This is a genomic window from Marinobacter sp. OP 3.4 (assembly GCF_036224885.1).
In the GTDB taxonomy this organism is placed as follows: Bacteria; Pseudomonadota; Gammaproteobacteria; order Pseudomonadales; family Oleiphilaceae; genus Marinobacter.
On record NZ_JAVVLT010000009.1, the window covers coordinates 57,672 to 98,130 of the forward strand.

A 40,459-nucleotide genomic window follows, 5' to 3' on the forward strand; every position below is an offset into this window, starting at 1 on the left:
TCCGAGGAGAGGCATCTGGCGTTCGCCTCATACTTTTTGTTGAACACGACATCTGAAACCATATCGTGAAGGTCACGCTCCCCAATCCTGAAATCCCGGATGACACGCCCGACCCCCAAGGTTTGGGCGGCCCAGGCACAATAGTACTGATCCCACAGCAACGGTACCGCCAGTACTGGCTTGCCAAACCACAGGGCTTCCCGATAGCTGTTCGCTCCCATGTGACTGACAAAAGCGCAAACCTTCGGACTTGCCAAAACTGACGCTTGGGGTGCCCAGCCGACCCATCGTACACTTTCGCCATACTTGCACAGTGCACTTTCCGGCAAGGTGCCGGAACCCACCAGCACTTTCTTTCCCAGTGATCGCGAGTGGCTAATGATTCTGTGCACCAGCCTGTCTGGTGGGGAAGCCTGAGTGCCAAAGGAAAGATAAACCACACTGTCGTCGTCGCACTCGGCCAACCAGTCCATTATTCCCTGCCCGCCCCCCCAATCTGATCGCGGGTCAAGAGAACCGATTCTGAGGAAATCGTCAGTAGCCTGGGCGCCACCAAAGAGGTGCTTATTTTCGATATTGGCTGTGCCCGTCGTTATTCGATGGACCATGTCCGGCTTAGGAGTCAGATAACTCGCCCTTTGCTCATTGACGAAGCGATTCATTTCAAGCCAGGTTTTTAACTGACGCCTGCGAAACAGCTTGTTAAAGCGGTAATGCCAAGCCGGCATGTGTTGCAACGCGAGTCGTTCAACCAGACTGCCGAATGTCGAGCCTTTTCCCAGGGGGTCGCGCCTGTCCTGCAATCTGTAGAGTGTTCCTGTGGCCTCGTGCACAAGGAGCGGCACACCCAAATCTGCCGATATCGAACCATACTCGTCAAGAAAGATATGGGAATCACAGAGGAGCGCGTCACACCGGAGGAGCCGGAGCTTTTCCGCCATGACAGGGCGACGCCGCACCCCCTGATAGGTGAGCGGCAGAAAGTACCGTTTCTGTGACTCCAAGTGGGTAAAGAATACATGTTTCCACTTCCCTGAACAGGACAGGGTTCGCAGGAAGCAACGACCGTCTTCGGGTACCACGGCGCCTACCAGATCGCGGGAAATACCGAAGCTTCGCACTTGGGTCTCGGCTTCGTCTGGTACCACGGCGTGCACACTTGCTCCTTCAGCCTCCAGATTCTTCAGTATGAGTAATAAGCTTTTCAGGTGACCCGCATCCGGTAAGAGACTGACCATTACGATTCGCTTGTCTTGGAGGCTACCCATCACAATTTCCTTGTCATTATGTCCTATGGATCCTTTTCTGCTTTCTTAAAACATGTTCAAGATGGCTGATTAACCCTGAAATTGACGACACACATCTCGGCCAATGTTTAGAGCAGCTTTCATGATAAACCCCCGGGGGAAGGCAATTAACCTGAGCTGAAATTCTGTAAACGACTGATCAGTCCATAATGCGAGAAAACAGCGGCGACCTGATGATCATTCTGACCCAATGTGTTGTTAACGTAATGTAGTGAATGCACTCCCGCTTGGCTTCCACGAATACGCGGAAAATCCTGATGTTTCTCGGTAATCTTTACATGACCCACTCCATTGTAGAGCACCATGGCCTTAAACCAGACATCATCCGCCGTCGGGGAGATCTCCATGAACATGTCACGATTGTGTACTTCCGGATGGAGGGCACCAGGAGGATAGAGGGCACCCTCGCCACCTTGAGCAAATAGCAGGTAACTGACTTCGCCCCTTGTCGTATATTCGGGCCATTGAACGTAAGGTGCAAGCCCCATTTCATCCAGCAGAATCCTGGTGCCTCGATAACATATTACAGCATCCTTATGATGCCGGTGAGCCGAACTCAAGTTTTCCAGCCAGTTACTTGGATAAAGAATATCGTCATCTGCCGTCACGATGATTGCATCTGGGAACCTTTCCAATGCTGGTAACAGTTTGCGATAGGAACGGATATCATCCACAAACTCGATCTGCACGCCCTTACGCTGCATTCGCCTGAGGTTTGCGGGCAGATCGCTAGGGTCGACGACGCGTTCCCCCTTCTGGTTGTATTCCGACAGCCAGAGAACAACCCGATCCGGGCGCACCGATTGCCAAAGCAAGCTCATCAGCACCGTATGTAGCGTGTCGAAGCGCCAGGGTACCGAGGTAAGACTGACCACCACTTCCCTTTCCAGATCATGGGACCGCCCCCGCTTGAGCCCCGGCAGGTGGCTCAGGAAACCATAGAAGCCCTCCAGTGACAGAAACTCGTGTTTGATCTTCCTGAGTGTTCCTAACATGTCCTTCCCCCTTCATCCGTAACTAGCTCCAGGTAGCGAACGGCAATCTGCTCCCAGGAGAATCTGTCCCTCACCAGGGCCGGCAGCCGATCCCGATACCCGATATTCGCGCCCGACTCACCAATCCGGCGAATGGCGGCCACCCAGTCGTCCAGGTCCAGGCCCCGGACGACTTCACCCGCCTGGTTGCCGCCGATGACATCGACCCCCCCCGCGGTGGCGGTTGTCACGCAAGGCACGCCGAAATAGAGCGCCTCCAGTAATACCATGCCGTAGATCTCGTAGTCACTGGGCAGCAGGAACACGTCACTGTGGCGGTAGATGGCCGGCAACTCCTCCTGCCCCAGGGCCCCGGTGATGATCACATTGTCGAGCCCCTGTTCAGCCACACGCTGACAGACCGCTTCTTCCATCGGCCCGTTGCCCACCAGGATCAGCGCGGTGTCCTCACGCATGGCAGCGGCAATATCCACCAGCAGCATCGGATTGCGTCGCTGCTCCAGTCTGCCCACGTACAGCAGGATCCGGGAATAACGGGATCTCAGGTCCTGCAACATGCCTTCATGGGGAGACGACTCGGTCATGGTTTCAAACCGGGTGGTATCCAGCCCCACGGGCAAGACCTGTACGTTACTGATCCCCCGGGACCGGAGAAAGTCACGGGCGGTGGTGGTCTTGGCCAGGAAGGCGCGGACGTTGCGGCGGATGGCCGGCGCCAGCAGGTACCCATGCAGCCGGTCATACCAGGTTCTGGCGCGACCGGAGGGCACCACGTACATACCGTGGTAGATCACATAGGGAATGCCCAGCCGGCGGCAGTTAAACGCTACCATGGTGGCCGCGGGATTGTTCTCCTCACTGACATGGACAAGATCGTACTGCCCCTGGCGCAGCAGCTTCCGGAGGCCGGTGAGGACACCGTATTCCAGCACGGGAATGCGGCGGTAACCGGTGCGGATAATGGTAATGGTGCTGCCTGACTGGCTGTCGATCACTTCCACCGGAGGATTGTCCGAGCCTCCCCCCGCTGTAATGATGTTTACGGTATGCCCCTGGCTGGTCAGGCCCCGGGCAAGCCCGATCTCCTGGCTGTTGTATTGACGGTGGTCCACGTCGCTGCCGTCGGTCCTGAGAATCGCTATCTTCATGGTCGGGCACCCGCTACACGGTTATAGAGCCTGTTGTATTCCCCAACCATCGTGGACACCGAAAAGCGGGCCTCGAAGGCCTGACGGGCCCCCTGACCCAGTCGGTCCATCCGATCGGGCTGTTCCAGCAATCCGGCAAGCGCCTCAACCAGGGCCGGCTGATCGTCGTTGGGCACCAGACAGCCGCTGCTTCCCCGCTCGATGATCTCGGGGTTGCCACCCACATCGGTGGCGACAGGAGCGACTCCGAGGCTCATGGCCTCCAGCAGGGTCATGGAGGTACCTTCCGAGTAGGAGGTCAACAGGTACAGGTCCGCCAGGGCCATATACCGTTCGGGGGAAGAGGAATATCCCACCAGCCGGACCCGCTCCGATAGCCCCAGCTCCCCGATCAGCTTTTCGAGGGCGGCATGTTCAGGGCCGTCTCCCACAATCACCAGGACCAGGTTGTCGAATCGGTCGCACAGGGCCTGAAAGGCTCGCAAGGCCAGGCTGTGGTTCTTGATCGGGTCCAGCCTCGACACCATGCACAGCACCCTGGCCCCTTCGGGCAGCGCCAGCTCGCCGGCCAGGGACCGGGCCTGTTCCTCAGTCACCGTCTTGCCCTGGATACCGTTGTAGATGACCTGGATCAGGCGCCTCGGCATGAATTCATACTCCGCCAGGGCATCGGCCGTGGCCCGGGAAATGGCGACCAGGGCTGCGGTTGTCCGGGCCATCCACCGGTTCAGCCATTTGGCCCTGGTCCGGTAACGGTCCGGGTGGAACCGGCCATGTTCGGTGAAGACCACCGACGCCCGGGTCATCCGGGCCGCCAGCCAGCCGTAGAAGTAGGGGGTGTACTGGTGACAATGCACGATGTGGATATCCCCCTCGCGGATCCGCCGGCGTAGGTCCCGGGCCAGTCTCAGGTCAATACCGGGACGCCGACGCAGCATCGACACCTGGATTCCCTGGTCCGCCAGCCGCCGCCCCATCGGACCGACCTCGCCATCAATGCAGAGAACCTCCTGACGGAACCGCTGGGGATCGCCGTTCTCCACCAGTTGGGTAATCACCTGCTCCGTTCCACCAACGCCCATATTGAAGGTGACATGGAGGATGTTGAGCTTAGTGTCGCCTGACTTCATTCATCGACCTCGAAACCGACTACACCCATTCCGACTGTCACAGTATGTCTTCCTCTATGTTTGATAGGACCGCCACCAGAGTTCAAAGACCACCATGGACCAGAGCTCCTGGGTGTACCGGTTGTCGCCTTTGCAATGAATCGCCCAAAGGTTCCGCACCTTGTGCATATTGAAGACATAAGCCACACCTCCGTTGTCCGAACGGAACACTTCGTCGGCCAGGGGACGAATTTCATTCCGCAGCCAGTCCGCCAGGGGTACGGAGAAGCCCATCTTCTTCCGGTACAGGACATCCTCCGGCAACAGCTCGCTGAATGCCTGCTTGAGGATATGCTTCTTGTCCCGGCCCTTGAGCTTCAATCGTGACGGAATGCTGGCTGCATACTCCACCACCCGGTAATCCAGCAGCGGCGCCCGGGTTTCCAGCGAGTTGGCCATGCTCATACGGTCCACCTTCACCAGGATATCCCCGGGCAGGTACGTCTTGATATCGGTGTAGAGTATCCGGCTCAGGTGGTCGTCGGAGTCCGCGTTCCGGTAGTGACCGCAGGTGATATCCGCCGGGTCGTACCCATCCGTCTGCTGTTTGATGTCGCCGTGTACCAGTTCGTTCCACACCGACCGGCGAAAGAAACTGTTGGTGAGGAAAAAAGCCTCATCCGGATCCAGTGCCAGCGCCCCCAGCAACGACTGCGCGCGCGCGCCCAACGAATGCCCGATGTTACCGGCAAGACTGGCAAGCGGGGGAAAACAGGCCCTGCGTAGTCCGGCAGGAAACAGGCGGCGGAGCTGATTCTCCGTCAGGTCGGTGGCGTACTTGCTGTAGCCGGCGAAGTTCTCGTCACCGCCGTCCCCTGCCAAGGCCACCGTGACCTGCTGCCTGGCCAGTTGGGAAACAAAGTAGGTGGGTACAAAGGACGGATCGGCAAAAGGCTCGTCAAAATAACGGGCGATATCAGAGAGGTGGTCGGAAACCGTTTCCCGAACCGTGAACTCATGGTGGTCCGTCTGGAAGCGCCCGGCCACTTTCTTTGCCCAGTGCACTTCATCAAAACGCTCGGAATCGAAGCCGATGGCGCAGGTGGTCACCGGTCGGCCCGGCGAATGCCCGGCCATTAGTCCAACCACGGCACTGGAGTCGACCCCGCCGCTGAGGAAGGCCCCCAGCGGCACATCACTGACCATGCGCAGGCGCACGGCATCGTCAATCAGGTCATGGAGGCCGGTGGCCAGCTCGTCCGGGCTCGCGTCCCGCTGATTCGCAAAGGAGACGTCCCAGTACTGGTGCTGCTCCATGGCCAGGCCGTCGGTACTCATCCAGTACCCGGGCGAGAGTTTATGGATGTTCCGATAGATGGTTTTGGGGTCGGGAACATACTGGTAGGCGAAGAAATCCTTGACCGCATCCGGACGAATATCACGCCTGACAAAGGGAAGCGGCAACAGCGCCTTGATCTCGGATGCGAAGGCGAAGTTCTGCCCGTCGAAATAGTAGTACAACGGCTTCTTTCCCAGGCGATCCCGTGCCAGGAACAGCCGATGGTCCTCGGTATCCCAGATCGCCAGTGCAAACATGCCATTCAATGCGTCCAGGCACTGCTCGCCCAGTCGCTCATACAGGGCCAGCAGCACTTCGGTGTCGGTACGGGTGTGGAATTCGCAACCTTCCGCCACCAGCTCAGCGCGCAAGGCTTCGAAATTATAGATTTCACCATTGAAGACAATGACATAACGACCGCTGGCGGAAACCATGGGCTGGTTGCCCGCCTCGCTCAGGTCCAGGATGCTGAGACGCCTGTGAACCAGCGCCATGCGTTCATCCTGCCATTGCCCCCCCGCATCCGGGCCCCGATGCCGTATGGCAGTTCCCATATCGTCAAGCCAGCCACCATGGGACTGGCGGTCAGGCAGGGATGGGGATCGGAAGAAACCGGCAAATCCGCACATACTTACCCGGCCCTGCCCTGACTGGACGACAGCCCGTAGTCTCCGGAGACCAGGGCATCGAACAGGCTCTCATACTCGCGGGCCATGCGTGCTGCTGAGTAGCGGTCAACAATCAACTGACGGGCATTGGCCGCCAGTTGCCTGGCCAGCGATTCATCCGTGAGCACTCGCCTGCAAAGCTTCTCCAGCGCATCCTTGTCGCCATGGGGCGCCAGCAGCCCCGTCACTTCGTGCTCAACCAGTTGGTCCACACCCGGTATGTCATAGGCAACGACGGGCACCCCCATGGCCATGGCCTCCATCAGGCAACGGGGGATACCCTCCAGGGAGGAGGTCATGACAAACAGCCTGAACCCGGCCAGCCGTTCCAGCCGGTCCGACCGGAAGCCCAGGAACGACACCGCGTCACCACTCGGCTGCGCTTTCGCCTGGCGCTCCAGCTCTTCCCGTTGCCGGCCATCGCCCAGCAGGTGGAGCTGCAGGGACGAATCGCCGCTGTACAGACGGTCAAACACCTCCAGCAGGTCCGGCAGCCCTTTGCGGGGGATCATCTGACCGATAAAACCGATGGTCGGGGACGAGGCCGCCGGTTGGTCAGCGGCCACGGGGTCAATTTCGGTCAGGTCAACGCCGTTGCGGATCAGTTGGGTCCGACTGGCGGGAACGCGAAAACGGGCCATATCGGCCACCAGTTCCTCCGAAAGGGGCGCCACCGCATCGAAGTACCGGAGCATATGGGTGCCGATGCGGATAAACGTCGCCAGTTTCCAGCCGGTCTTGCCGGAGAACCCGTGGGGGGTACTCAGGCACCGGATGCCGGTACGCCGCGCCGCCAGCAGTCCCAGGATGTCCGATTTGTACCCGTGGGTATGGATGATATCAATGTCCCGGCTACGTATGATGTCGCAGAGCTTCCGCACCACACCAACATCAAAGCGCCCCTGCATATCAAGATAGTGAACGTCACCCACCTGGCGCGGATAGACCTCCGCCAGGGTCAGGTCCTGGGATTCCGATTCCCGAGTCACCGCCAGGTCGCACACTACGGATTGGTGATCAAGGTTGTTGGCCAGCGCCAGAATCCAGCGTTCGGCGCCATAGAACCCCGCAGGCGTAATAAACTGAAGTACCCTGACTGGGCGTGTCACGTTGTTGTCCCCTTACTGTACGCTCGAATTGCCGATGGTTTGCCGGTGGTCCTTGTGCGGGTACCCTGCTCAGCGCCCTCCCGGGCACGAAATGGCTGGAGGAAGTGTACGTTGATCCCAACGGCCAGAAAGAGCACCATCCAATAAAGCACCTGGGACCTGAACAGATCGATAAAGCTGGCAGTCGCTAGATAACCGATAAACCCGCATTGCAACGCCAGCAACTGAAAGTAGGCCGTATTATCCCCATTCTCCAAGACCCATTTTTTTGCCGTTGACAAGGTTCGATACAGGGACAACAAGGCTATTCCAAACAAAGCCATACCTAACCAACCAGTCTCCGATAATCCCTGGAACCAGATCGAATGGACCGACTTATAGCCGCGGGATCCCTGATACTCCGGTGGCAAGTATTGGGATGAGAGCGTATGAAAGCCAAAAACTCCCGTACCAAGCGGATAGTCCTTGGACATTTCGATCGAAGCCAGCCAGTAGTTGATTCGCTGGGAACCGCTCTTATCCTCGTCTTCAATGTCTTCCAGGGTCTGCATCCTTTCCCAGAACAGGTCGTCAGTGACATACAAAGCACCGGCCAGCCCAAGGATCACGATGGCAACGGCCATCGCACGCTGCCCCTTCCGGCGATACCGGGAAAAGATCATGTACAGGGTAAACAGGCCGGCACCAACCACCACCCCCACGAAGGAGCCGCGACTGTTGATCAGTACCAGTCCATTGGCAATCAGCGCACCACACATCACACACAGGAGTTTGACCCTCTTGTTCCCCATCCAGGCGTAATACATCAACAAGGCGGCGGCGGGAACCAGGGCTGCGGCAAAAAAATTGCCATCCGGCGCATCCACCATGCCAATGCCTTCCACCCTGCCATTGGCATTCCGCCCGGTGATGGTGGCCATGTAACCAATATAGGTTGCGCCGATAATATAGGCCCAGAGCGCCGCATCCAGCGCCCTGGGGGTATTCACCAGTTTATAGGCGACCAGTACGATCACGATCAGTTTTGTGTAGTCAAACGTGAATCGCCAATGTAGCTGCTGGTCCTGCGCCCACAGGTAGATCACGTAATGCCAGATCAGCAGCAGGATGAACCACCGGAATGCCGGCAATGACTTCCAGGGCGACTGCTCACTCAGGTAACGGAAACGGATGCCAAGCATCAACAACATCAGCACGGAGGCAAAGAACGAATAACTGATGCCCGGAATACTGGCGGACCACCACCGATCATCGGGATTCAGAAAGTAGACGATCTCGTAGAGGATGAACGCCGCCGAGCTGCTGTAGAAAAAGGTGGCCATGATGCAGCCAAAGAAGGTCAACAGGAACAGCAACGCAAACTTCGACATCAGTCCTGCTCCCGCCCCGGCCTGGCACTGCTCCAGGTCACCTGGGTTTCGCCCCGGAGGGCTTTCACGATGCCCCGCAGGGAATACAGGTTCACCATCACGAAGTAATAGGGCACCGAGATAAGAATCGGCAGGGCATTCCTGTCGGAGGCAAGGTGCCCTGCTCCGGCCAGTAACAGCACCAGCAGGACACCGGCGGCGATCAACTGGAACACTTCATAGCCCAACACCGCCAGCAACAGGCTGCCAATGGCGCCCACCAGCAGGAACAGCGGGATCAGCCAGCGCAGCAGCTTATGGGAGATCACCTCCCAGGCGAAGAGGCCCACCCGGAAGGGGTTCATCACGTTCTTGACCCGCATCAGCCCGCGGATGCTGCGATTGACGATACGTTCCTTGCGGGCAATCTCCCGACCGAAATCACCGGCGGTTTCCTCGTAGCAGCGGGCTTCCGGATCAAAGATGCCCCGGTAGCCCCTGGCGATGATCTGCAGCGGATTGACGAAGTCGTTGATGTCCTTCTGCTGGAGCGGTTCCCACAGGTGCGAGCGGATGGCATAGATGGCCCCGTCGCCGCCCACCACGGAATGCAGGCGGGACTCCATGGCCTTGATGGCCAGTTCATACCGCCAGTAGAGGTTCTCGTTATGGGCACTGGCACCACGGTCGCCATCGGTGTAGAGGGCGGCACCCACCACGTACCCCACCTGCTCGTCGGCAAAGTTGCGGACCAGCTTACGGATGGCATCCGGGGCGTACATGGCGTTGGCATCGCTGAACACGGTGATCTCCGAGGACAACTGCTCCATGGCCAGGTTCAGCCCCATGGTCTTGCCCAGCCGGCCTTCCTGCCGGATCAGTTTGACACCGACCAGGGCATATTCCCGGACGATGTCGTCGGTGCCATCATCGGAGCCATCGGATACCACCACGATGGTCAACTTGTCCCGGGGATAATCCAGTTCCAGGGCATTCTCGAGCTTGTCGCGGATGACGTCGGCTTCGTTGTAGCAGGAAATCACCAGGGCCACCGCCGGGCGGGTTTCCCAGACACGATGGTTTGGCCCGGTACGCCCCAGGGTCAGCAACCACAAGGCGCATGGGTAGCCCGCATAGACGTAGGCGGGAATCAGCAGGCTGGTCACCGTCACCAGCAACAACAGGATCGTCATAGGCTGATGTACTTCCTTACCGGTGGCCCCAGAACGTTTGCCACGGATAACGGCATTCGCTGCCAGAGGGATTCAATCATGGCCCGCAACCTCCCGGACTGGCCCGACGATGCGGGTCCAGGGATCGGGCGGCCGTCCGGCGTCATGTCGAGCCAACGCAGTTCGTGGGGCCTGGCACCCCACTGTTTCTTGAAGCGGTAGGTGCCCTCGCCGGGGGTGGAACGGCCAAAATCGAAAACCCGACAACCCGTGTCGGTTACCTCAGCCAACAATGCCCAGTACAGGAGCATATTGGGAGCCAGCCGGTTGTACTCCGCCAGGGTGGAGGCCCAGGGAATGCTGGCCCTGGCGCCGTTCACAAGAACCACCCCGGCGCCAACAACCGTGTCATCCAGGAACACCAGCCCCACCTTCATGCGATCCCCGAACGCCACCTGCAGGTCCAGGAACCAGCGCAGGCTGTGTACCGGTGACCCCAGGCGGTGCATATTGATGGCAAACACACGATAGAACTGACGGACGGCCTCCGGACCGGACTGTACCTCCGCCCGCAGGCCGTTCTTTTCGGCCTTGCGGATCTGGCTTCGTAACTTGGGTTTGTAACTGCTGAACAGGGCATCGCTGGTTTCCGGCAAGTCGCAGAGCATGCTGACTTTCGCCAGGGTCTCTTCCTCGGGCCCTTCAACCGCGGGGCCCGGCAGGCGCAGTTGTAGCCCCTTGCCACCACGCTGTTGAGTCAGTTCCCGGGCACGTTCACGCAATGCGGTTTCGGCCGTCTGGCTACTGGCGAGTGGCCCGCCCAGGTCGCAATAGGGCAGGGACACCCAGCGAGCCCCCAACAGTGGCACACGAAACTCGCAAATAGGCATCACTCCGGACAGGTTGCCCCCCGGCGACAGCGCCACCAGACACCAGGGGCGATGGCCATAGGCCGAGGCGATGCTCTCCAGCCACGCCAGGTGGTGGTAGCCGGTGCCGTCCGGGTGCCGACTGACATAGTCATCCCATCCCGCAGCCCGGGCCTCCCTGAGACCTGTCGAGACGACCTCAACATCGTCCGCGCCCGACATTACCTTCTCCTCAACGCCCATAGCCCGCTCCCGGCTCCCCCAGCCAGTGGTTCCTGGCTTCCCGAAGCGCGCTCTCAAGCTTCAGCTTGAAGCGGGGCCGCTGGAGGGCGATCTGGACCAGTTGACGATGACACTGGCCGAGGTTCGACTTGTAGCGTTCATCCCCGCCCATGAAATCGTAATAGTGGAAACCATGATGGCGGTAGTCTTCGATACACAGGCTATGCCCGAGCAGCCCGGGTTTCAGCTTGTTGTCCGTTTCCGTCATCATGCCACCGAGATAGAAGTACACCACCTGGTTATGAAGCAGGTTGTAGAAGGACGCAACAACATCGTCCCCGACTCGTACCGACACCAGGTCCACGCCCCCCTCGGCCCATTGGCTGCGGATCAGCGACCGGTGGAAACGGACGAAATCCGGGTTGGCAAAACCGCTCTGGTCCGGCCCGTTCCCCCAGCGCTCCAGGTGACGGGGACCGATGCTGTCGAACACCGCCAGTGCCTCCTCAACGCTGTCCGGCCTGACCAGCTCCACATCGCCCCGCTGTTCGTACAGCCGGTGTGCCCGGTTGATCTGATACCGGGTATTGCGGGACAGCGTGTCCAGGTAATGCTGCCCACTGCGGCGCAGGGCGTTCAGGTTGACGCCATAGCAGGGCGCCTCCCACCGGATATGCTTGTGCAATCCCATGGTCCGGGCGTAGAAATCGGCCTCATCGGCATCAATCGCCCCCACCACGAATTCGTCCCACGCGTCCCGCTGACTTTCCAGGAAAGCCAGGCAGGCGGCGGAAACGTCACGATCACGGCCATGTTCCGCCAGGAACCCGTTGTACTCAATCCAGATCTGGTCAAGGACCCGGTGCCCGGTCTGGTGCAGGCGCAGGCAACGGGATCGCAATAGGCCATGGCGCCGCTCGTCCGATGCCACCACCATACCCAGGCCGATCAGCCTGTCGCCTTCCCTTACCCGCAACACCCGCACATTGGGCTGGTACACCTCAAGCCAGTGCCCCAGCCACTGCCACGACAGGAACACCGTGGGAGCCGACCGGCTTTCCAGATCTTCCCATTCCTCCCGTAGCTGCTCGGGGGTGACGACTGGCTCCTGGCTAACTTCCAGCTTGTCTGCTGTCATCAGCACCCTACTCCGCCCGCTGTAATAGGTCAGTGGGCCGGATTGGGCTGCTTGACCAGGAATGGACCAATAGCCAGGTAATCCAGCGCGCCCTGCACAAAGGCCCTGACCGCATCCGACGGCGAACTCACGATGGGCTCTTCATGCATGTTGAAACTGGTGTTGATCAGGCTTGGCACGCCGCTGATCTTCTCGTACTCCTTGAGGATATCGTAATATCCCGGGTTCACCTCCCGGCGCACCAGTTGCGGTCGGGCGGTGCCGTCCACATGAACCGCTGCCGGGCAGTTCTCCCGCATGAAATCGGTGCAGTCGAAAGTAATGGTCATGAATTCCGCGCTGTGCTCGGCACCGCGAATGCCGTGGTAGCACTTCTCCCGGGCTTCGTAGAGGGTGACCGGGGCGAATGGCATGAATTCGGTGCGCCCGAGACGCTTGTTCAGCCACTGGTTCACTTCCGGCTCGCTGGCATGGTAGAGAATCGAGCGGTTGCCCAGGGCCCTGGGGCCGTATTCCATGCGTCCATCGAAACGGGCAACCACCTCGCCACTGTGGATCAGCGCGGCCACTTCCGCGGCCAGGTTGTTGGGCCGGGTATACGACAGCCCTTCCGCCTCCAGGGCGGCCTCGATGTCCCGCTCGCTGTAATCAGGCCCGAAGTAGGCGCTGGAGATGGACTCCTTCACGCCCCCCGGCCAGCTGTGATAGAGCGCGGCCCCCGTGCCGCAACCGCCGTCGCCCATGTTCGGGTACACGAAGATGTGGTTGACCCCCTCAAGCTCGAAAATACGCTGGTTCAGCTTGACGTTGGCGGTCACACCACCGGACAGCACTACCGTGTCGATGCCGGTTTTCTCCACCCAATGGCGTACATAGTTGGTGGCCACCACTTCCAGGGCATGCTGGTAGGCCGCCGCCACATCAATCTTCGGAAACTTGGACGCCAGGTAACGGGAGAAGTAGACGTTGTTGGCCTCATAGATCCGGTAGTCCCCGGGCTCCTGCTGGATGCGGCCCAACAGGATATCCCCCAGGATGGCCGGGTCACCGTAGGACGCCAGGCCGACGATCTTGCCTTCGTGGCGGCTGGGCTTGAAGCCAAGACTGGAAGTCACATGCTCGTAGAGTGTGCCCAGGGAATTGGGATAGCTGATACCGTGCAGCCGATGGATCTTGCCGTCCCGCGCCTCGCTGGCGGAACCGGCCAGGCCGGATCCATAACCATCCAGGGTGATGCACAGGGCGCGGTCAAAACCGCTGCACAGGTAGCTGTTGGCCGCGTGGGAAAGATGGTGCTCCATCCGCTTGACCGGCCCGTCCCAGCCCATTTGCTGCAACCCGGTCTCCAGGGCCTTTTCCCACTTCTGGAAGGAGGCCGTCGCCTCCTCACCCCAGTGTCGGGAGCCTTTCAGGGCGGCGTTGTTGGACGCAAGGCGCTGGGCGCCGGCCATGGAGTAGTACGAGCTGTGCAGAAAGCCCTTTTCCATGATGGCGTTCGGGTGTTCCAGGCCATGGATCGGTTCGTTGCGATCCGGCACCCGGGTCAGCGCTTCCTTGACCTGACGGTTAAGGTCGGCGGGCTCGAACCTGCGGATAAACTCGCGTTCGTCCTCCAGGTTCTGCGTGAAAAGCTTGGCCTCGTTCTCCCAGCTCAGGAACGGGTAACACACCAGGTCAAAATCACTCATCCTGCTGCCGGTGTACTCCAGGGCTTTCTCAAGGGCAAGCTGCGGGAACCCGTCCTGCTGCTTTACCCGGGAGAATCGCTCCTCGCCAGCAGCGAACAGGATCTGGCCGTCTTCGACAACCGAGACCGTGGCGTCCTTGTCCAGTGGCGAAATACCAAGCACTTTCATGCAAACTTCTCCATCAGCGTCTTTAACCGGGTGGGAGACGACGCCTCCCCACCCAATTCGTTAAAAAAGAAATCGAAGAACTGCCGGAATGAGTCCAGGAACTCCCGGAGTTGCTGCTCATCCCGCACGTAACTGGTGTGGCCCGGAACCACACTGGGGCTGTGGAAGCTCCAGGTAAAGGTGCGTACCCCGCGACGATACAGGTCGCGGGTCAGCTTGATGTGCTCGGACGACCGGAACCCTTCCGGCGACAGCATCAGCCGGTCGACAATGCCAAGCCGTGACAGGATGCCCGGCGCCTTCAATTTGCGGAACGCCATGGCCAGGTCAAAGATCGGAGGCGACAAACCACCAGCCACCCCGACAAAGCCACCGGTCACCGGCAGTTCCAACACCCGGTTGTCGTTCGGCCCGTACCAGAACGGCCAGGCGTTTTCGTAACGGTAGTCCGGTCCGCCATCCCCCCTGGCATCCAGTGGTGGGCAGATGGACAGGTCAATATCGAAGCCCAGGTCATTGAGGATGGCCGTGGTGTTCGGACCATAGCCGTAGCGACCCGCCTTGTAGATATGGGGCGGTGTGCCGAAGGCAGCCGCGATGGTATCCCGCAGTTCCGTCAGCTTCCGGCGCTCCAGGCTCTCGGGCAGGTTGCCCGGGTACATGTTGGAGCGGGACAGCGATTCCTCCACCGGCGGATTGACCCAGGGATGCAGATGGGCGCCGATTTCACACTGGCCAGCCTCAAGGAAAGACTTCAGGGGCGCGATGCTGCGTTCCTGGCTGGCGATGGAGTAATCCACCACGTAGCAGGGCACGATGCCATACTCGTTGAAAATATCCTGCGCCCGATGGATATGGTCCATTGCGGTGACCGCAGTAGCCTTCGGATCCGGGTCCGCGTTCCAGTCGAACTCCTCCTCCGTGTCAATCACAACCATGAGCTGGGGAGGCGTATCCGCGGGGAGTTGTATGGTCTTTCGGTTCTCAAACACAGCGTCTTCCCTGTTATTCCTTGCGGTGATGCCTGTCTGGCTACCACGCCGATTCCATGCCGTCCCAGCCGAGGGTGACAAAGACCTTCGCCCGGTACTCTTCTTCATCCGTAACACCACGGGTAACCGCGGTTTCGAACGAGGTTCCCCAGGAGGCCAGCTCGGTCAGCCGGTGCCGATAGGTCACGCTGAACCGGTGAATCTCGTCATCAATCTGCCCCCTTTCCTCCAGGGCATCCGCCTCCCAGCGATAGTCAACGTCCAGGGTCTTCAGATCAGACACCTCGAAGCCAACACCCAGTCCGGCAAGGTACTCCCAGATCTCATCGCTGGTGGCGACCTCTTCATCCTTCGCCACCTGAGCGACCACACTGACCGTGCAAAGGTCACAAAACCGGCTGGAACGGTGGGAGAGGGTCACCTGGTCCCGAACCGTAACACCTTGGTATCGGATGGAGAATTCATCCTCAAAGCTCGGACCAGAGATGGGACCCAGGGCCAGGTCCAGCAGGGTACTGCTCTGGGAGCGGTCGTAACTGAAACGCGTGTTGGCAAGGTCGGTTACCCAGATTCGCTCTAGGGAACCGATAATCGCCTCATTTTCAAAACCATTACTTTCAGCCCGGGAGAGGCCCGTGGACAGATTGAACGATCCATCCTCTAGCATTGATTGCAGCCCGACGGAGGCGGAGTCAATTGTGATGTCGTTGGTGTCTTCCTGTTCCTCCCATGCCCTTGTGGCCATAAGAAAAACGGAACTCAGCTCTGACACCTGTCGAGTCAGGGTGGCGTTCGCACTGACGGACTCCCCGTCTGGCACGTCCCCTTCTTCCCAGGTTTTGCCCCCCTGGCCGGACACCCGGAAGGTGGTCAAGTCACCGGGATAGAAATTGACACCAGCGCCGGCACTGACCGCATTCTGGGTATCGTAGTCAAAGTTATCCACGGCAAAACCGGTGTCATTACGCACGGACCGTATGGTGTGTCCGGCGTTGAAATCGAAGCGACTGCCGGGCTCGAAGTAGTTGTAACTTGAGGAGCCACGCAGCCAGAAATTGTCGTCGTTGCTCCTGCCAACGCTGCTGCGCGCCGTTTCGAGACTCGCGCCATAGCGGCCATTCAGGCTGTGCGGCCCGGACGTAAACGCCGCGCCGACATCACCATTGATCCCGGCCCCGGCACGGGTGTTGTTGTCATCTTCGTATCGGGTGTGGGTGAGGTCCGAAAACAGGGTGGTGGTCGCGGTGTAGCGACTCTCGGGCAGACCGTCTTCCGCGGCGTAGGACACCGGAGTCTGCCCCATCAGCAGCACGAGTGTCGCCACAACATGGCCTCGGGGCCACCGTTTGTGGAAAGCGCGTTCCATGCCATACCTCATTGCTGGAAAACCAGGCCGGAGAACTTCTCCGACCCGAGCGTTTCAACAGAACTGACAATATCGTCCGGGGTGACCTCGCCGAAGGGAACGCCAAGCACCACCTGGTTCGCATACCGCACCAGAATGTGGGCTTCGGTGCTGGCCTTGAGTGGTGGCGCATTGATGATCAGGAAACGATCCGGGTAACGGCTTTTCAGCTCCCCCATCAGGTCACGCATCCTGACGGCGGAGAACAGTTCCACGGCGGAAGCGGACTGGGTACCGGCGGGCACCACGCTGAGACGATCCACACCACTGGGGTAGATGATGTCCTTCACCTTAAGGGATTTGTCGGCCACGAAGTCCGTGACGCCCAGGTTCATGGGAGAGGAGACAAGATGTCCCAGGTCGCTGTTCCAGGGATTGCAATCCACCAGCAACGCGGAACTCTGGGCATCCATGGCGAACGTGGCCGCCAGGTTAAACGCGGTCAGCACCGAGTTGTCCTCTTTTCCCAGAGAGGAGATCAGCACCGAAAAATTGACGGCGCCGGCCCTGTCGCGCAGTTTGATGCGAATCTCGCGGAACGCATCCAGGATGGCCTTGTTGGCCATACCCGGGTAGATAACCTTGCGTTCCCTGAGATCGTCCAGGGTCCAGGGGCGGGGATTGTCGATCAGGTCCAGTGACACTGAGGCGTCATAGACCGACGGTGTGCGTTTTTCCCGCTTTTCCTCCACCATGGTCCAGTTGGGGCCCGGTTCGGCATAGGACCGCTCCGTTCGAGCGGGTTCTTCGGACCAGGTATGCCCGATATAGGTCGGTTCCGACGCGGCGTTGTTTGCCACACCTTCCTGCCCGGAGTCCTCGGGAACCTCATCCACCTCTGCTGCCTGGGCAGCCCGTTCCGCACGATGACGTTCCTGGGTTTTCAGCAGAGCATTGTAGAGCTTGTTGTTGTCCATGAATTCTAACCGCCCTGACCGGTGCCGGACCCGGTAATCGTGTCCATGATCTGTGCCGGCGTCACATCGAGGATGCTGAATACCATTATGGCCAGGTAGACGCCCATGAACACCACCAGAAGTCCAACGATGAATATCACATCCTTGCGAAGCAAACGTTCCTTCCAGCTACTGGAGTAGTGCGGAACGGATGCGAGCACGGGGATGTTTTCCGGAAGCTGCGTCAGCAACGTCCGACTGGAACGGACCCGGTTATCGAACATGACCAGGGCCACCAGCAGGCCCAACACCATGGTTCCACCCAGGAACGGACCCGCCATGCCCACCTCGTACAACTGCAGGCCATCCCACTTGGTGGGATAGGAGGCAGGCTCCTGGATCCGGTAACTCACACCCTGCCCCTGCACATCCAGCGTCATGGACAGGCGGGCTTTCTCGCGGCGCTGCAACATGTCCTCATACACGCCTTTCGTCACATCGTAGTCACGGGTCAGTTCGGACAGTTCCGCCTGATTGGCCGCCACCCGTTCGGCCCGCTCAAAGGCTTCTGCCAGAAGATTCTCCAGGGATTTAAGCCGCTTGCGCTGAACTTCGAGGTCGGTCTGGGCATCGGTCAACTTCAGGCGTAGCTGTTCGTAAACCGGGTTCTCGATTACCTCGCTGGACCCCACACTGCGTTGCCCGACATCGCCCCTGGCCTTCCGGGCCCGCAGCTCCTCAAGTTGCCCCAGCACGGAGGAAACATCCGGATGGGTGTCGTGGTACCGGAGCCTCAGGTCGGAGAGTGTCTGCTCAAGCTGGGCAATCTTCTGGTCCACTTCCGATAACCCGCCACCGGTACTGACCGACCGGTATGGCCGCTCCTCCTGAAGCTGGGAAGCGGTCAGCTCAACTTCCTGTTCACTCTGCTGGATTTCCAGCTTGAGGTTCTCAATATCGCTTCTGAGACTTTCGATTCTGGCCTGGACGCTGGACTGGGTTCCATCCTGATTGTTGGCCCGGAACTCCTTGAGCCGGGCTTCCGCTTCTTCCAACTGGCGCTTGTAACTCTTGACCTGGGCGTCGATGAACTCATAGGCGCCCTCACTCTCTGATCGCTTCTTGCTGGAGGTGCGCTCGATGAAGCGGTTCAGAGCGGCGCTCAGCACACGAAACGACTGATCCGGATCGCCGCTCCGATAACTGAGTTCAAGGAAATTGCGGTTGGACACCCGCATGTTGAGGGTGTCCCGGAGCCGACCGGTGACGCCGTTTTTCTCCACATCCGTTTCACCGCCATCAAGCAGCCCCGAGTCAAAGGCCACCTGCTCCAGGTAGGACCGGCTCTGCAACATCTCCCGGGCCTCATTGACCCGGTCAATGGGGGTAACCTCCGCACTGCCGCGCAGCAATGGCTCGAGGATCGTTGAGGAATCCGCGTACAGCAGTGCCTCGGAGGTGTAGGTCTTGGGCGTCACGTAACCCAGGCCCAGGACCCCGGCCGTCACGCACATGAAGATGATGGCGGCCAGCACCCGATAGCGGTAAAGCTCCAGCTTGACCGCGTTGATCATATCGAGAATGTACCGCCAGTCCATCAGAGTTCTCCGCGCAGCAAGGTCTTGCGTGGGACGCTGACCACATCACCCGGCTGGATGGTGTAATTGGTCCTCATATCGCCATCTTCCAGGATGGCTTCCAGGTCCAGACTGAAGCTCTCGTATTCTTCGCCGGTATGGCGATGCATCACCGCCCGATCCCCGGCAGCGAACGGGGTCAGACCGCCGGCTTCCAGCACCAGGTCAAGCACGGTCATGCCCTGACGGTAGGCCACGGAAATCGGCTGCCCCACCTGACCGGTAATACGCACACGGTTGCGGTATTCCGCGCTGACCGGACTGTCGACCATCACCGTCACTTCCGGACTGCGGATGACTTCGCTCAGCCCTGCGCTGATTTCCGCCGCCAGGTCCTCCGGCCTCAGCCCCTCGGCCTCCACGTCCCCCATCAGGGGCATGGAAATATTGCCGTCAGGCCGAACCACAATGCTCTGGCTTAACTCCGGATTCCGCCACACATGGATCGACACGGTGTCGCCCACGCCAATGCGGTAGGGTTCCGGTTCCGTGGCCGTCACGGGCGGATTATTGCCCCCTTCTGGTACGCCGGCACAGGCAGCCAGGAAACTGGCCAGCATGACCATGATGGCCGTCTGCAGCACTGTTATCCGCTTGGTATCCATATCGTTTATCGCACCCCTTTGCCCAGTAGCACCACTTCAACGGTCTGGATCATGATCAGGAAATCCATCACGATGCTGTGGTTCTTCGAGTAATACAGGTCGTATTCCAGCTTGCCCCGGGCGTCCTCAATGGAGGCGCCGTAGGGGTAATTCAGCTGCGCCCACCCCATAAGCCCCGGCTTCACGTAATGCCGGGTGTTATAGAATGGCACCTGTTCCTTTAACTGTTCGACAAACTCCGGCCTTTCCGGACGGGGGCCGACGAAGCTCATCTCCCCCTTGATCACATTCCATAGCTGGGGCAGCTCATCCAGCCGGGTATTGCGGATGAAAGCACCAACCCGGGTCACACGACTGTCGTTCTGGGAGGCCCAGCGGGCCTTGCCGTCCTTTTCCGCGTCCTGGCGCATGCTGCGGAACTTGTAGATCCGGAAGAGCTTGCCCCGGGCGCCGACACGGTTCTGGCTATAAAGGATAGGTCGTCCACTTTCCAGCACAACGGCCAGGGCGGTCAATACCATGAATGGCGCCAGCACCACGGTGAGCAAAAGCGCGATAACCAGGTCCACCACTCTCTTTGTCATATCCCGTGACTTGGAGGCCTTGAAGCCGTCGGAGAACAGAATCCAGGACGGATGGACCAGCTCCAGCCGGGCCTTTTTCAGCTCACGCTCGTAAAAGGCCACGGCGTCGGTCACCTCGATGCCACGAAGCTTGCATTCCATCAAGGAATCCACCGGGAGCTGCCCCCCTTCACTGCGGCGGCGCTCCTGCTGGCAAATAACGATCTCCGAGATCCGGTTCTGCTGACAGAACTCGAAGAAATCCGTGGGTGCGGGCAAATGGTGACGGCGATCCACCCTGGGGTCGGCGGAGTCGGGGATACACCCCATGATGCGAATACCCGAGGCTTTCAGGTTGGTCTGGTAATCCGTCATCAGCGATTCGGCGAACTCGCCACCGCCATAGATCACCACGCGCCGGGCCAGCTGGTCGGAATCCACCACCTTGAGGAAGAGCTGCCGGATGACAGTGACCAGGAGAATGGCCAGCAAGACCGCCAGAAACAGCTTGTCGCTGCCCGGGCTGACATTGGGCAGGACCATATAGAGAATTGTCAGGGCAAGCCCGCCGAGGAAACAGAAGGCGACCAGGGTGCGGAAGAACATGGAGGCAAAACCTTCCCGCACCATGGCGAAATACACGCCCATGGCCAGGGTGCCGCAACTCATGACAAGGGCAAACAGCAGCGCGGACGCGGCACCGGTATCAAAACCCGAACCATATCCGCCCACCTGGTCCAGCACGAACCCCAGCAGGTAAAATGTTCCGAAAAGTACCGCAAATTCCAGGGCGCCAAGCACCAGGTATGGAAGATGCAGGTAATGCTTTCTGATGCGTATATAGGACACACCAAACATCCTTGTCGTCTCTATAAAACTCGATGGGCCGGCACTGGCAAGAAGCGAGACCTACCAGTTCGACCCGCAGCTAACCGAATCTGTCAGACGACGCGTGAGAGCTTTATTTCCTAAAATTCATTTTGCGCCTGACATATGACAATCTCAAGGTGCCATGTATCAATCCGTAACGGAATTTTACAACTATTTACGTTGTCATGCGACAATGTTCGAAAGTCGATCGTGAATGGCGATGACAAGCAGGTCCGTTAAGGCTACTATTTGAACGGATCCAGGATCTGGATAGATCCTGTTGTGGTTTTTTAGGGAGACGGAGAACGGAGCCTCCTATGACGGAACCAGTTCAAGCGACCGCCCGAGAGGACGGCCGCCGCGCAGGGACTCTGCACGCGCTGAGTGTCGATGTGGAGGACTATTTTCACGTAGCCGCCCTGTCCGGTGTGATTGCCCCCGAAGACTGGGGAACACTTCCGTCCCGCGTGGAACAGAACACGGAGCGACTGCTGGAGTTGTTCGACCGGCGCCAGGTCAAATGCACTTTCTTCGTGCTGGGATGGGTGGCCGAACGTTATCCGGCGCTGATCCGCAAGCTGGCCGACCACGGGCACGAAATAGCGTCCCACGGTTACAGCCATCAACTGGTCTACAACCAGACCCCGGCGGTGTTCACCGAGGAAACCCGAAAATCCAAGGCGATACTGGAAGATATCATCCAGCAGCCGGTCACGGGGTACCGGGCGGCCAGCTACTCCATCACCCGGGAATCCCTGTGGGCCCTGGACATCCTGGCGGAGCTCGGCTTCACCTGGGATTCCAGTATATTCCCCATCCACCATGACCGGTATGGCATACCGGATTCGCCCAAGACCCCCTATACCATCCAGACCAGTACGGGCGTTGCCCTGAGGGAGTTTCCGCTGACCACGGCGAAGCTGTTCCGGATGAATATCCCGGCTGCGGGGGGCGGCTATTTCCGGCAGTTTCCCTACCCGCTGTTCCGGCACCTGTTCCGGATGGCCAGCGCCGGGGACACCCAACCACAAATGTTCTACCTGCACCCGTGGGAAATCGATCCGGACCAGCCCAGGTACAACGACGCCAGCTGGTTCTCCCGTTTTCGCCACTACACCAACCTGGATAAATGTTACGGTCGACTGGAACGCTTGCTGGGGGACTTTCGCTTTGGCACGGTGAGCCAGAGTTACGAGGAATATAAGCCGGATCGAATCAAACTGCACCAGAACGAGATGATTCGCCTGGCCTGACCACGACGGACGAGCAACATGTACCTCGAACACTTCGGATTACGCCGACACCCCTTCCGGATGACCCCGGAAGATGATTTTGTCTATATGAGCCAGCAGCACTCCCGGGCGTTCGTGTACATGAACTCCGCCATCTGGAGTCCGGAAGGGTTTGTGGTTATCAGTGGTGAAATCGGCTCGGGCAAGACAACCCTGCTCAAGAAGACCATTCGCAGCCTGGACGGCAACCTGAAACTGCTGCACGTGTCCTACACCAACCTGAAATCCGACGATTTCTTCCGCCTGCTGATCCACCAGGCGGGCATCAAGACCGAAATGGACAGCAAGGTCACCATGCTGTTCGCCATCATGGACTACCTGCAGATGATGGCGGATCGCGGGACACCGGTGGTACTGGCCGTGGACGAAGCCCAGAACCTGACCAAGGAAAACCTTGAGGATATCCGCATGCTGGCGGGCCTGGAGGGCCTGGGCGGCCCCGCCATGCGGGTGATCCTGCTGGGCCAGCCGGAACTCAAGGATCACATCCACAAGATCCAGCAGCTTTCACAGCGGGTAAAACTGTTCTTCCACCTGGAAGGACTGTCCGAGAAGGAAACCGGCGAGTACATCGACTACCGCCTGCTGGTGGCCGGCCACAAGGGCGCCCCACTGTTCGACGAAGCCATGGTCCACGATATCTTTGCCATGAGCGCCGGCATCCCACGGGTGATCAACAAACTCTGTGACGGGCTGATGATGTGCGCCTACTCCGATGAGCGTGATGTGCTGGACCGGCGCGACCTCAAGGAAATCCGCAAGGACCTGCTGGGCGATGCCCCTGATCCGGACAGGAAACCGTCCATCCCCACCAGCACCAGTTCGGCGGACTTTGAACCACCGGCCCCGGCACCAGCGTCGCTGAGCGGTAGCGGTGAACTGGGTACGACGCTCTCGCGCATAGCCGATGCCCTGGAAGGCATCGACCGCAAGATCGGCATGCTGTTGCACGACAAGGCGGACAACCCACCGCCCCAGGACTCGGGCAACGTGAAACCCCTGTCACCGGGCCGGCACCGGAGTAATTGACCAGGCTGGAGCTGGGCCCCGACATCTAGTGACAAATTTATCCAGGGATGGAACAAATTGGACTTTCAGGTCGTTAGCCCGATCAGAGATACAGAAACCTTTGCCCGAGGCAGAGGCATTCGAGAGCTGAAGCGACTCGTGCGTGCCTACGGAAAGGGAAACTGGCGGAAACGGAAGGGGTTTGCGAAAATCAGATTGGCAAACGGTCTGGAATGCCTTGCCGAACTCCATTGGTATGAGGCAAGCGGCATCGGCAAGAGAGAAATCAAGATCAAATCGCTACTGGACTAACTATGGCCCATCATTTTGTAGTCTGTATAGACAATGACGGATATGAGGTATCGCTGGAGCGCCGAAAGCTCTATGAAGTCATCAGCGACGAACGCGCCGACGCTCTGGCCATGATTCGCATCGTTGATGAATCTGGTGATGACTATCTGTATCCAGCCAACCTCTTCGAGCCTGTTCCCCTTCCTCAATCACTGGAAGAAAAACTGGCCAGCGTCGCTTGAACTTCCGGGACTCGGGGTGACCTGACAGCCACCCCGACTCTCTGAAGATCAAATATGCTCCACTTCCTCAATTTCGTATTCCACGGTGCCGGAAGGCACGCGGATCGCCACCACATCGCCCTCGCTCTTGCCCACCAGGGCCCGGGCAATCGGGGATGAAATGGAGATCTTGCCACCCTTGATGTCGGCCTCGTCCTCGCCAACGATCTGGTAGACCACCTGTTCGTCCGTTTCCACGTTGAGCAGGTGGACGGTGGTGCCGAAAATCACCTTGCCGGTGTTCTCGATGCTGGTGACGTCAATCACCTGGGCGGCGCCCAGCTTGCTCTCGATCTCCTGGATCCGCCCCTCGATAAAGCCCTGCTGTTCCCGGGCGGCATGGTACTCGGCGTTCTCCTTGAGATCGCCGTGCTCACGGGCGTCGGCGATGGCCTGGATCACCTTGGGACGCTCGACAGACTTGAGCTGCTGAAGCTCTTCCCGCAGGCGTGCTTCACCATTGATGGTCATGGGTACTCGAGTCGTCATAGTCACTTTCCTGAATGCAGTTCCTGCAGACGGCGTACCGTCCGCTCGGGTCCGAATTTGATCGCGCGGCAGAAGGCTTCGCCACCCGCCAGCGTGGTTGTATAGGTCACTTTGTGCTGGAGGGCCGACTGGCGGATCTGGGCGGAATCCGCAATGGCCTTGCGCCCCTCCGTGGTGTTGATGATCAGTTGCACCTGGCCGTTCTTGATGGCATCCACAATGTGCGGACGGCCTTCGCCCACCTTGTTGACCCGTTCCACGTCCATCCCGGCCTCAGTGATGACCCGGGCGGTACCCGTGGTGGCCACCAGACTGAAACCGGCATCCACCAGGTCCCGGGCCAGTTTGACCACACCGGCCTTGTCCACTTCACGCACGGAGATAAACGCCGTGCCCTTGGCCGGCAACCGCTCCCCGGCGGCCAGGGCTGCCTTGGCAAAGGCCTCGTCAAAGCTGTCTCCAACGCCCATCACTTCACCGGTGGACTTCATCTCCGGCCCGAGGATCGGATCCACCGCGGGGAACTTGTTGAACGGGAAGACCGATTCCTTCACCGAGTAGTGGGTTGGTACGATTTCGGTGGTAAAGCCCTGCTCCTTCAGGCTGCGGCCGGCCATGCAGCGGGCGGCTACCTTGGCCAGGGAGACACCGACCGCCTTGGAGACGAATGGCACCGTCCGGGACGCACGGGGGTTCACCTCGATCACGTAGATCTCGCCGTCCTGCCAGGCCAGCTGCACGTTCATCAGGCCCACAACATCCAGCTCCAGGGCCATTTTCCTGACCGCTTCACGCATCTCGTCCTGCACGTCTTTCGGCAGGGTGTATGGCGGCAGGGAGCAGGCGGAATCCCCTGAATGCACGCCAGCCTGCTCGATATGCTGCATGATACCGCCAATGACCACGTCCTCGCCGTCACAGATGGCGTCGATATCCACCTCGATGGCGGCATTGAGGAAATGATCCAGCAGCACCGGGCTGTCGTTGGACACCAGCACGGCATTGCGCATGTAGCGCACCAGCTCTTCTTCGTTATAGACAATTTCCATGGCACGGCCACCCAGCACATAGGACGGGCGAACCACCAGCGGGTAACCGATTTCCCGCGCCACCAGGACACCTTCCTCATGGCTGCGCACCGTGGCGTTTTCCGGCTGCTTCAGCCCCAGACGGGTAATCATCTGCTGGAAACGCTCCCGGTCCTCGGCGCGGTCGATGGCATCCGGGCTGGTACCGATAATGGGCACGCCGGCCGCTTCCAGGCCACGGGCCAGTTTCAGCGGCGTCTGGCCGCCGTATTGTACGATGACCCCCTTGGGCTTCTCCTTGTAGACGATCTCCAGCACGTCTTCCAGGGTGATGGGCTCGAAATAGAGCCGGTCACTGGTGTCGTAGTCGGTGGAGACGGTCTCCGGGTTACAGTTGATCATGATGGTCTCATAGCCATCCTCGCGCATCGCCAGGGCGGCATGGACACAGCAGTAATCAAACTCGATGCCCTGGCCGATGCGGTTGGGGCCGCCACCGATGACCACGATTTTTTCCCGGTCGGAGATGTCCGCCTCGCACTCCTCCTCGTAGGTGGAGTACATGTAGGCGGTGGAGGACGCAAACTCGGCGGCACAGGTGTCCACCCGCTTGTACACCGGGCGCACGTCCAGCTCATGGCGCAGTTTGCGCAGCGATACTTCGGAGATACCCAGCAGTTTGGCCAGGCGGCCATCGGAGAAGCCCTTGCGCTTGAGGCGGAACAGGGTGTCCCGATCGATGTCGGAAGTACCGGCCGTTTTCAGGGACGCCTCTTCCAGGATCAGATCTTCAATCTGCACCAGGTACCAGGGATCCACCTTGGTGTGACGGAACACTTCGTCCACGGTCATACCGGCGCGGAAAGCCTCGCCGATGTACCAGATGCGTTCCGCACCCGGCACGTTCAGCTCCTTGATCAGGGTTTCGCGACCGCTGGTGCTGTCCAGGTCCACCTTTTCCTCGAACCCTTCCGAGCCCACTTCCAGGCCACGGAGGGCTTTCTGCATGGACTCCTGGAAGGTGCGACCGATGGCCATCACCTCACCCACGGACTTCATCTGGGTGGTCAGGCGGGCGTCCGCCTGGGGGAACTTCTCGAAGGTGAAGCGGGGAATCTTGGTGACCACATAGTCGATACTGGGCTCGAAGGACGCCGGGGTAATACCGCCGGTGATGTCGTTCTGCAGCTCATCCAGGGTGTACCCCACGGCCAGCTTGGCCGCCACCTTGGCAATGGGGAAGCCGGTGGCCTTGGAGGCCAGGGCCGAGGAACGGGACACCCGCGGGTTCATCTCGATGACCACCATGCGGCCGTTGTCCGGGTTGACGCCGAACTGTACGTTGGAGCCACCCGTCTCGACACCGATTTCACGCAGCACCGCCAGCGAGGCGTTCCGCATGATCTGGTATTCCTTGTCGGTGAGGGTCTGGGCCGGGGCTACGGTGATGGAGTCACCGGTGTGTACACCCATGGCGTCGAAGTTCTCGATGGCGCAGACGATGATGCAGTTGTCGTTCTTGTCCCGAACGACCTCCATCTCGTATTCCTTCCAGCCGATGAGCGACTCATCGATCAGCAACTCATTGGTGGGGGACAGGTCCAGTCCCCGGGTGCAGATCTCCTCGAACTCTTCCCGGTTGTAGGCAATACCGCCCCCGGAGCCCCCCATGGTGAAGGACGGCCGGATAATGCAGGGGAAGCCGATCTCATCGGCCACCTGCCAGGCTTCTTCCATGGAATGGGCCATGGTGGCCTTGGGGCACTCCAGCCCGATCCGCTTCATGGCCTTGTCGAAACGGTCCCGGTCCTCGGCCTTGTCGATGGTATCGGCGTTGGCACCGATCATCTCGACGCCGTGTTTTTCCAGGATACCGTGCTTTTCCAGGTCCAGGGCGCAGTTCAGCGCGGTCTGGCCGCCCATGGTGGGCAACAGCGCATCCGGCTGCTCCTTCTCGATGATCTTCTCGACGGTCTTCCAGGTGATCGGCTCAATATAGGTGGCGTCGGCCATGGCCGGGTCGGTCATGATGGTGGCCGGGTTCGAGTTCACCAGGATCACCCGGAACCCCTCTTCACGCAGGGCCTTGCAGGCCTGGGCCCCGGAATAGTCAAACTCACACGCCTGGCCAATCACAATGGGGCCAGCGCCCAGGATCAGGATGCTCTTGATGTCGGTCCGCTTTGGCATTTCTCAGTCAACCTGTCAGCAAAATTCAGATTCGTAGGGCCTTTCGGCAACGCTGTGTCGGGCGTCCGCTTACGCGGACCGTGCTTCCATCAGCCGGATAAACTCGTCAAACAGCGGAGCCACATCATGGGGCCCCGGGCTGGCTTCCGGGTGTCCCTGGAAGCTGAATGCCGGCTTGTCCGTGCGTCGGATGCCCTGGAGCGAGCCGTCGAACAGGGACTTGTGGGTCGCCTCAACGTTGTCGGGCAGCGTGGTCTCGTCCACCGCGAAGCCGTGGTTCTGGCTGGTGATCATCACCGTGCCATCCCTCAGGTTCTGTACCGGGTGGTTGGCACCATGGTGACCATGGCCCATCTTCACGGACCTGGCGCCACTGGCCAGCGCCAGCAACTGGTGCCCCAGGCAGATGCCGAAGACCGGTACCTCGGTTTCCAGCACCTCGCTGATCGCCTTGATGGCGTAATCGCAGGGCTCCGGGTCGCCGGGGCCATTGGAGAGGAACACCCCGTCCGGATTCATGGCCAGCACGTCCGATGCCGGGGTCTGGGCCGGCACGATGGTCAGGTCACAGCCACGGCTGGCCAGCATGCGGAGGATGTTCTTCTTCACGCCGTAGTCCCAGGCCACAACCTTGAAACGGCTCTCGGTGCGCTTGCCATAGCCCTCACCCAGCACCCATTCGGTTTCATCCCAGGTCCAGGTATCCTTGCGGCACACTTCCTTGGCCAGGTCCATGCCCTTGAGCCCGGGGAAGGCCTTCGCCAGCTCCAGGGCTCGCTCAGCGGTAGCGCCCTCGCCCGCCACGATGGCGCCATCCTGGGAGCCCTTGTCCCGCAGGATGCGGGTCAGGCGCCGGGTGTCGATGCCGGCGATGCCGATGCGGTTGTTTTCCTTCAGGTAGTCGGACAGGGTCTTCTGGCTGCGCCAATTACTGGCCAGCAGCGGCAGGTCACGGATAATCAGGCCGGCGGCGTGGATATCGTCGGATTCCACATCCTCGTCATTGATGCCGGTATTACCAATATGAGGATAGGTCAGGGTCACGATCTGACGGGCGTAGGACGGGTCCGTGAGGATCTCCTGGTAGCCGGTCATGGCGGTATTGAAAACCACCTCACCACTGGTTTCGCCGTCGGCGCCGATGGCGACTCCGTGAAACAGGCTTCCGTCTGCGAGTGCAAGGATGGCTGGTGTACTCAAGGCGTGTATCCTCAATCGGGTTCGTTTGGGCAAACGGGAACGCAAGCGCAAATTCAGGTCGCAAAAAAGCGAGAGGGGGTGTTGCCCCGTCCCGCTCTTGTATCCGCCCTCGGAAGTCATCCGGAATCCCGGGCGGGCTTTGTCTTCAGGCTACGCTTGGTGCAGTTAAATCGCCTTATTGTAGGAAATATGACGATCTGTGTCCATCTGAAAGACCTTGCTTGCCACGGAATCCACGGAAGAACACGGAAAAAACAAAAAAGATAAAGACGTTATTGGCCACGAAATCCTTCATCTTTTTTCCTTCCGTGTCCTTCCGTGGGTTCCGTGGCCAAAATCAGTCTTTCAGGGACAACACATCCTGCATATCGTACAGACCGGCGGGCCTGCCCTGCAGCCAGTGGGCTGCACGGATGGCGCCCTTGGCAAAGGTCATGCGGCTGCTGGCCTTGTGGGTGATCTCGATGCGCTCGCCCATAGTGGCAAACAGCACGGTGTGGTCGCCCACCACATCCCCGGCCCGGATGGTCTCGAAACCGATTTCCTTCTGGGGGCGCTCGCCGGTAAAGCCTTCACGACCGTAGACGGCGCATTCCTTCAGATCCCGCCCGAGGGCATCGGCAACGGCCTCGCCGAGACGCAGGGCGGTGCCGGAGGGAGCGTCCTTCTTGTGGCGGTGATGGGTCTCGATGATCTCGACATCATAGTCATCGCCCAGTACGGACGCTGCCGTCTGCAGCAGGTTCAGCACTACGTTGATGCCCACGCTCATATTGGGCGCAAACACCACGGGCACCCGGTCGGCCGCCACCTTGACCTGCTCCTTCTCGGCGTCCGTCATGCCGGTGGTACCGATAATCACCGACTTGCCGTTCTGGCTGCAGAACTCCAGGTTCTCCAGGGTCAGGTCCGGGAAGGTGAAATCGATCAGGACATCGAATGCATCCTTCACATCGGCGATGCTTCCAGCCAGGGCCACGCCATTCTTGCCGATGCCGGCCATTTCACCAGCATCCGCGCCCACCAGCGAGCTTTCCGGATGGACGATGGCAGCGCCCAGGGACAGATCATCCGCCTCGTCAATGGCTTCGATCAGCACCTTGCCCATTCGACCGGCCGCGCCGGTTACCGCAATCCTTGTCATGGCAGACCTCAGAATTTCATTTCGTCAAAGAAGCTCTTCACACCCTCAAACCAGGAGGTTTTCCGGGGTCCATGGTTGTTGCCGTTGTTGCCGTCCAGGGTTTCCTGGAACTGCTCCATCAGATCCTTCTGCTTTTTGGTCAGGTTGACCGGCGTTTCCACCATCACCCGGCACAGCAGATCACCCGCAGGACCGCCACGAACCGGAGAAACCCCCTTGTTTCGCAGGCGGAACAGCTTGCCGGTCTGGGTTTCCGGCGGAATCTTGAGCTTCACGCGGCCATCCAGTGTTGGCACTTCCAGCTCACCGCCGAGGGCGGCGTCCACGATACTGATGGGTACTTCGCAATAGAGGTTGCGACCATCACGGGTGAAGATGGAGTGTTCGCGGACCGCGATCTGCACGTACAGGTCGCCGGCCGGTGCGCCATCAATGCCCATCTCCCCTTCTCCGGACAGCCGGATCCGGTCGCCGGTATCGACACCCGGTGGCACCTTGACGGACAGGGTCTTCTCTTCCTGGAGGCGCCCGGCGCCATGACACTTGCTACATGGATCCTTGATAATCTGGCCGCTACCGCGACAGGTGGGACACGCCTGCTGGACCGTGAAGAAGCCCTGCTGCATGCGAACCTGCCCCATGCCCTTACAGGTACCGCAGATCTCCGGCCTGGAGCCCTTGGCGGCCCCACTACCTTCGCACAGGTCACACTCCACATGGCCAGGCACCCGAATCTTCACCGTGGTGCCGTGGACGGCCTCCTCCAGGTCAAGTTCCAGGGTATAGCGCAGGTCGGCGCCCCGGTTGCTGCGACCCCGGCCGCCGCCACCGAAGATATCACCGAATACATCCCCGAAGATGTCGGAGAAGCTGGCGCCACCGCCACCGAAGCCACCGGCCCCGCCGGCCTGACCATCCACGCCGGCATGGCCGAACTGGTCATAGGCGGCGCGCTTGTTGGTGTCCATCAGCACGTCGTAGGCTTCCGTGGCCTCCTTGAACTTCGCCTCGGCTTCGGCGTCGTCCGGGTTACGGTCCGGATGGTACTTCATGGCGAGCTTGCGGTAGGCCCGCTTGATCTCCTTCTCGTCCGTATCCCGGGATACCCCGAGAACGTCGTAGTAGTCACGTTTGGCCATTCTGGAAAACCTTGTTGAAAAACCTGTCTGTGCTATTCAGATCCGGGCCTCCGGGTATCCGGAAACCCGCCATTCTCAAACGCAGAAAACGCGGGGGCGACAACCCCCGCGTTCTTGCCGGACCGGACGAAACGCTTAGCGCTTGTCGTCGTCCTTGACTTCCTCGAACTCAGCGTCGACGGCGTCATCGGAGCTGCCACTGGCCTGCTCTTCGCCGCCGGCCTGCTGGGCCTGTTCGCCCTGGTCGGCGTACATTTTCTGGGCCAGCTCACCGGATACTTCGGTCAGCTTCTGGGTCTTCGCTTCGATGTCGTCCTTGTCGGAGCCTTCCAGCGCTTCCTCGAGTTCCTTGATGGCTGACTCGATGTTCTCCTTCTCGCTGTCGGTGACCTTGTCACCGGCATCATTCAGGGTCTTGCGCACGGTGTGGACCATGGCATCGCCCTGGTTACGGGCCTGGACCAGTTCCTCGAACTTGCGATCTTCCTCGGCATTGGCCTCAGCATCGCTGACCATCTTCTCAATCTCGTCGTCGTTAAGACCGGAAGAGGCCTTGATCACGATGGACTGTTCCTTGCCGGTTGCCTTGTCCTTCGCGGACACGTTCAGGATACCGTTGGCGTCGATGTCGAAGGTCACTTCGATCTGCGGCACGCCACGGGGCGCCGGCGGAATGTCCGCCAGGTCGAAGCGGCCCAGCGACTTGTTCTGGGTCGCCTGCTTGCGCTCACCCTGGACCACATGAATGGTCACGGCGGTCTGATTGTCTTCCGCCGTGGAGAAAGTCTGGGACTTCTTGGTCGGAATCGTGGTGTTCTTCTCGATCAGCGGCGTGGCTACACCACCCATGGTTTCGATGCCCAGGGTCAGCGGGGTCACGTCCAGCAGCAGAACGTCCTTCACGTCGCCTGACAGGACCGCACCCTGGATGGCGGCACCAATGGCCACGGCTTCGTCCGGGTTGACGTCTTTCCGCGCTTCCTTGCCGAAGAAGTTCTTCACCTTCTCCTGCACCATCGGCATACGGGTCTGACCACCCACCAGGATCACCTCGTCAACCTCGTTGGCGGACAGGCCGGCATCCTTCAGGGCCACCTTACAGGGCTCCAGGCTGCGCTCGACCAGTTCTTCCACTAACGCCTCGAGCTTGGCCCGGGTCAGCTTGACGTTCATGTGTTTCGGACCAGCCTGGTCAGCCGTGATGTACGGCAGGTTGACGTCGGTCTGCTGGCTGCTGGACAGCTCGATCTTGGCCTTCTCGCCGGCTTCCTTCAGGCGCTGCATCGCCAGGGAGTCACCGCGCAGGTCGATGCCGCTGTCCTTCTTGAACTGGTCCGCCAGGTATTCGATGATCTTCAGGTCAAAGTCTTCACCACCCAGGAAGGTGTCACCGTTGGTGGCCAGAACCTCGAACTGGTGCTCACCGTCCACATCGGCGATCTCGATGATGGACAGGTCAAAGGTACCACCACCCAGGTCATAGACAGCCACGGTGCGGTCACCGCTCTGCTTGTCCATGCCATAGGCCAGTGCCGCAGCGGTCGGCTCGTTGATGATCCGCTTCACTTCCAGGCCGGCAATCTTGCCGGCGTCCTTGGTGGCCTGACGCTGGCTGTCGTTGAAGTACGCCGGCACGGTGATGACCGCTTCGGTCACCTTCTCGCCCAGGTAGTCCTCGGCGGTCTTCTTCATCTTTTTCAGGACTTCCGCGGACACCTGGGGCGGTGCCATCTTTTCGTCTTTCACCTCAACCCAGGCGTCACCATTGTCCGCCTTGGTGATCTTGTAGGGCACCATCTTGATGTCCTTCTGAACCACATCGTCCTCGAAGCGACGACCGATCAGACGCTTGATGGCATACAGCGTATTGTGGGGGTTGGTCACCGCCTGACGCTTGGCGGACTGGCCAACCAGCGTTTCACCATCGTCGGTGTACGCGATGATGGAAGGCGTGGTGCGATCGCCCTCTGCGTTCTCGATCACCTTGACCTTGTCGCCATCCATGATGGCAACACAGGAGTTGGTCGTGCCCAGGTCGATACCGATAATCTTGCTCATGAAATCACTCCAGTTAGCTGTTCAGTCCGGATGCTGCCTGATCCGGATTCACCTGATTCTTTTCCGGCCCACCAGGGACCGTGTCTTGACTGTTACCTGCCTATATTGGCTCCGACGCTGACTTTTCAAGCCTGCTCGTCGATTTTTGGCGCATCCTCAGCCTTGGCGACCACCACCATGGCCGGACGCACCAGACGCTCGTTCAGGGTGTAACCCTTCTGCACCACGGCCACCACGGAATTGGGCTCGGCGTCCGGCGCCGGCACCATGGACATGGCTTCGTGCAGCTGCGGGTCAAAGGGTTCGCCCACCGGGTTCAACTGCTGCACGTTGAACTTGCCCAGACTCTTAAGGAACAGGTCCAGGGTCATTTCCACCCCTTCCCGGATGGACGTGACAACGTCGTCGGATTCCTGCTTTCCCTCTGTGCTCTCAACGGCCTTTTCAAGGCTGTCGGCCACCGGCAGCAGTTCCTTGACGAACTTTTCCAGGGCAAACTTGTGGGCTTTCTCCACGTCGATCTCCGCCCGGCGGCGCACGTTCTGCATTTCCGCCTGGCTCCTGAGCACCTGGTCCTTCAGTTCCTGGACGCGGGCTTCCATGGAATCGGCGTCCTCCTCCGGTGAGGAGGTCTCGCCCGGCTGCTGCTCGGACACCGGCTCACCGGCCCGCTCCTCCGCTTTCAGCTCTTCATCGACATTTTCGTTGCGATTTTCGTCAGCGCTCATCAGCTACTCCCGGTTATTCCTGCGCGCGACCATGGCCGCGCCGTTACCCAATGATGGTGAATTGCCATCGGATATGGGGCCCAAATAAACGCTTTCAACCATGACTGTTTCACAGAATTCACCACACTGGATTTGCATACAGTGATTTTGCTGTATATATTCACAGTCACTGTATGTTTCAACAGTGTTCGTGACTCAGGGAGACACCACATGCTGACTCAACTCACGGTTTCCAACTACGCCATTGCCGAACGCGTCGAACTCCAGTTCCAGAAGGGCATGACCGCCCTCACCGGGGAAACCGGCGCCGGCAAGTCCATCGTGCTGGATGCACTCGGGCTGGCCATGGGAGGCCGTGGCGATGCCAGTGCTGTTCGCCATGGCGCCAAGCGGGCGGATATCACCGCCACCTTCGACATTGCCCGGATTGCCGAAGCCCGGGAGTGGTTGGAGGATCAGGACCTGGATGACGGCAACGACTGCATCCTGCGGCGGGTGATCGGTCGGGATGGCCGCTCCCGCGCCTACATCAATGGACAGCCCTGCCCGCTGAACCAGTTGAAGGAACTGGGCGCCACATTGATGGACATTCATAGCCAGCACCAGCACCAGTCTCTCCTGAAGAAGGACACCCACCGTCGACTGCTGGACGAATTCTCCGGCTCCGAAGATCTGGCCATCAAGACCCGCCTGGCCTGGAAACAGTGGCACCAGGCCCGGGAACGGCTGATCAGCCGACAGCAGAACGCGGATGAAACCGAAGCCCGGTTGCAGCTCCTGCGCTACCAGGTCGACGAACTGGACCGCCTCGCCCTTGAGGAGGACGAGCAGGCGCGCCTTGAGCAGGAACAGGAACAGCTCAGCCACGCGGAAACCGTGCGCCAGCACAGCCACCATGCTGCCATGCTGTGCTCCGAGGATGAAACCAGCGCCGCCGACATGGTACGCCAGGCCCTGCAGCAACTCGAGCAACTGCCGGTCCAGGTACCGGCCCTGGCCGACACCATCCAGATGCTCAACGAAGCACAGATCCAGTTATCGGAGGCCGGCAACAACCTGGTCCATTTCGTGGAGGATTACGAGGCGGACCCGGAGCGCCTGCAGGAAGTGGAGGATCGACTCAGCGCCATTTACCAGCTGGCCCGCAAGCACCGCATCCAGCCGGAGGAACTGCCGGATCTGCACCAGCGCCTGGGTGAGGAACTGGCCGAACTGGATGGCAGCGAAGGCAGCCTGGAGCAACTGGAAGCCGACGTGGAGAACTATCGTCAGGCCTACCAGACGGTGGCCGACAAACTGTCCAGGGCCCGCCGCGAGGGGGCGGCCACACTGGACCAGCGCGTGGGCCAGGAACTTGCGGAACTGGGCATGCCGACCATGCAATTCACCAGTCAGCTTGATACCCGGAACCAGGAACCCAGCCCGGCGGGTAACGAAGACATCGAGTTCCTGATCAGCGCGAACCCGGGTCAGCCCGCACGCCCCCTGGCCAAGGTGGCCTCCGGTGGCGAACTGTCCCGTATCAGCCTGGCCATCCAGGTGGTAGTGGCCCAGACGTCCACCACACCCACCCTGGTGTTCGACGAGGTGGATGTGGGCATTGGTGGCGGCACGGCGGAAGTCGTGGGCCGGCTGCTGCGCTCACTGGGGGAAAGTGGCCAGATCATCTGCGTGACCCACCTGCCCCAGGTGGCGGCGCAAAGCCACCAGCACCTGTTCGTCAGCAAGTTCACCGAGGCGGACACCACCTTCTCGAAGATCGAAACGCTGAACGATCAGGGCCGCATCAGTGAAGTGGCCCGGATGCTGGGCGGTGTGGACATGACCGAGCAGACACTGGCCCACGCCCGCGAGATGTACACCAAGGGACAGGCCACCCACCATTGAAATAAACGCTGATTTTCAAGTTGCTCTCATCGACTCCCTTCTCACCAGAGAGCTTTTCGAGCGCCGCCCCGGCGCTCTTTTTTTTGGCAGGATGTCTGAACAGACGAAGGGACAGGGGTAGCGGCCACGGGTTGCGACCGCTACCTGGAAGGCTGGCGTATCAGGACTTCTTGATCGGCTTAACGTAGAGGATCAGGCTATGGTCCACGATTTCATAGCCGTGCTCTTCCGCAATCTTCTTCTGGCGCTCTTCAATCACTTCGTCAACGAACTCGATGACTTCGCCGGTCTGGGTACAGACCATGTGGTCATGGTGATCGTCCCCGGCCATCTCAAAGACCGCGTGGCCACCCTCAAAGTTATGTCGCAGCACCAGTCCCGCTGCTTCAAACTGGGTCAGCACCCGGTAAACCGTCGCGAGCCCAACGTCGTCACCCTGATCCAGCAACTTCTTGTAGACGTCCTCAGCGCTCAGATGGTGCTCTTCCGACGTCTCCAGGATATTGAAGATCTTCACTCGTGGCAGAGTGACTTTCAGACCCACCTTGCGCAGTTCGGCGTTTTCAGATGACATAATGCTCTTCGCTCTTTGGTGTGTTCAGTGCTTCCGGTATTATACCGCCATATTTTGTCTCATAAACCGTTTCATTTCCGGCTAAAAGGACTTCTGTTCCTGATGCACCTGATCCATAAAGTTGTACCCATCCTCCTGCTGACCCTGCTTGCCGGCTGCGTATTCCCCGGCGTTTACAAGATCAACGTCCAGCAGGGCAACATCGTCACCGACGAGGAAATCGCCCTGCTTGAACCGGGCATGTCGCGCTCCCAGGTGCATTCCGCCCTCGGCACCCCCCTGACGCTCAATCCGGCGGACACCTCGGTCGAGTACTACATCTATACCTTCCAGGAGGCTGGCGGAAAAATACGGAAACAGAAAGTGACCGTCCACTATGAAGACGATAGGTTCACACACCTTGACAAGGAAATGCTTGAGGACCTACCTGCCTACTGACGGCAACGCTCTCAGCCTTCTTTCTTCTTGCGGGCCCGATTCATCCGGGCCTGCTTGGGGTCAATCCTGAGCGGTCGGTACAGCTCGATACGATCACCTTCCCGCAGTATATGCCCGGCTGGCTTTTTTACCACCTTGCCGAAGATCCCCATATCCACCGCTTCGGGATCAAGGCCCGGGAACAGGTCTTCGATTCCGGAACGGCGAACGGCCTCCAGCATGGTCGCCCCCTCCTCCACCTGCACCGGCACGATCTCCTGACGCTCCGGCGTTGCATAAGCCACTTCCACCCACATCAGCGACTCACCACCTCAGCGTAGACTTCGTTCGCCCGACGGCAGAAGGCCTCCACCATGCTGTTGGCGGCCTGATTGAATACCGGACCAAAGGTCATCCGGGACAGGGATCCGGAAAACTCGAAATCCAGTTGCAGGGTGACCTTGCAGGCCTGACTGTCCAGGGGCGTGAAGTACCAGTACCCCTTCAGGTTCCGGAACGGTCCGTCCACCAGGGACATCTCGATACGTTCCGGCGAGGCAAGTTCATTGCGGGTGGTCAGGCGGTGCCGGATACCACCCTTGGCCACGTCGATGGAGGCCAGCACCTGGGAGTCGGTGCGTTCGTGCACCTGGGCCCCGGCGCACCAGGGCAGGAAATCCGGATAGCTGACAATGTCGTCAACCAGCGTAAACATGCGCTCTGCCGAGTGCATCACCAGAGCACTCTTGTCGATCTGATGGGCCATGAAAACTGAGAATCCTGTGGGTTGGTTCAAGCGCCAATCATATCCGATCTGGCCGGATTTTTCGGCCCATCTCCATCAGAAATCAGCGGCCCGACCAGGCCTACGGGAACGCTGGCCCTCAGCACCAGAATCCGCAGATCCATTCTCCGGGCCAGACGTTACGTCATGGGTCGACTGCGCACACCAGATCATATCAGCGCTCTCGCACACCGGATGCAGCGATGCCACGGAATAGCTCAACCCTACAACCACCACGAGCAACGGCAACAGATAACGCAAGGCAAAGTGCCAGAGCCGGGCCAGCCATTCCTGGGGAGCCCCCAACAGTTCGGTCAGGTAACCGACCGGCGCCAGCCAGCCCAGGAATATGGCTAGGGCGGCGGCCACAAAGGGGATCAGCAGACCGCTGGTCACCCATTCGATCCAGCGGAAAGGCGTCAGCCCCGCAAACTGGACGTCGGACCAGATATTGAACGAAAACAGCGTGATCAGCCCCAGCAACCAGGCAAACACCAGCACCAGCAGCACCGAGGCCGGGCGGGGCGACACCAGCCATTCCCGCAACCAGGCAACCACCGCCTCCACCAGGACCAGGGCCGATGTCCAGGCCACCAGCAGGATCACCGCAAATACCGCCGTTGAAAGAAGCTGGTGGTATTCGAAACCGCCCAGTCCCACCGGCAGGGCAATGAAAACCAGCCCGAAGCCACGGGCATCACCGGCGTCGACCATCGACTGGGCAATGGCATAGATGACAACACCCGCCATCACGCCCACCACCGTATCCAGTAGCGCCACCGCGAATACAGAACGCTTCAGCGGCGCGCCCGGGGCCATCAACGCCCCCAGTACCGCCCAGACGCCAAGTCCGATCCCCAGTGCGTAGAAGGCATGGGACAGGGCGAACCACACACTCCGGAAGCCCACATCCTGCCAGCGGAACCCCACGACCGCCTCCAGGGAGCCATTCGCCAGCCCCTGCCACTGACTCCAGCCCACCAGCAGCATCAGCAGGATCAGGACGATGGGCACGACCAGCCGGAAGGCACGCTCGACCGATACCTGTCGTATCGCAACCGCGCCGACAAGGGCAATAAAAAAGAGGTGCCACGCCATGAAACCGCGGTACTCGTGGGGGTTCTCCACCAACTGACCCAACAGACCGGTCATGGACGTCGGCGTGGCGCCCGCGAACCGGCCAAGGGCCCCATAGAACACATAGGCAAGGCAGATGGAGCCAATGACCAGCGTAATGGACAACACCAGGAAGCCCGAGAGCACGCTGATCCGTCCAACCCAGCGCCAGCGGGGAGAAAGCCTGCGGGCCTTGGCCTCGGTCCCCATGGCAAGGGACATGTTATGGCGGGAATGCCGCCCCAGGGCACTTTCCGCCATCACCAGCGGCAAGGTCACCACCAGCAGGAAAAACAGGTACATGAGGACGAAATAGCCACCGCCGAACTGACTGGCCAGCCACGGAAAGTGCCAGAGGTTGCCCAGCCCGATCGTGGCGGCGGCGGCGCTCCAGAAAAACGTACTGCGTCCGGCCCAAAGGCCCAGGGCCGCATTGGTCGATGGTGTCGGCATTCGATTCCCTGTTCAGAATGGATTCCCGATTGTAACTGATATCCGCCCCGGCCCGCCCGGCTGGTGACCCGATATCGGGACCTGGGTTACAATCCGCCTCTTGTCTGCGTCCATTAACAGACACCGAATGTCCAACGGATCGATTCAATGAGCAAAAAGAAACCGGCCAACTCCGGGGGCACCATTGCCCTCAACAAGAAAGCCCGGCACGAGTATCACATTGAAGAACGCCTTGAGGCGGGCGTCCAGTTACTGGGCTGGGAGGTCAAGTCCCTGCGTGCCGGCAAGGGCCAGATTACCGAGGCCTACGTGCTGTTCAGGGAGGGTGAAGCTTTCCTCTTCAACGCGCAGATCAGCCCGCTCGATACGGCCTCCACCCATGTGATTGCGGATCCGACCCGCAACCGCAAGCTGCTGCTGCACGCCAAGGAAATCGCCAGGCTGATGGGCAAGGTCAACCAGACCGGGCACACCTGCGTGCCCCTGGCGCTGTACTGGAAAAAGAACAAGGTAAAGTGCGAAATCGCGCTGGTGAAAGGCAAGAAAATGTTCGACAAGCGAGCCACCGAGAAGGAGCGCGACTGGAACCGGCAGAAGCAGCGCATCCTTCGCGAGCACAACGCCGGCTGAACGCCGCGAATAAAAACCTTGAAGTAGGCCGGACTGGCCCCATATACTTAACTGCAAGGGGACGACATGGCTTCGACGCCGGTGGCGAACCCTTGGGTGCATGTCGAGATGGCAGCGAATCTCGTTAATCCAAAGCTGCAAGCAATAGTCGCAAACGACGACAACTACGCACTGGCGGCGTAAGCCGCCGGTCGTCCTGACCCGGGTGCCTGTAAACGGGTATTTCAGGACGTCATAGCTTAACAGGCTGCTCCTTTGACCAGAGCTCACTGGTTAAAGGCTAAGATCCAAAGAGCTCGCCCCCTGCACCCTGACCTTCGGGTCGCTTGGGGTTAAACGAATAGAAGGACACTAAACATGTAGAGCTCAAGGCAGAGTACTGGCGGACGCGGGTTCAATTCCCGCCGTCTCCACCAAACAACCACAGAAAAGCCCCTGATTTCAGGGGCTTTTTTAGTGCGCCCGGCACGGGCGCACTCCTGGAGGTGAAAGTCCTCCCGT

Annotated in this window: 34 protein-coding genes and 1 other RNA gene (1 of these 35 running past the window's edge); 7 read left to right on the forward strand and 28 right to left on the reverse strand. The window is 59.8% G+C overall.

Going from position 1 to position 40,459, the window contains the following annotated elements; all coding sequences use genetic code 11:
• The 17 genes from RO069_RS01390 to RO069_RS01470 all read right to left on the reverse strand — a co-directional run.
• Nucleotides 1-1,268 carry the 5' portion of a glycosyltransferase gene (locus RO069_RS01390; RefSeq protein WP_328184822.1) on the reverse strand. 106 nt of this gene lie to the left of the window's left edge, so only the first 1,268 of its 1,374 coding nucleotides appear in the window; its start codon is at nt 1,266-1,268; the stop codon falls past the left edge of the window.
• Between the two features lie 146 nt (nt 1,269-1,414).
• On the reverse strand, nt 1,415-2,302 hold the full coding sequence (locus tag RO069_RS01395; RefSeq protein ID WP_328184823.1) for a glycosyltransferase family A protein: 888 nt from the start codon (nt 2,300-2,302) through the stop codon (nt 1,415-1,417).
• Nucleotides 2,296-3,450: a glycosyltransferase family 4 protein gene (locus tag RO069_RS01400; protein WP_328184824.1), complete on the reverse strand. Its 1,155-nt coding sequence runs from the start codon at nt 3,448-3,450 to the stop codon at nt 2,296-2,298. The genes RO069_RS01395 and RO069_RS01400 overlap by 7 nt, the downstream gene beginning before the upstream one ends.
• The gene (locus tag RO069_RS01405) at nt 3,447-4,580 is read right to left on the reverse strand and encodes a glycosyltransferase (protein WP_328184825.1); all 1,134 of its coding nucleotides are present in this window, start codon (nt 4,578-4,580) and stop codon (nt 3,447-3,449) included. Before RO069_RS01405 ends, RO069_RS01400 begins: the two co-directional genes overlap by 4 nt.
• Nucleotides 4,581-4,634: 54 nt before the next feature.
• Nucleotides 4,635-6,527 (reverse strand): asparagine synthase (glutamine-hydrolyzing), encoded by a 1,893-nt coding sequence (gene asnB / locus RO069_RS01410; protein WP_328184826.1) that lies wholly within the window; start codon nt 6,525-6,527, stop codon nt 4,635-4,637.
• Nucleotides 6,528-6,529: 2 nt separating this feature from the next.
• Nucleotides 6,530-7,675, reverse strand: coding sequence for a glycosyltransferase family 4 protein (locus RO069_RS01415; protein ID WP_328184827.1), 1,146 nt, complete (start codon nt 7,673-7,675; stop codon nt 6,530-6,532).
• A complete protein-coding gene (locus RO069_RS01420) occupies nt 7,672-9,045 on the reverse strand; it encodes an O-antigen ligase family protein (protein ID WP_328184829.1) in 1,374 nt (457 codons plus the stop codon). Before RO069_RS01420 ends, RO069_RS01415 begins: the two co-directional genes overlap by 4 nt.
• The gene (locus RO069_RS01425; RefSeq protein ID WP_328184830.1) at nt 9,045-10,217 is read right to left on the reverse strand and encodes a glycosyltransferase family 2 protein; all 1,173 of its coding nucleotides are present in this window, start codon (nt 10,215-10,217) and stop codon (nt 9,045-9,047) included. The genes RO069_RS01420 and RO069_RS01425 overlap by 1 nt, the downstream gene beginning before the upstream one ends.
• Nucleotides 10,214-11,287, reverse strand: a complete 1,074-nt coding sequence (locus tag RO069_RS01430) for a FemAB family XrtA/PEP-CTERM system-associated protein (protein WP_328184831.1) — start codon at nt 11,285-11,287, stop codon at nt 10,214-10,216. Before RO069_RS01430 ends, RO069_RS01425 begins: the two co-directional genes overlap by 4 nt.
• A gap of 10 nt (nt 11,288-11,297) precedes the next feature.
• The gene (locus RO069_RS01435) at nt 11,298-12,425 is read right to left on the reverse strand and encodes a GNAT family N-acetyltransferase (protein ID WP_328184832.1); all 1,128 of its coding nucleotides are present in this window, start codon (nt 12,423-12,425) and stop codon (nt 11,298-11,300) included.
• A 29-nt stretch (nt 12,426-12,454) separates the two neighbouring features.
• Complete coding sequence (locus RO069_RS01440) at nt 12,455-14,281, reverse strand: carbamoyltransferase family protein (RefSeq protein WP_328184833.1); 1,827 nt, start codon at nt 14,279-14,281, stop codon at nt 12,455-12,457.
• Complete coding sequence (locus RO069_RS01445) at nt 14,278-15,273, reverse strand: polysaccharide deacetylase family protein (protein WP_328184835.1); 996 nt, start codon at nt 15,271-15,273, stop codon at nt 14,278-14,280. Before RO069_RS01445 ends, RO069_RS01440 begins: the two co-directional genes overlap by 4 nt.
• Before the next feature lie 40 nt (nt 15,274-15,313).
• Complete coding sequence (locus tag RO069_RS01450; protein ID WP_328184836.1) at nt 15,314-16,597, reverse strand: hypothetical protein; 1,284 nt, start codon at nt 16,595-16,597, stop codon at nt 15,314-15,316.
• 50 nt (nt 16,598-16,647) lie between these two features.
• On the reverse strand, nt 16,648-17,595 hold the full coding sequence (locus RO069_RS01455) for a polysaccharide biosynthesis protein (RefSeq protein WP_328184838.1): 948 nt from the start codon (nt 17,593-17,595) through the stop codon (nt 16,648-16,650).
• Between the two features lie 5 nt (nt 17,596-17,600).
• Entirely contained in the window at nt 17,601-19,172 is a 1,572-nt protein-coding gene (locus tag RO069_RS01460; RefSeq protein ID WP_328184840.1) for an XrtA system polysaccharide chain length determinant, read from the reverse strand.
• Nucleotides 19,172-19,816 carry an XrtA/PEP-CTERM system exopolysaccharide export protein gene (locus RO069_RS01465; RefSeq protein ID WP_328184841.1) on the reverse strand — a complete coding sequence of 215 codons (645 nt, stop codon included), beginning with the start codon at nt 19,814-19,816 and terminating at the stop codon, nt 19,172-19,174. Before RO069_RS01465 ends, RO069_RS01460 begins: the two co-directional genes overlap by 1 nt.
• A 5-nt stretch (nt 19,817-19,821) precedes the next feature.
• Nucleotides 19,822-21,237 (reverse strand): TIGR03013 family XrtA/PEP-CTERM system glycosyltransferase, encoded by a 1,416-nt coding sequence (locus RO069_RS01470; RefSeq protein ID WP_328184843.1) that lies wholly within the window; start codon nt 21,235-21,237, stop codon nt 19,822-19,824.
• 329 nt (nt 21,238-21,566) lie between these two features.
• Here RO069_RS01470 and RO069_RS01475 point away from each other — a divergent pair, with 329 nt between their 5' ends.
• The 3 genes from RO069_RS01475 to RO069_RS01485 all read left to right on the forward strand — a co-directional run bounded on the left by RO069_RS01475 (nt 21,567) and on the right by RO069_RS01485 (nt 24,082).
• Entirely contained in the window at nt 21,567-22,502 is a 936-nt protein-coding gene (locus RO069_RS01475) for an XrtA system polysaccharide deacetylase (RefSeq protein ID WP_328184844.1), read from the forward strand.
• Nucleotides 22,503-22,520: 18 nt separating this feature from the next.
• The gene (locus tag RO069_RS01480; protein WP_328184845.1) at nt 22,521-23,570 is read left to right on the forward strand and encodes an ExeA family protein; all 1,050 of its coding nucleotides are present in this window, start codon (nt 22,521-22,523) and stop codon (nt 23,568-23,570) included.
• 293 nt (nt 23,571-23,863) lie between these two features.
• Entirely contained in the window at nt 23,864-24,082 is a 219-nt protein-coding gene (locus tag RO069_RS01485) for a hypothetical protein (protein ID WP_328184847.1), read from the forward strand.
• Nucleotides 24,083-24,130: 48 nt separating this feature from the next.
• Here the strand turns inward: RO069_RS01485 and greA are convergent, their stop codons facing one another.
• The 7 genes from greA to grpE form a co-directional block, all read right to left on the reverse strand.
• Nucleotides 24,131-24,610 (reverse strand): transcription elongation factor GreA, encoded by a 480-nt coding sequence (gene greA, locus RO069_RS01490; protein WP_328184849.1) that lies wholly within the window; start codon nt 24,608-24,610, stop codon nt 24,131-24,133.
• A 2-nt stretch (nt 24,611-24,612) separates the two neighbouring features.
• Nucleotides 24,613-27,828 carry a carbamoyl-phosphate synthase large subunit gene (carB, locus tag RO069_RS01495; RefSeq protein ID WP_328184851.1) on the reverse strand — a complete coding sequence of 1,072 codons (3,216 nt, stop codon included), beginning with the start codon at nt 27,826-27,828 and terminating at the stop codon, nt 24,613-24,615.
• A 69-nt stretch (nt 27,829-27,897) separates the two neighbouring features.
• Entirely contained in the window at nt 27,898-29,028 is a 1,131-nt protein-coding gene (gene carA, locus RO069_RS01500) for a glutamine-hydrolyzing carbamoyl-phosphate synthase small subunit (RefSeq protein WP_328184852.1), read from the reverse strand.
• A gap of 337 nt (nt 29,029-29,365) precedes the next feature.
• Nucleotides 29,366-30,172 carry a 4-hydroxy-tetrahydrodipicolinate reductase gene (dapB, locus tag RO069_RS01505; RefSeq protein ID WP_328184853.1) on the reverse strand — a complete coding sequence of 269 codons (807 nt, stop codon included), beginning with the start codon at nt 30,170-30,172 and terminating at the stop codon, nt 29,366-29,368.
• An 8-nt stretch (nt 30,173-30,180) separates the two neighbouring features.
• On the reverse strand, nt 30,181-31,311 hold the full coding sequence (dnaJ, locus tag RO069_RS01510) for a molecular chaperone DnaJ (protein WP_328184855.1): 1,131 nt from the start codon (nt 31,309-31,311) through the stop codon (nt 30,181-30,183).
• Nucleotides 31,312-31,446: 135 nt separating this feature from the next.
• Nucleotides 31,447-33,369, reverse strand: coding sequence for a molecular chaperone DnaK (gene dnaK, locus RO069_RS01515; RefSeq protein ID WP_328184857.1), 1,923 nt, complete (start codon nt 33,367-33,369; stop codon nt 31,447-31,449).
• A 125-nt stretch (nt 33,370-33,494) separates the two neighbouring features.
• Nucleotides 33,495-34,097: a nucleotide exchange factor GrpE gene (gene grpE, locus RO069_RS01520; RefSeq protein WP_328184858.1), complete on the reverse strand. Its 603-nt coding sequence runs from the start codon at nt 34,095-34,097 to the stop codon at nt 33,495-33,497.
• Between the two features lie 210 nt (nt 34,098-34,307).
• Here grpE and recN point away from each other — a divergent pair, with 210 nt between their 5' ends.
• Nucleotides 34,308-35,984, forward strand: coding sequence for a DNA repair protein RecN (gene recN / locus RO069_RS01525; protein ID WP_328184860.1), 1,677 nt, complete (start codon nt 34,308-34,310; stop codon nt 35,982-35,984).
• Nucleotides 35,985-36,144: 160 nt separating this feature from the next.
• Here the strand turns inward: recN and fur are convergent, their stop codons facing one another.
• A complete protein-coding gene (gene fur, locus RO069_RS01530; protein ID WP_328184861.1) occupies nt 36,145-36,558 on the reverse strand; it encodes a ferric iron uptake transcriptional regulator in 414 nt (137 codons plus the stop codon).
• A gap of 111 nt (nt 36,559-36,669) precedes the next feature.
• On the opposite strand from fur, the gene RO069_RS01535 reads away from it, so the two are divergent.
• The gene (locus RO069_RS01535) at nt 36,670-36,996 is read left to right on the forward strand and encodes an outer membrane protein assembly factor BamE (protein WP_328184872.1); all 327 of its coding nucleotides are present in this window, start codon (nt 36,670-36,672) and stop codon (nt 36,994-36,996) included.
• A gap of 11 nt (nt 36,997-37,007) precedes the next feature.
• On the opposite strand, the gene RO069_RS01540 is transcribed toward RO069_RS01535, so the two are convergent.
• The 3 genes from RO069_RS01540 to RO069_RS01550 form a co-directional block, all read right to left on the reverse strand.
• Nucleotides 37,008-37,292 carry an RnfH family protein gene (locus RO069_RS01540; protein WP_328184862.1) on the reverse strand — a complete coding sequence of 95 codons (285 nt, stop codon included), beginning with the start codon at nt 37,290-37,292 and terminating at the stop codon, nt 37,008-37,010.
• Complete coding sequence (locus RO069_RS01545; protein ID WP_328184863.1) at nt 37,292-37,741, reverse strand: type II toxin-antitoxin system RatA family toxin; 450 nt, start codon at nt 37,739-37,741, stop codon at nt 37,292-37,294. Before RO069_RS01545 ends, RO069_RS01540 begins: the two co-directional genes overlap by 1 nt.
• Nucleotides 37,742-37,816: 75 nt before the next feature.
• Nucleotides 37,817-39,328 (reverse strand): sodium-dependent transporter, encoded by a 1,512-nt coding sequence (locus RO069_RS01550; RefSeq protein WP_328184864.1) that lies wholly within the window; start codon nt 39,326-39,328, stop codon nt 37,817-37,819.
• Nucleotides 39,329-39,475: 147 nt separating this feature from the next.
• On the opposite strand from RO069_RS01550, the gene smpB reads away from it, so the two are divergent.
• Together smpB and ssrA are read left to right on the forward strand one after the other, a co-directional pair.
• Nucleotides 39,476-39,958, forward strand: coding sequence for an SsrA-binding protein SmpB (smpB, locus tag RO069_RS01555; protein ID WP_328184866.1), 483 nt, complete (start codon nt 39,476-39,478; stop codon nt 39,956-39,958).
• A 57-nt stretch (nt 39,959-40,015) separates the two neighbouring features.
• Nucleotides 40,016-40,374: a transfer-messenger RNA gene (gene ssrA / locus RO069_RS01560) on the forward strand.
• Nucleotides 40,375-40,459 lie beyond the last annotated feature (85 nt).

Coding starts and splice junctions, on each gene's coding strand:
- RO069_RS01465 (WP_328184841.1), bottom strand. CDS start 19,816: ATGGATACCAAGCGGATAACAGTGCTGCAGACGGCCATCATGGTCATG.
- fur (WP_328184861.1), bottom strand. CDS start 36,558: ATGTCATCTGAAAACGCCGAACTGCGCAAGGTGGGTCTGAAAGTCACT.
- RO069_RS01545 (WP_328184863.1), bottom strand. CDS start 37,741: ATGGCCCATCAGATCGACAAGAGTGCTCTGGTGATGCACTCGGCAGAG.
- RO069_RS01455 (WP_328184838.1), bottom strand. CDS start 17,595: ATGGACAACAACAAGCTCTACAATGCTCTGCTGAAAACCCAGGAACGT.
- RO069_RS01485 (WP_328184847.1), top strand. CDS start 23,864: ATGGCCCATCATTTTGTAGTCTGTATAGACAATGACGGATATGAGGTA.
- dnaJ (WP_328184855.1), bottom strand. CDS start 31,311: ATGGCCAAACGTGACTACTACGACGTTCTCGGGGTATCCCGGGATACG.
- RO069_RS01420 (WP_328184829.1), bottom strand. CDS start 9,045: ATGTCGAAGTTTGCGTTGCTGTTCCTGTTGACCTTCTTTGGCTGCATC.
- smpB (WP_328184866.1), top strand. CDS start 39,476: ATGAGCAAAAAGAAACCGGCCAACTCCGGGGGCACCATTGCCCTCAAC.
- grpE (WP_328184858.1), bottom strand. CDS start 34,097: ATGAGCGCTGACGAAAATCGCAACGAAAATGTCGATGAAGAGCTGAAA.
- RO069_RS01425 (WP_328184830.1), bottom strand. CDS start 10,217: ATGACGATCCTGTTGTTGCTGGTGACGGTGACCAGCCTGCTGATTCCC.
- RO069_RS01480 (WP_328184845.1), top strand. CDS start 22,521: ATGTACCTCGAACACTTCGGATTACGCCGACACCCCTTCCGGATGACC.
- recN (WP_328184860.1), top strand. CDS start 34,308: ATGCTGACTCAACTCACGGTTTCCAACTACGCCATTGCCGAACGCGTC.
- RO069_RS01430 (WP_328184831.1), bottom strand. CDS start 11,287: ATGTCGGGCGCGGACGATGTTGAGGTCGTCTCGACAGGTCTCAGGGAG.
- carB (WP_328184851.1), bottom strand. CDS start 27,828: ATGCCAAAGCGGACCGACATCAAGAGCATCCTGATCCTGGGCGCTGGC.
- RO069_RS01400 (WP_328184824.1), bottom strand. CDS start 3,450: ATGAAGATAGCGATTCTCAGGACCGACGGCAGCGACGTGGACCACCGT.
- RO069_RS01540 (WP_328184862.1), bottom strand. CDS start 37,292: ATGTGGGTGGAAGTGGCTTATGCAACGCCGGAGCGTCAGGAGATCGTG.
- dapB (WP_328184853.1), bottom strand. CDS start 30,172: ATGACAAGGATTGCGGTAACCGGCGCGGCCGGTCGAATGGGCAAGGTG.
- dnaK (WP_328184857.1), bottom strand. CDS start 33,369: ATGAGCAAGATTATCGGTATCGACCTGGGCACGACCAACTCCTGTGTT.
- RO069_RS01435 (WP_328184832.1), bottom strand. CDS start 12,425: ATGACAGCAGACAAGCTGGAAGTTAGCCAGGAGCCAGTCGTCACCCCC.
- RO069_RS01460 (WP_328184840.1), bottom strand. CDS start 19,172: ATGGACTGGCGGTACATTCTCGATATGATCAACGCGGTCAAGCTGGAG.
- RO069_RS01550 (WP_328184864.1), bottom strand. CDS start 39,328: ATGCCGACACCATCGACCAATGCGGCCCTGGGCCTTTGGGCCGGACGC.
- RO069_RS01470 (WP_328184843.1), bottom strand. CDS start 21,237: ATGTTTGGTGTGTCCTATATACGCATCAGAAAGCATTACCTGCATCTT.
- RO069_RS01440 (WP_328184833.1), bottom strand. CDS start 14,281: ATGAAAGTGCTTGGTATTTCGCCACTGGACAAGGACGCCACGGTCTCG.
- RO069_RS01395 (WP_328184823.1), bottom strand. CDS start 2,302: ATGTTAGGAACACTCAGGAAGATCAAACACGAGTTTCTGTCACTGGAG.
- greA (WP_328184849.1), bottom strand. CDS start 24,610: ATGACGACTCGAGTACCCATGACCATCAATGGTGAAGCACGCCTGCGG.
- RO069_RS01405 (WP_328184825.1), bottom strand. CDS start 4,580: ATGAAGTCAGGCGACACTAAGCTCAACATCCTCCATGTCACCTTCAAT.
- asnB (WP_328184826.1), bottom strand. CDS start 6,527: ATGTGCGGATTTGCCGGTTTCTTCCGATCCCCATCCCTGCCTGACCGC.
- RO069_RS01475 (WP_328184844.1), top strand. CDS start 21,567: ATGACGGAACCAGTTCAAGCGACCGCCCGAGAGGACGGCCGCCGCGCA.